General features: G+C 33.3%; 46 protein-coding genes and 1 riboswitch (2 of these 47 cut by a window edge). Of the genes, 30 read left to right on the top strand and 16 right to left on the bottom strand.

Annotation, left to right across the window (positions count from 1 at the left end):
- Positions 1–547 carry the 5' portion of a bifunctional phosphoribosylaminoimidazolecarboxamide formyltransferase/IMP cyclohydrolase gene (gene purH, locus BSF41_RS03370; protein ID WP_095928101.1) on the bottom strand. The gene continues 980 nt to the left of window position 1, outside the view, so only the first 547 of its 1,527 coding nucleotides appear in the window; its start codon is at positions 545–547; its stop codon lies off the left edge, out of view.
- 165 nt (positions 548–712) lie between these two features.
- On the opposite strand from purH, the gene BSF41_RS03365 reads away from it, so the two are divergent.
- On the top strand, positions 713–1,960 hold the full coding sequence (locus BSF41_RS03365; RefSeq protein WP_095928100.1) for an ABC transporter permease: 1,248 nt from the start codon (positions 713–715) through the stop codon (positions 1,958–1,960).
- A gap of 89 nt (positions 1,961–2,049) precedes the next feature.
- Positions 2,050–2,937 (top strand): cupin-like domain-containing protein, encoded by an 888-nt coding sequence (locus tag BSF41_RS03360; protein ID WP_095928099.1) that lies wholly within the window; start codon positions 2,050–2,052, stop codon positions 2,935–2,937.
- A 224-nt stretch (positions 2,938–3,161) separates the two neighbouring features.
- Here BSF41_RS03360 and accD read toward each other — a convergent pair whose 3' ends face one another.
- From accD to BSF41_RS03345, 3 genes are all read right to left on the bottom strand, one after another.
- Positions 3,162–4,016, bottom strand: a complete 855-nt coding sequence (gene accD, locus BSF41_RS03355; protein WP_026728501.1) for an acetyl-CoA carboxylase, carboxyltransferase subunit beta — start codon at positions 4,014–4,016, stop codon at positions 3,162–3,164.
- A gap of 70 nt (positions 4,017–4,086) precedes the next feature.
- The gene (gene fbaA, locus BSF41_RS03350) at positions 4,087–5,154 is read right to left on the bottom strand and encodes a class II fructose-bisphosphate aldolase (RefSeq protein ID WP_035645669.1); all 1,068 of its coding nucleotides are present in this window, start codon (positions 5,152–5,154) and stop codon (positions 4,087–4,089) included.
- A gap of 60 nt (positions 5,155–5,214) precedes the next feature.
- The gene (locus tag BSF41_RS03345; RefSeq protein ID WP_095928098.1) at positions 5,215–7,788 is read right to left on the bottom strand and encodes a BamA/TamA family outer membrane protein; all 2,574 of its coding nucleotides are present in this window, start codon (positions 7,786–7,788) and stop codon (positions 5,215–5,217) included.
- A 37-nt stretch (positions 7,789–7,825) separates the two neighbouring features.
- Here BSF41_RS03345 and BSF41_RS03340 point away from each other — a divergent pair, with 37 nt between their 5' ends.
- Positions 7,826–8,554 (top strand): RNA methyltransferase, encoded by a 729-nt coding sequence (locus tag BSF41_RS03340; RefSeq protein WP_095928097.1) that lies wholly within the window; start codon positions 7,826–7,828, stop codon positions 8,552–8,554.
- A gap of 9 nt (positions 8,555–8,563) precedes the next feature.
- Here the strand turns inward: BSF41_RS03340 and BSF41_RS03335 are convergent, their stop codons facing one another.
- The 4 genes from BSF41_RS03335 to BSF41_RS03320 form a co-directional block, all read right to left on the bottom strand.
- Positions 8,564–9,274: a porin family protein gene (locus BSF41_RS03335; RefSeq protein ID WP_095928096.1), complete on the bottom strand. Its 711-nt coding sequence runs from the start codon at positions 9,272–9,274 to the stop codon at positions 8,564–8,566.
- 1 nt (position 9,275) lies between these two features.
- Positions 9,276–10,007 (bottom strand): bifunctional demethylmenaquinone methyltransferase/2-methoxy-6-polyprenyl-1,4-benzoquinol methylase UbiE, encoded by a 732-nt coding sequence (ubiE, locus tag BSF41_RS03330; RefSeq protein ID WP_095928095.1) that lies wholly within the window; start codon positions 10,005–10,007, stop codon positions 9,276–9,278.
- Positions 10,008–10,586: 579 nt separating this feature from the next.
- Complete coding sequence (locus BSF41_RS03325) at positions 10,587–11,069, bottom strand: dihydrofolate reductase (protein WP_095928094.1); 483 nt, start codon at positions 11,067–11,069, stop codon at positions 10,587–10,589.
- Between the two features lie 11 nt (positions 11,070–11,080).
- The gene (locus BSF41_RS03320) at positions 11,081–11,425 is read right to left on the bottom strand and encodes a 2TM domain-containing protein (RefSeq protein ID WP_095928093.1); all 345 of its coding nucleotides are present in this window, start codon (positions 11,423–11,425) and stop codon (positions 11,081–11,083) included.
- Between the two features lie 239 nt (positions 11,426–11,664).
- Between BSF41_RS03320 and BSF41_RS03315 the strand changes: the two genes are divergently transcribed.
- A complete protein-coding gene (locus BSF41_RS03315) occupies positions 11,665–11,961 on the top strand; it encodes an isoamylase early set domain-containing protein (protein WP_095928206.1) in 297 nt (98 codons plus the stop codon).
- Between the two features lie 38 nt (positions 11,962–11,999).
- On the opposite strand, the gene BSF41_RS03310 is transcribed toward BSF41_RS03315, so the two are convergent.
- The 4 genes from BSF41_RS03310 to BSF41_RS03295 form a co-directional block, all read right to left on the bottom strand.
- Positions 12,000–12,851: a thymidylate synthase gene (locus BSF41_RS03310; RefSeq protein ID WP_095928092.1), complete on the bottom strand. Its 852-nt coding sequence runs from the start codon at positions 12,849–12,851 to the stop codon at positions 12,000–12,002.
- 116 nt (positions 12,852–12,967) lie between these two features.
- Entirely contained in the window at positions 12,968–13,591 is a 624-nt protein-coding gene (locus BSF41_RS03305) for a bifunctional nuclease family protein (protein ID WP_008466556.1), read from the bottom strand.
- Positions 13,592–13,757: 166 nt separating this feature from the next.
- Positions 13,758–14,726: an electron transfer flavoprotein subunit alpha/FixB family protein gene (locus BSF41_RS03300; RefSeq protein ID WP_095928091.1), complete on the bottom strand. Its 969-nt coding sequence runs from the start codon at positions 14,724–14,726 to the stop codon at positions 13,758–13,760.
- 146 nt (positions 14,727–14,872) lie between these two features.
- The gene (locus BSF41_RS03295; RefSeq protein ID WP_095928090.1) at positions 14,873–15,619 is read right to left on the bottom strand and encodes an electron transfer flavoprotein subunit beta/FixA family protein; all 747 of its coding nucleotides are present in this window, start codon (positions 15,617–15,619) and stop codon (positions 14,873–14,875) included.
- A 500-nt stretch (positions 15,620–16,119) separates the two neighbouring features.
- Between BSF41_RS03295 and BSF41_RS03290 the strand changes: the two genes are divergently transcribed.
- From BSF41_RS03290 to BSF41_RS03270, 5 genes are all read left to right on the top strand, one after another.
- Complete coding sequence (locus BSF41_RS03290) at positions 16,120–17,097, top strand: pyruvate dehydrogenase complex E1 component subunit beta (protein ID WP_008466560.1); 978 nt, start codon at positions 16,120–16,122, stop codon at positions 17,095–17,097.
- A 70-nt stretch (positions 17,098–17,167) separates the two neighbouring features.
- A complete protein-coding gene (locus BSF41_RS03285) occupies positions 17,168–19,669 on the top strand; it encodes a DUF5686 and carboxypeptidase-like regulatory domain-containing protein (RefSeq protein ID WP_095928089.1) in 2,502 nt (833 codons plus the stop codon).
- 263 nt (positions 19,670–19,932) lie between these two features.
- On the top strand, positions 19,933–20,532 hold the full coding sequence (locus BSF41_RS03280; RefSeq protein WP_095928088.1) for a DNA-3-methyladenine glycosylase: 600 nt from the start codon (positions 19,933–19,935) through the stop codon (positions 20,530–20,532).
- A gap of 111 nt (positions 20,533–20,643) precedes the next feature.
- A complete protein-coding gene (locus BSF41_RS03275; RefSeq protein ID WP_095928087.1) occupies positions 20,644–21,174 on the top strand; it encodes an inorganic diphosphatase in 531 nt (176 codons plus the stop codon).
- A 113-nt stretch (positions 21,175–21,287) separates the two neighbouring features.
- Positions 21,288–23,831, top strand: a complete 2,544-nt coding sequence (locus BSF41_RS03270; RefSeq protein WP_095928086.1) for a sodium-translocating pyrophosphatase — start codon at positions 21,288–21,290, stop codon at positions 23,829–23,831.
- Positions 23,832–24,000: 169 nt separating this feature from the next.
- Here BSF41_RS03270 and BSF41_RS03265 read toward each other — a convergent pair whose 3' ends face one another.
- Positions 24,001–24,615, bottom strand: a complete 615-nt coding sequence (locus tag BSF41_RS03265; RefSeq protein WP_095928085.1) for a deoxynucleoside kinase — start codon at positions 24,613–24,615, stop codon at positions 24,001–24,003.
- Entirely contained in the window at positions 24,615–25,430 is an 816-nt protein-coding gene (locus BSF41_RS03260) for a hypothetical protein (RefSeq protein WP_095928084.1), read from the bottom strand. The genes BSF41_RS03265 and BSF41_RS03260 overlap by 1 nt, the downstream gene beginning before the upstream one ends.
- Positions 25,431–25,643: 213 nt before the next feature.
- Here BSF41_RS03260 and BSF41_RS03255 point away from each other — a divergent pair, with 213 nt between their 5' ends.
- From BSF41_RS03255 to BSF41_RS03240, 4 genes are all read left to right on the top strand, one after another.
- Complete coding sequence (locus tag BSF41_RS03255) at positions 25,644–26,531, top strand: GLPGLI family protein (RefSeq protein WP_095928083.1); 888 nt, start codon at positions 25,644–25,646, stop codon at positions 26,529–26,531.
- Between the two features lie 77 nt (positions 26,532–26,608).
- The gene (locus tag BSF41_RS03250) at positions 26,609–29,296 is read left to right on the top strand and encodes a carboxypeptidase-like regulatory domain-containing protein (protein ID WP_095928082.1); all 2,688 of its coding nucleotides are present in this window, start codon (positions 26,609–26,611) and stop codon (positions 29,294–29,296) included.
- A gap of 92 nt (positions 29,297–29,388) precedes the next feature.
- Positions 29,389–31,653, top strand: a complete 2,265-nt coding sequence (locus BSF41_RS03245) for a hypothetical protein (RefSeq protein WP_095928081.1) — start codon at positions 29,389–29,391, stop codon at positions 31,651–31,653.
- A gap of 147 nt (positions 31,654–31,800) precedes the next feature.
- The gene (locus tag BSF41_RS03240) at positions 31,801–34,017 is read left to right on the top strand and encodes a hypothetical protein (protein WP_141248112.1); all 2,217 of its coding nucleotides are present in this window, start codon (positions 31,801–31,803) and stop codon (positions 34,015–34,017) included.
- A gap of 125 nt (positions 34,018–34,142) precedes the next feature.
- Here the strand turns inward: BSF41_RS03240 and metK are convergent, their stop codons facing one another.
- Positions 34,143–35,393, bottom strand: a complete 1,251-nt coding sequence (gene metK, locus BSF41_RS03235) for a methionine adenosyltransferase (RefSeq protein WP_095928079.1) — start codon at positions 35,391–35,393, stop codon at positions 34,143–34,145.
- A 551-nt stretch (positions 35,394–35,944) separates the two neighbouring features.
- Between metK and BSF41_RS03230 the strand changes: the two genes are divergently transcribed.
- The 12 genes from BSF41_RS03230 to BSF41_RS03180 all read left to right on the top strand — a co-directional run bounded on the left by BSF41_RS03230 (position 35,945) and on the right by BSF41_RS03180 (position 50,297).
- Positions 35,945–38,791: a TonB-dependent siderophore receptor gene (locus tag BSF41_RS03230; protein ID WP_095928078.1), complete on the top strand. Its 2,847-nt coding sequence runs from the start codon at positions 35,945–35,947 to the stop codon at positions 38,789–38,791.
- A gap of 338 nt (positions 38,792–39,129) precedes the next feature.
- Complete coding sequence (locus BSF41_RS23680; protein ID WP_172426841.1) at positions 39,130–39,306, top strand: hypothetical protein; 177 nt, start codon at positions 39,130–39,132, stop codon at positions 39,304–39,306.
- A 119-nt stretch (positions 39,307–39,425) separates the two neighbouring features.
- Positions 39,426–40,730 (top strand): O-acetylhomoserine aminocarboxypropyltransferase/cysteine synthase family protein, encoded by a 1,305-nt coding sequence (locus tag BSF41_RS03225; RefSeq protein ID WP_095928077.1) that lies wholly within the window; start codon positions 39,426–39,428, stop codon positions 40,728–40,730.
- A 226-nt stretch (positions 40,731–40,956) separates the two neighbouring features.
- Complete coding sequence (locus tag BSF41_RS03220) at positions 40,957–42,045, top strand: aspartate kinase (protein WP_095928076.1); 1,089 nt, start codon at positions 40,957–40,959, stop codon at positions 42,043–42,045.
- Between the two features lie 647 nt (positions 42,046–42,692).
- Positions 42,693–42,893, top strand: a complete 201-nt coding sequence (locus tag BSF41_RS03215) for a hypothetical protein (protein WP_095928075.1) — start codon at positions 42,693–42,695, stop codon at positions 42,891–42,893.
- A 190-nt stretch (positions 42,894–43,083) separates the two neighbouring features.
- A riboswitch (SAM riboswitch) is annotated at positions 43,084–43,191 on the top strand.
- Positions 43,192–43,268: 77 nt separating this feature from the next.
- Entirely contained in the window at positions 43,269–44,252 is a 984-nt protein-coding gene (locus BSF41_RS03210; protein ID WP_253251753.1) for an alpha/beta fold hydrolase, read from the top strand.
- A 1-nt stretch (position 44,253) separates the two neighbouring features.
- Entirely contained in the window at positions 44,254–46,668 is a 2,415-nt protein-coding gene (gene thrA, locus BSF41_RS03205) for a bifunctional aspartate kinase/homoserine dehydrogenase I (protein WP_095928073.1), read from the top strand.
- Between the two features lie 25 nt (positions 46,669–46,693).
- Positions 46,694–47,344, top strand: a complete 651-nt coding sequence (locus BSF41_RS03200; protein WP_095928072.1) for a DUF3592 domain-containing protein — start codon at positions 46,694–46,696, stop codon at positions 47,342–47,344.
- A gap of 24 nt (positions 47,345–47,368) precedes the next feature.
- Positions 47,369–47,794, top strand: coding sequence for an OsmC family protein (locus BSF41_RS03195; RefSeq protein ID WP_095928071.1), 426 nt, complete (start codon positions 47,369–47,371; stop codon positions 47,792–47,794).
- A gap of 142 nt (positions 47,795–47,936) precedes the next feature.
- Positions 47,937–49,109 (top strand): PLP-dependent aspartate aminotransferase family protein, encoded by a 1,173-nt coding sequence (locus BSF41_RS03190; protein WP_095928205.1) that lies wholly within the window; start codon positions 47,937–47,939, stop codon positions 49,107–49,109.
- 152 nt (positions 49,110–49,261) lie between these two features.
- On the top strand, positions 49,262–49,765 hold the full coding sequence (locus BSF41_RS03185; protein ID WP_095928070.1) for an RDD family protein: 504 nt from the start codon (positions 49,262–49,264) through the stop codon (positions 49,763–49,765).
- A 121-nt stretch (positions 49,766–49,886) separates the two neighbouring features.
- A complete protein-coding gene (locus BSF41_RS03180; RefSeq protein ID WP_095928069.1) occupies positions 49,887–50,297 on the top strand; it encodes an Rrf2 family transcriptional regulator in 411 nt (136 codons plus the stop codon).
- Between the two features lie 74 nt (positions 50,298–50,371).
- Here BSF41_RS03180 and BSF41_RS03175 read toward each other — a convergent pair whose 3' ends face one another.
- Positions 50,372–51,154: a sulfite exporter TauE/SafE family protein gene (locus tag BSF41_RS03175; protein WP_095928068.1), complete on the bottom strand. Its 783-nt coding sequence runs from the start codon at positions 51,152–51,154 to the stop codon at positions 50,372–50,374.
- A gap of 310 nt (positions 51,155–51,464) precedes the next feature.
- On the opposite strand from BSF41_RS03175, the gene BSF41_RS03170 reads away from it, so the two are divergent.
- The 5 genes from BSF41_RS03170 to BSF41_RS03150 all read left to right on the top strand — a co-directional run.
- Positions 51,465–52,367 (top strand): sulfite exporter TauE/SafE family protein, encoded by a 903-nt coding sequence (locus BSF41_RS03170; RefSeq protein ID WP_095928067.1) that lies wholly within the window; start codon positions 51,465–51,467, stop codon positions 52,365–52,367.
- 25 nt (positions 52,368–52,392) lie between these two features.
- A complete protein-coding gene (locus tag BSF41_RS03165; protein ID WP_095928066.1) occupies positions 52,393–53,103 on the top strand; it encodes a phosphoadenylyl-sulfate reductase in 711 nt (236 codons plus the stop codon).
- Between the two features lie 140 nt (positions 53,104–53,243).
- A complete protein-coding gene (cysD, locus tag BSF41_RS03160; RefSeq protein ID WP_017497285.1) occupies positions 53,244–54,143 on the top strand; it encodes a sulfate adenylyltransferase subunit CysD in 900 nt (299 codons plus the stop codon).
- Positions 54,144–54,263: 120 nt separating this feature from the next.
- A complete protein-coding gene (locus BSF41_RS03155) occupies positions 54,264–55,508 on the top strand; it encodes a sulfate adenylyltransferase subunit 1 (RefSeq protein WP_095928065.1) in 1,245 nt (414 codons plus the stop codon).
- Between the two features lie 82 nt (positions 55,509–55,590).
- A protein-coding gene (locus BSF41_RS03150; protein WP_095928064.1) for a HEPN domain-containing protein crosses the window boundary here: on the top strand, positions 55,591–57,671 show its 5' portion. Its footprint extends 10 nt past the window's final position; the window shows 2,081 of its 2,091 coding nt (coding positions 1–2,081); the start codon lies at positions 55,591–55,593; the stop codon falls past the right edge of the window.

The raw sequence follows: 57,671 nt of genomic DNA, 5'->3' as shown, positions 1-57,671 counted from the left end.
CGTGGAATGCTTTAGTAGCAAGCAATCTTCTATTTTCAAGAGTTGTTGCTCCATCTTGCTCCGTAATCAAATCTAGAAGCAAGCTGTATTCGTTAACAGAAGCTACAATTACAGTGTCTTTAAAGTTTTTTGCACCTGCACGAATTAATGAAATACCGCCAATATCAATTTTCTCAATAATATCTTGTTCGCTAGCTCCAGAAGCAACAGTTTTTTCAAAAGGATACAAATCAACAATTACTAAATCAATTTGAGGAATGTCAAATTCTTTCATTTGCTGAACATCGCTCTCATTGTCCTGACGATTTAAGATCCCTCCAAAAATTTTCGGGTGTAAAGTTTTTACTCTTCCGCCAAGAATTTCAGGGAAAGAAGTGATGTCTTCAACAGGAACCACTGGAATACCAAGGTTTTTGATAAAATCTTCAGTTCCTCCAGTTGAATAAAGTGTTACATTTTGTTCGTGTAATTTTCTAACAATTGGTTCTAATCCATCTTTAGAAAAAACAGAAATTAATGCCGATTGTATTTTTTTTGTTGTGCTCATTGTGTAGTTATGATTTTGAGACTGCAAAAGTAGTTTTTTTATATATTATATTAAAGAAAATTAGTGTAACAAAATGCTAAAAAAATCTACTGATGAGTAAGTTAACTTTTATTAGGTTTTTGAATTTAAATTATTGAATTTTACTTTATTGAAATATACAAAAATATGATCGTTTATCTAAGATTATTAAAAGAAAGTCTAAGCTTTGCCATCAATGCTTTGCGAAATAATAAATTACGCACATTATTGTCGCTTTTAGGTGTAACGATCGGTATTTTTTCAATCATTGCCGTTTTGGCCGCTGTTGATTCTTTAGATAAAAAAATCTCTAAAGATCTGAGTAGCTTAGATAAAAATACAATTTATTTAATGAAATACTGCTTTGGGCCGTCTGAAATTCCGCAATGGAAGAGAGAACAGTTTCCAAATGTAAAATATGACGAATATATTGGTTTAAAAAATTCAATGAATAATACCGATCAAGTAGCATATCAGCTTTTTGTAAATAGGGAAAGTTTAAAATATGATTCTAAAACAGTCAGCGATGTAAATATTATTCCGGCATCAAACGAAATGGTCGATATTGATGGATTGAGTTTTGACAAAGGAAGATTTTATAACGAATCTGAATCTAATTCAGGAACTCCTGTTATTGTTCTTGGATATGATATAGCCGAAGGTCTTTTTGGCACAAGCGATCCAATTGGGAAAAATATTCGCTTATATGGACAGCGATTTACTGTAATTGGTGTAATGGCAAAACAAGGAGCTGGATTTTTTGGAGACAGCAATGATACTTCGGTTTATCTTCCGGCTAATTTTCTAAGAAGAATGTACGGAGATAGCGATTCTATGACGCCAGTAATAGTTTTAAAGCCAGAAAAAGGCGTAGATATGGAGGCGTATAAAGCAGAAATTGCCCAAAAGCTTCGAGCGATCCGTGGAATGAAAGCGGGAGAAATGGATAATTTCTTTATTAATGTGCTTTCTGGATTTACCGATTTTATTGACGGAATTTTAGGGCAGATGAATTTTGTAGGGTGGATTATCAGTGGGTTTTCTCTTTTAGTTGGCGGTTTCGGAATTGCGAATATTATGTTTGTTTCGGTTAAAGAAAGAACCAATCTTATCGGGATTCAAAAATCATTGGGAGCGAAAAATAAATTTATTTTATTCCAGTTTTTGTTTGAAGCCGTTATTCTTTCTGTTATTGGAGGAATTATAGGTCTGTTAATGGTTTGGGGAATCGCTGTGATCTTAACAAAAGCCCTCGATTTTGAATTTGTTTTGAGTTTGGGAAATATTCTTTTAGGAACTAGTTTGGCGGCTCTTATTGGTTTGATTTCTGGAATTTTGCCAGCGATTTCGGCGGCAAATTTAGATCCGGTTGAAGCAATTCGAACTGGAATGTAATGTTGTTTTTGTGTTATTTTACTGTAAATTTTGATGACACGAAATAATTAGATATTTTTGATAGACCAAGAACATAAATTGCTAAATATATGAGCTTTAACCTTAGACCTGTCGATACTGTTGAGTCTATTTCTAGAGAAGATTTCAAAAAGAATTATTTAGACAAACGAAAGCCTTTAATTATAAAAGGGCTCACTAAGGATTGGCCAGCAAGAGAAAAATGGTCAACAGACTATTTCAAGCAGATTGCTGGAGATATAGAGGTTAAACTTGTAGATAATTCAAAGGCAGATCCAACAAAAGTGATCAACGCTTCTGTAGCAAGTATGAAATTTGGAGAATATTTGGATTTGATAAAACGCGAACCAACTCAATTGCGTATTTTTTTCTTCAATCTTTTCAAACACAGACCAGAATTAATTGATGATGTAAAAGTCCCTAAAGAATTAATGGGAGGTTTTATAGAAAGTATGCCTGCTATGTTTTTTGGCGGTTCAAAGGCAATTACTTTTTTGCATTATGATATCGATTTGCCACATCTTTTTCATACTCATTTTGGTGGAAGAAAACATATTATACTATTTGATAATAAATGGAAGAAAAGACTTTATTGTATCCCAAATACGACTTATGCTTTAGAAGATTATGATGTCGCGAATCCTGATTTTGAAAAATTTCCAGCTCTAAAAGGAGTAGAGGGTTATGAAGTTTTTTTAGAACATGGTGATACGTTATTTATGCCAACAGGAATGTGGCACTGGATGCGTTACATAGACGGTTCTTTTTCGCTGACACTTCGCGCATGGGATCAATCTGTATCAAGAAAAATTGCGAGCGTTTGGAGCTTATTTATGCATGGAGCAGTAGATAGCGGTATAAAAGTGATTTTTAGAAAGCGCTATGCGATTTGGCGTGAAAAGCGAGCTTATAAAATAGCGGAGAAAGAGTTGAAAAAAGATTTGAAAAAGGCGAGTTAAGAATAGGATTTTTTCATGTCTTCCTGCAAGGTTTTGAAAACCTTGTAGGTCTAGCTTAAGATTTTAATTTAGAAAAAATATTCTGCATGAAATTAATACCTGCAAGGTTTTTAAAACCTTGCAGGAAAAGATTGAATATACTTATATAATTTATTTGGTTTAAAAACAAAAAAAAATCCCAAGAAGCAATTTCTTGGGATTTTCTATTTTAAGTAGTTTTAAAACTATCTAATATCATTGTTTTGAATCAAATCGATATATAAGTTGATCTTATCTTTCAATTCTTTTCTAGGCGTGATAAAGTCTAAGAAACCGTGCTCTAATAAGAACTCAGCAGTTTGGAAACCTTCAGGTAAATCTTTTCCTGTAGTGTCACGTACAACACGCGGACCAGCAAAACCAATTAAAGCGCCTGGCTCAGAGATGTTGATATCTCCTAACATAGCGTAAGATGCTGTTGTTCCTCCAGTTGTTGGATCTGTACAAAGAGAAATATAAGGTAATTTAGCTTCAGCTAATTGAGCTAGTTTTACAGAAGTTTTTGCTAATTGCATTAAAGAATAAGCAGCTTCCATCATACGAGCTCCACCAGATTTAGAAATCATTACAAACGGAAGTTTGTTTTTAATAGCGTGATCAATACCTCTAGCAATTTTTTCACCTACTACAGCTCCCATAGATCCACCGATGAATGCAAAATCCATACAGCAGATTACAAGTTCTCTTCCTTTAGATTTTCCCACTCCCGTACGAACAGCGTCTTTTAAGTGAGTTTTTTCCATTACATCTTTCAAACGCTCTGCATATTTTTTTGTATCCACAAAATGCAAAGGATCTTTAGAAGTCATGTTTTTATCTAACTCAACAAATTCGTTGTTGTCGAATAAAATTTCAAAATAGGTTGCGCTTCCAATTCGAACATGAAAATCATCTTCAGGGCTCACGAATAAATTTCTCGCTAATTCGTCAGCATCAATAATTTTTCCAGTAGGAGATTTGTACCACAATCCTTTCGGAACGTCCATCTTATCTTCTGTCGCGGTCGTAATCCCTTTTTCTTGTCTTTTAAACCAAGCCATATTTTTAATTGATAATTGATAATTGACAATTGATAAGATTAATTATCAATTGTCAATTGTTAATTGTTAATTACAACGTGTTTACGTTATTTAAATCTGCAAAAGCTTGTTCCAATCTTGCGTTGAATGTTACTTCGCTTTCACGAACCCATCTTCTTGGGTCGTAATATTTTTTGTTTGGAGCATCAGCACCTTCTGGGTTACCAATTTGTGATTTCAAATAGTCAAGGTTTTTAACCATATAATCACGGATTCCTTCAGTGTATGCAAACTGTAAATCAGTATCAATGTTCATTTTGATAACTCCGTAGCTAATTCCTTCTCTGATTTCTTCAAGTGTAGAACCTGAACCTCCGTGGAATACGAAATCAACTGGATTGTGTCCTGTGTTGAATTTGTTTTGTACGAAATCTTGAGAATTTTTTAAGATTTTTGGAGTTAATTTTACGTTTCCTGGTTTGTAAACACCGTGAACGTTTCCGAAAGCAGCAGCAATTGTAAATTTAGGGCTTACTTTAGATAATTCTTCGTAAGCGTAAGCTACTTCTTCTGGTTGAGTATATAATTTTGAGCTGTCAACATCAGAGTTATCAACACCATCTTCTTCGCCACCTGTAATACCAAGTTCGATTTCTAATGTCATGCCCATTTTGCTCATTCTAGCTAAATATTCTTTACAGATCTCGATGTTTTCTTCGATTGGCTCCTCAGACAAATCGATCATGTGAGAACTGAATAATGGTTTTCCTGTTTCTGCGAAGTGTTTTTCAGAAGCGTCTAATAAACCATCAATCCAAGGTAAAAGTTTTTTTGCACAGTGGTCAGTGTGTAAGATTACAGTTGCACCGTAAGCTTCTGCCAAAGTATGAATATGTTTTGCTCCCGCGATTCCTCCCGCGATTGCTGCTTTTTCACCTGCATTTGATAATCCTTTTCCAGCGTTGAATTGTGCTCCTCCGTTAGAAAATTGAATGATAACTGGCGCGTTTAGTTTTGCTGCAGTTTCAAGAACTCCGTTAATTGTGCTTGATCCAGTAACGTTTACTGCTGGAAGAGCAAAACCCTTCTCTTTAGCATAATTAAAGATCTCTTGTACTTGATCTCCTGTAGCTACTCCTGGTTTAATGTTATGTGCCATTGTAATTTTTTTTATAGTTGTTTTTAGTTTTTAGGTTGCAAAAATAAGAATTAATTAGCATTAGAACGGATAATTTATACCAAAATTTAAAACCGAGTGTCCAAAATTGTATTCTTTAAACCATCTATCTCCTTTGTCATGCGAGGGATTATAGGTCTTAAAGCCTAAATCTAAACGAATAACAAAAAAGCTTAAATCGTATCTTAAACCAAATCCTGTACCCAAAGCAATTTCTTCTAAATCGTTTAAGTTGTCAAATTTTGCTTTAGGATCTACGACATTATCGAGCACATTCCAGATATTTCCGGCGTCTGCAAAGAGAGCTCCCTTAACATCTCCAAAAATTTTGAAGCGATATTCTATACTTGCCGCAATTTTCATATTTGCTTCATTAAAGTCATTTACAGCATTTGTGCTTCCCGGTCCCAAAGCATAAGGTTGCCAAGCACGGTTGTCATTTGAACCTCCGGCATAATAACTTCTTGAAAACGGAATGTAATTTGAATTTCCAAACGGAACTGCAATTCCGAAGAAGCTTCTAACAGCCAAAACTTTTTCTTTTCCAAAGTCCCAGTGTTTGATGTAATCAAATTCAGTTTTAACATATTCTGAGTATTCTAGGTTGAAAATCTCATAATTACCTCTTGAATTTTTTTGAAGGTTTCCAATTTCAGAGACTAGAGACAACAAAGTTCCTGCTGATTCTATTTTTGTTCTAAATTGATAGAAGTTGTTATCTGCTAAATCTTTTTTAGTTGTTTTAGTAAAAGAGAAACTTGTTGCTAGAATGAAATCATTTTCAGTTAAACGAACTCTTCTTTCTTCAATACTTTCAACTTCTTGGTATTGAGAGTCTGAAGGTGTTAGAGCAGTTTGGCCTGTTAATACGTCATTCGTAAATCCTGTTGTCCCTTTAGGTATTGTCAGATCTTTTCTTGCTTGTTCTTCTGTTGTTTCTCCCCAGTTGCCAGGGTTAACATTGTAGTCTTTTCCAATTCCATTCAAATCATCATAAGAAGAAGTGTAAACTCTAAAATAGTTGTCTGGATTTAAGTTGCGGACAAACTGTGCATTCAATAATTCCAGTTTCGCAGTATTATGGCGTTTTGGACTCCAGTTATACGAGATACCTCCTGTGAAGTTTTCTTTATCAAGACCAATATTTCTCTGTTTGGAAAAACCAGAAGATATTGAGGTATATGGAATCATGCTTTTCGGAATGATTTTTTCGGTTCCAAAGGGCAGTAAAATTCTCGGAAAATTTAATTTCATATCTAATCCATATTCCGAAACGTTAAAGAAGTTGTTGTTCGGATTGGCCATATCTCTAGATGAACCAATGTTTAAACGCGCTGAAATTTCAAGAGTTTCTGCTCGATTAAATACATTTCGAATCGTTTCAGAAATGCTGGCTCCAATTCCGAAATCCTGAATATTAGAGTGCGTTACGTCAAGAGTAGCTCCAAAGCTGTATTTTTTTCTTGGAGTCAGATAAACATTAGCGATAAGAGATTGAGCTGTAGAATCTCTCTTGTCTACTTCGTATTGAATAGAAGGATAGTTGAAAATCCTTAAATTGTTTAAAGAGCGAGAAGAAAGGGTGGTTCTAAAATCGGCAAAAGTGCTTCCTTTTGTAATGAAAATAGCATCGGTAATAGCACGCGGTCTATATTTTAATCCTTTGTAACTGTATAGATTAAAATTGTTGTATGTTACGCTATCTGTTGGTTTTTTCTTGGCATTGGTAGCAGAATAATCGGTGTAAATATTTACATCGCTAATTTTGTATAGTTTAAAAGGTTCTGTACGGCTCGAATCTTTTTCCTGAATAGTATTGTTGTTTATAATTAAGCTAACATCAGCTTTTGCTTTTTTGCCAATGGTATCAATGTCAAAAGTTACATAAGTAGGCTGAAAATAATACGCTCCGTGATTTCTAAAATAGGTTGTAATACGATTTTTCTCTTCTTCAAAATCGGTAGTTTTATATTGATTTCCAGATTTTAATAAAGAAGGTTCATTGTTGGTTCTGTATAAAGAGTCTAACGCAGGAGTCATTATTTTGGTTCTAATAGTATCCAATTTATAAGCTGGTCCTGTAGTGATGTTATAATTAATTTCGGCTCTTTTTACTCCAACCGTGTCGATTGTGTAATCGGTATGGACGTTGAAAAAACCATTGTTAAAATAATAGTATTTTAAACGCAATAATGATTTTCTGGTTTTTGAAGTGTCAACTATTACAGGCGGTTCACCAGTGCTTTTTAAAAACTCATGAATTCCTTTGTAATAAAACGATTGTCCAAGGCGATCTACTTGTTTTGCAGAAAATATTTTGGACATTCGTTCATACTTTCCAGGATTATTTTTAAATTTTGCCTGATAAGTAGAATCTGGATTTAAATTGGCTAAATTGTATAAATTTAATCGAAGTTTATAACCTAATAATTTACCATTTGGTTTTTGGTACATTTGGTTAGAAGCTGTTTCGTCATTTGTAGATTTTCCGTTAACTAAAATATTATTTTTTACAAGAAGGTTTTTTCCATCGGGAACTCTTTTTACGGCATTACAAGCGCAAATTAATATTGCAATTAGAAGAAATGCTATTATTTTTGTGGAATTATTTTTCAAGTGTTTTTTAATATTTAATTCAAAAGTACATTATTTTATGGTTAGTAAAAACCAAATAAAGCTTATCTCTAGTTTACATCAAAAAAAGCAGCGTCTTGCTAGTCAATTATTTTTTGCTGAAGGAGTAAAAGTAATTCAAGAATTGCTGCAATCCAATTTTGAATTAGAACATTTATACACCACATTGAATGATTTTGAAACGGTACATGCTTCAAAACGAACGCTTATTAATGACCAAGAACTGAAAAAAATAAGTGCTTTGTCGACTCCGAATTCTTGTTTGGCAGTTTTTAAAATTCCAGCTCCCAAAAAGACAATCGATTCGGGCTTAATTTTAGCATTAGACGACATTAGAGATCCTGGAAATCTAGGAACTATTTTGCGTTTATGCGATTGGTTTGGTATTAAGCAGATTATTTGTTCTAAAGAAACGGTAGATATTTATAATCCGAAAGTGGTACAAGCTACAATGGGGTCAATTACCAGAGTAAATGTAAGCTATGTTGATTTAAAACTTTTTCTTGCTCAAACTAAACTGCCAGTTTTTGGAACTTTTATGGACGGAGAAAATATTTATCAATCCAAATTACCTCAGGATGGAATCATTATTATGGGTAATGAAGCCAATGGGATTTCAGAAGAAATTGAAAAAATAGTAACCAGTCGCCTAACAATTCCTAGATTTGGAGAGCTTCAAAAAACCGAAAGTTTAAATGTAGCTACTGCAACAGCAATTATTCTTAGTGAATTTAAACGAAATAGTTGATATTTTGTTTTAATGAAAAGTGAAATTTATTAAAATTGCTCTAGATTTCATCGAATCGATATTTCCAGTCCAAGGGCTGTCTGGAGTTTTATCTCTAATAAGTTCATCTGTGATTCCGAACATTCCTCTAACAGAAGGAGAAAAAATAAAATATTCGGTAAAAATATCAATTCCTAAACCTAACTCGTAAGCAGCTGTCCATTGTTTTACTCTAAATTTTTGCTCAAAATTATCATCTTGAGACTTAGCATTACTAGATAAATTTAAAGTTGTAGACATACCGCCAACCAAGTACGGACGTATATTTCCTGTGCGCAAGGCAGAAAATTTCAATAATAAAGGAAAGTGAATATAAGTACTATTTACTTCTCTTAAATAGTCGTTTTCTGTAGTTCCTACGCCAGGAAAAAACAAATCACGTTTAGTATAATACAAACCTGGTTCAAAACGAAGGTTAATGTATTCCTGAAGTCTTAAATCGGCTACGACACCAACATTAAAACCAGTAGTTTTTTTTACTTGAATATCTTCCTGTACAGGAGTTTTGTAGTCAAATTTAAAGTCAAAACTATTAAAACCTAGATAATAGCCAAAATAGACACGCTGTTTTTGCCAATTTTCAAGATTAATGATAGGGTCTTTGCTAAACATGTTTTTAGCAAATTGAGAATGTCCTTTTGTCGTTAAGACTAATAAAAATAAGATTACAACTTTTTTCATACTATTTTTTAGATGCAGAATAAATTGTTGCGACACCAAAAGTTTGGGGCATTGCCACAACATCTATAAACCCAGTTTTTCTCAAAATATTGTTTAAGGCTTCTCCATAAGGAAAAGCGGCAGCAGATTCAGACAAATAGCCATAGGCATCATTATCTTTAGAGAATAATTTACCAATTAATGGAAGTATATTTTTGCTGTAAAAATTATAACCTTGTTTATAAGGAAATTTATCTGGGACAGAAGTCTCTAATATAACAAATACTCCATTTGGTTTTAAGACTCTTAAGATTTCTGCAAAACCTTTTTCTAGGTTTTCAAAATTTCTCACACCGAAGCCAACCGTAATAGCATCAAAGTAATTGTCCTCAAAAGGCATATTTTCAGAATCGCCTAAAACTAGTTCAATAATATTAGATAGATTTTTTTCTTCAACTTTCTTTTTACCAACTTCTAGCATTCCAGCAGAGATATCTAGGCCAATAATTTTTTCAGCATTAGTTTTTGCCATTAAAATGGCTAAGTCACCAGTACCTGTTGCAATATCCAGAATAACTTTTGGTTTTTTGTCTGAAACAATTTTTAATACTTTTTTACGCCATTTAACATCAATTCCAAATGAAATTACACGATTCAAATTGTCGTAATTCCCAGAAATGGTATCAAACATTTGGGTTACTTGCTCTTTTTTACCTAAGGTAGAGTCTTTATACGGAGTTACTTTTTCAGACATTTTTTTTATTTAGGCAAATATAAACAATCTAGTTTAACTGTAATTGAGTTTTTTAATTTGTCAAATAAATGTTTTGGAGTGTTTATTTTAAAACAGAATAAAAGGCTATTTCTGCTATCCCTAAATCTAGGTATTTTATCAAAATCCCTAAATCACGGTATTGTCTAATAAGGCTATTATGAGCAACTTTGTCAAAGTAAAAATGATTAAAGTTAATGATTGATAATGTCGCAATGACTTAAACAAATGGTTGCTTTTTTTGCGCTGGTAATTTCATTTGTTCATGAAAGAGTTTTGTAAGTATTGTTCTTTGGGGGGATATACTATATTAAGTGCAAAGTACGTTCTTAGGATTAAATTTGTTTTTGGAAATTTTAATTTTCTGCCTTTAATATCTTAGTGGTATTTGTTATTAAAGGCTTTTTGAGATTTAGGTCTCAAACAACATTAAATGTTATTCAGTTTTACAAATGTTTCTCAACATTTGTGATTTTTTTAAACAAAAATTTTTTCTTGAGCGAGTTAAGCTTCATGTCAATTATTTAAAAACATCCTCCGTTAAAAGAGGATGTTTTTTATTTATTTTCTAATGTAAGTTTCATAAGTGTAATCATAAAGATGTTTTTCGTCTTTATAATTTTCTTCAGATTCTACCAAAGTCCACTCACTTTTATTGATTTTAGGAAAAAAGGCATCTGCTTCAAAAGAATGATGAACTTTGGTTAATTCAATAATGTCGGTAAAGGGAAGGGCAAGATTGTAAATTTCTCCACCGCCTATAACGTAGCTGTCATCATTTTCAGGACATATTGCAATAGCCTTTTCAATACTATCTACTACGATGCATCCTTCTGGTTTATAATTTTCTTGGCGAGAAATTACAACATGAACACGGTCAGGTAATGGTTTTGGGAAACTTTCAAAAGTTTTTCTTCCCATAATAATATGATGACCAGTAGTAAGCGATTTAAATCTTTTAAAATCATTTGGCAAATGCCATACTAATTCATTGTTTTTTCCAAGCGCATTATTTTCGGCTGCAGCCGCTATCATTATAATCATGGTATGCCTAACTAAATTTTATTTTCATTTTCTTCGTTAATAGAAGATTCGAGCTGACTGATTCGTTTTTGCTGTAAAGCAACTAATCGATCAATTTGTTCTCTTTCCCATTTTTTATTCATAAAACGGTCAGTTATGTACACTTTTATAAAATGTAGAATAAAAAGGAAAAGCCAGATTGTAATTCCCCAAATACACCAGTTTTGGGTTGTGCCCTCACCAAAACCAAAAAATTTGTTGCCAATAAATAGGAATAAACTTCCTAGAAGGAAAAGAACAAAATGAAAATATAAGATTTTTTTTTGTCTTAACCGGCGTCTAGCGTATTCGTATTGTTCGTGTACTTCTTTTTCCATAAGATAAAAATGAGATTATAAAGTTAAAATTTATTTTCGAAAGTCCATATTTTGGATTGGGAATATTTGCTTTTAAAAATTATAAGAATTTGAAAAACAAAATTTTAACCACTTTAAATTACAGATAAAGCGAAAATAATATGCTGTTTTTGGTATTATCATAAATCGGTTCTGGGGTTAGTTAGTGTTTCGTTGAATTTAAGTAATTTTAGATGTATAAATCTAAAAACGAAATAGTTATGTCTTTGAAAAAACAATTTATCAAAACGAAGCCGGTTGTTAAAGTTACATTTTCAATAGATGCCAAAGATGCTGATTCGGCAGCGGTGGTTGGAGATTTTAATAACTGGAATGCCTCAGAAGGAACTTTAAGCAAGTTAAAAAACGGAACGTTTAAAGCAACTTACGATTTGGTGAAAGATGCGATTTACGAATTTAAGTATGTAATCGACGGAAATTATGTTAACGATCCTGAAGCCGATTTTTACAAATGGAACGATTATGCCGGAAGTGAAAATGGGGTTTTAGTTGTATAAAAAAATCCGCTTAAATTTTTAAGCGGATTTTTTTATAATTATACAGCAACACTTCCTTTTATGGCAGGATGCGGATCGTAATCTACAAGTGTGAAATCATTATAATCAAAATCAAAAATGTTTTTAATCTCTGGATTTAAAATCATTTTTGGTAATGGTTTTGGTTCTCTCGAAAGTTGTAATTCTAATTGCTCAAAGTGATTGTTATAAATGTGTGCATCACCAAAAGTATGAATAAATTCGCCTGCTTCTAAATCGCATACTTGTGCGATCATCATGGTTAGCAATGCATAAGAAGCAATGTTAAAAGGAACTCCCAAAAAGATGTCAGCACTTCGCTGATACAATTGGCAAGATAATTTTCCTTTTGTTTCGCCTTTTTCAGGATCTGGGCTTGCTACATAAAACTGAAAAAAGGCATGGCATGGAGGTAAAGCCGCTTTGTTATTGGCAACATTCTCTTCAAAAGACTTTTTAGTATCTGGCAAAACCGAAGGGTTCCAAGCAGAAACCAACATTCTTCTGCTATTCGGATTTGTTTTTAATTCCTTAATTAATTCAGAAATCTGATCTATTTCCTCACTATTCCAATTACGCCATTGATGACCGTAAACAGGTCCTAAATCGCCATTAGAATCTGCCCATTCGTCCCAAATTTTGACTCCGTTTTCCTGAAGGTATTTTACGTTTGTATCGCCTTTTAAAAACCAAAGTAATTCGTAAATGATGGATTTTAAATGCAGTTTTTTTGTTGTGACCATTGGGAAACCTTCACTTAAATCAAAACGCATTTGGTAGCCAAAAACACTTTTTGTCCCAGTTCCAGTTCGGTCTCCTTTTTGATTGCCGTTTTCTAAAACGTGTTTTACTAAATCTAAGTATTGCTTCATCTTTGCTTTAAGCTTTAGGCTTTAAGCTTTAGGCTTTTTCCTAATGCTTAAAGTTTGTTTTTTTATGATTATGCTTTAAGCTTATAGCCTAAAGCTTACGGCTTATAGCCTAAAAATTATCTTCTAGAGATTTCGTCTCTAATTTTTGCTGCTTTTTCGTAATCTTCTTGAGAAACGGCTTGGTCTAAAAGCTCGTTTAATTCCTGTAAAGAATGTTTTGCGTAAACGTCCCCAGATTGGTTGCTTTCTTCTTCGTGTCCGAAAGTTTCAGGGTTTGAAAGAACATCATCTATTTCCTGAGCTCCAGAATCTGTTTCAGCAGTATTTGATTTTAGATAAATCCCAGCTTTGTCTAAGATGTTTTTATAAGTAAAAATAGGAGCATTAAAACGCAGTGCCAAAGCAATAGCATCAGAAGTTCTTGCGTCGATAATTTCTTCGATTTTATCTCTTTCACAAATTAAACTAGAGTAGAAAACACCATCAACTAATTTGTGAATGATAACTTGTTTTACTACAATATCAAATCTTTCGGCAAAATTTTTAAATAAATCGTGAGTTAAAGGACGTGGCGGTTTTATTTCTTTTTCTAAAGCAATAGCGATTGACTGGGCTTCAAAAGCGCCAATAACAATGGGTAATTTTCTTTCGCCATCAACTTCATTCAAAATTAAGGCATAAGCGCCATTTTGAGTTTGACTGTATGAAATTCCTTTTATGGATAATTTTACTAGACTCATATATGTTTGTAAAAAAGGTACTTAGCACCTTATTTTAATACTTTTTTGGTTTGAAAAATAAAGCTGCAATTTTAATCAAAAAATATGGAACAAAAAAGCCGCCTATAAACAAAGATACAACATCTTGTTTTTAGGCGACAATATTTTTTAAAGAGAATTCTTTGTATTAAGAATGCTGCGCTTTAAAAGCTTTTAATTTCTCTGTCAATTGCGGTACAATTTCAAAAGCATCTCCAACGATACCATAATCTGCAACTTTAAAGAAAGGCGCTTCAGGATCGTTATTGATCACCACTTTTACTTTAGAAGAGTTAATACCAGCAATGTGCTGAATAGCTCCAGAAATACCAATTGCAATGTATAAGTTTGTTGCTACTGGTTTTCCTGTTTGTCCAACGTGCTCGCTGTGAGGTCTCCATCCTAAATCTGAAACTGGCTTAGAGCAAGCAGTTGCAGCACCAAGTACAGCAGCAAGATCTTCTACTAATCCCCAGTTTTCTGGACCCTTTAATCCACGTCCGCCAGAGACTACGATATCAGCGTCAGCGATAGAAACTTTTCCAGATACTTTTTCTACAGATTCTACTTTTACTCCAAAGTCATTTTCTCCAACCGTTGGATTAAAGTCTTCAGCAGCAGCAGTTCCTGCGCTTTCAAAAAGACCGTAAGAATTTTTGGCTAAACCGAGAACTTTTACATCTGTATCGATTTGAGTAATATTGAAAGCTTTGTTTGAGAAAGCATTTCTTTTTACTTGAAATGGAGAAGTGCTAACTGGCAATCCAACCACATTTGAAGCAAAACCAGCTTCTAAGCCTACTGCAACTAGTGGAGAAAGGTAGATACTATCTGTTGTAGAAGAAAGTAAAACTACTTTTGTTCCTTCTTTTTGAGCAGCTTGTTTGATAACATCAGCATAAGCTTTTGCATTAAAACCAGCTAATTTATCATTGCTTACTTTTAGAACTTTATCAACTCCGTATTTGCCTAATTCGCTTACATCGCTAATGTTTACAGTCAAAGCCGTAACAGTTGTTCCTAATGATTCAGCTACTTTCTTAGCGTAAGAAGCTAATTCGAAAGCAACTTTTTTAAATTTTCCTTCTGCAGATTCTGCATATATTAATATTGACATAACAATTTTAGATTTTAGATTTTAGATTTCAGATTTAAAAATTGAAATCTAAAATGATTATTGATTTTAGATTTTGAAGTGAATCAAATGTTGAGTTTTAGATTTAGTATTGCGATCTGCAATCTAAAAATCTAAATTCTACAATCTTAAATCACCTTTGCCTCGTTGTGTAATAAATTGATTAACTCATCTAAATTATCTGCAGAAACTAATTTTACTGCCGATTTTGGAGCTGGTTTTTCAAATTTCACCGCTTTTGTATTTACAGCTGCATCAACTGGCTCAAGAATAGTAAGAGCCTTAGTTCTGGCTGTCATAATTCCTCTCATGTTCGGGATACGTAAATCTTTTTCTTCAACAAGACCTTTTTGACCTCCAATGATTAAAGGAAGAGTTGTGCTTACTGTTTCTTTTCCACCGTCGATTTCACGAACAGCTTTTACATTATTTCCGTCAACAGTTAAAGAAGTGCAAGAGTTTAAGAAATTAGAGCCTAAAATACCAGCGATCATTCCAGGAACCATCCCTCCATTATAATCTAAAGATTCTTTACCAGCAATTACTAAGTCGTAACCACCGTTTTTAATAACTTCTGCCAATTGTTTTGCAACAAAAAAACCATCAGTAGGGTTTGCATTAACACGAATTGCTTCGTTTGCTCCAATTGCCAATGCTTTACGCAAAGTTGGTTCAGTATCAGGACCTCCAACGTTTACAACCGTTACATTTGCTCCTTGTTGTTCTTGAAACCAGATTGCGCGTGTAAGACCGAATTCGTCGTTAGGGTTAATTACATATTGTACTCCATTAGTGTCAAATTCTGAATCACCGTTGGTAAAGTTAATTTTTGAAGTAGTATCAGGCACATGGCTGATGCAAACTAGTATTTTCATAAGTATATATTTTGAATTTATAATATGCTTTTACAAATTTAGAATTTAATTTGGAATAATTATACTATGCATGCATAATATTTTTTAAAACTATTACGATTTCGCAGATTGTTCAGTTTTGGATGATTTTCATCGTAATCTAAAAATAAAATAATATTCATTTTGTCTGATTGTTAGGAATTTTGCAATAACCGATGATTGGAATGTAAATTATTTTTGTCTGATAAATACTATTTTTTTGTTTTTTACGTTTTGATGATTGAATTTTGGAGAGACAAGAATTAAACAAATCCATAAAAGTTTGTCTGAAAAATATTTTAGAGCGATTAAGTGTGATTTATACGTTATTATATCGATTTCGTAATTATCACAATAAAGATTAAAAAGTTAAAACGGGAGAACAGATAGAAGTTCATGCGATTTTAAATTCAATTTATGCTTTTAAGTTATTTAAAATATTTATTTTTGCTCTTCAGAAAATTCAACATACAATATAAAATATGAGAACAATACAATTTAGAGAGGCCATTTGCGAAGCGATGAGTGAAGAAATGCGTCGCGATGAATCCATATATTTAATGGGAGAAGAGGTTGCAGAATACAATGGAGCTTACAAAGCTTCTAAAGGAATGCTTGCTGAGTTTGGTGAAAAGAGAGTAATTGATACTCCAATCGCTGAGCTTGGATTTTCAGGAATTGCAGTAGGTTCTGCAATGAATGGAAACCGTCCTATTGTAGAATATATGACATTCAACTTCTGTTTAGTTGGTATTGATCAAATTATTAATAACGCTGCTAAAATGCGTCAAATGACAGGAGGACAGTTTAATGTGCCTATCGTTTTCCGCGGACCAACAGCTTCTGCTGGTCAATTAGGAGCTACTCACTCACAAGCTTTAGAAAACTGGTTTGCTAACACTCCAGGTCTTAAAGTTGTTGTTCCTTCAACTCCTTACGATGCAAAAGGACTTTTGAAATCTGCTATCCGTGATAACGATCCAGTTATTTTCATGGAATCTGAGCAAATGTATGGAGACAAAGGTGAGGTGCCAGACGGAGAATATACAATCCCTCTAGGTGTTGCTGATGTTAAACGTGAAGGAACAGATGTAACAATTGTTTCTTTCGGAAAAATCATCAAAGAAGCTTTTATCGCTGCTGATGAATTAGCTAAAGAAGGAATTTCTTGTGAGATCATCGATTTAAGAACAGTTCGTCCAATGGACAAAGATGCAATCTTAAAATCGGTTAAAAAAACAAACCGTTTAGTAATTCTTGAGGAAGCTTGGCCAGTTGCCAGCCTTTCTTCTGAAATATCTTATATCGTACAAGAACAAGCGTTTGACTTTCTTGATGCGCCAATTCAACGTATTACAACTGCAGATACTCCTGCACCGTATTCTCCAGTACTGCTTAAAGACTGGTTGCCAAATGCAGGTGATGTAGTAAAAGCAGTAAAAAAAGTATTATATAAATAATACAAATACATAATACTCATAAAACTTCATCAGACAAACATGGATTGGTGAAGTTTTTTTTTACTTTATAATGAACAAATTAACTCTACTTCTCTTATATTTTTTATTTGCATTTGCGAATGTTGCTACTGCACAAACTAAGGTGAGTGGAGTTGTTTTGGACAAAACCAATCAGCCAATACCTTTTGCAAATGTTGTATTTAAAGGTTCTAATATAGGAATCGTTTCTAACGAAGATGGACGTTTTTATTTAGAATCTCCAAATACGTATACGGCACTTATTGTTACTTCGGCAGGATTTTCAGACAAAGAAGTTCCTTTAGAGAAAGCAGTTAATTATAATTTTAAAATTGTTTTAGGCGAAGCCGAAGCGCTAAATGAAGTTGTAATTTATACGGGTAAAACTTCTAAAAAGAACAATCCCGCATTGGATATTTTAAGAAAAATCTGGGAAAGAAAACGTAAAAACGGACTTTATCAGTTTAATCAATATCAAATGCAGAAGTATGAAAAAGTAGAGTTTGACATGAACACTATTGATAGTGCATTCATGAAAAACAAGCTTTTTAAAGGAATGGAGTTTATCTTTAATCATGTTGATACTTCAGATGTTACAGGAAAAACGTATCTGCCAATTTTTATTAACGAATCTGTTTATGATGTTTATGGCGATAATAAATTAAAGAAAGTAAAAGAAAATATAACAGGAAATAAAATGTCTGGTTTTAATGGAAATCAGCAGATTTTATCCTTTGTAAAAGACCTTTATTCTGAGTATAATATTTACGATAATCACCTTAAGTTTTTTGATAAAAGTTTTACAAGCCCACTTTCAAGAACAGGAATTGATGTTTACAATTATGTCTTAAAAGACAGTGCATTTGTAGATAAAAAATGGTGTTATAATATTGTCTTTTATCCTAGACGTAAAAACGAATTAACTTTTAAAGGAGATTTTTGGGTTAACGATACCACTTTTGCGATCAAAAAAATTAATATGGGCGTAACCAAAAGTGCCAATATTAACTGGGTAAAAGATATTTATATCGAACAGGAGTTTGATGTGCAAAACGATTCAATTTTCCTTTTGACGCGTGATTACATGATGTCCGATTTTGCTTTAAATAAAAAAGAAAAATCAAAAGGAGTTTATGGTAAAAGAACAACTTTATATCGCAATCATAAATTCAATATTCAGAAACCCGAGAAGTTTTACAAAGAAGAAGTCAATTTTATTGATAATGCAGTCTATGATCGACCGCCTGAATTCTGGGACGAAAATCGTTTTGAAAAATTAAATAAAGACGAACAGGGAATTTATAAAATGCTCGATACACTGCAAACAGTAAAGCGATTTAAGCAGTTGTATAATCTCGTCTCCATTTTAGGAAGTGGTTATGTTGAGTTTAAAAACTTCGATTACGGACCAATTTTTTCAACTTTTGGATATAATGAAGTCGAAGGTTTAAGGTTGAGAGTGGGAGGAAGGACCTATTTTGGACCAAATGATCCTTGGCGTATTCAAGCCTATACAGCTTATGGATTTGATGATAATAAATTCAAATACGGAGTTTCTGGAAAATGGATGGTTGACAAGAAAAACCGTGTTATTATTTCTGGAGGAAATAGGCGTGATATTGAACAAATTGGTGCAAGCTTAACTACAACAAATGATGTTTTAGGGCGAAGTTTTGCTTCTTCTGCTTTGTTTACAACGGGAAGTAATGGTAAGCTGACTAACATTAATCTGAGTAATGTTTCTGTTGAAATGGAAGCTAAAAAGAACTTTATAGTTCAGGCTGGTTTCTCGTATCGTACATTAGAATCGGCATCAAAAACATTTAGTTTAGATTATTATTCGACTTTACCAACTCCTGAAAATCCAGCTGGAGTTATTGAAAGTGCAGTAAAACAATCTGAAGCAAATATTCAATTTGAATATATGCCTAACCGCAAAACTATTGGTTATGGTGTCGAAAGAGATTTAGTTGATAGCCCTTTTAGTCATTTCTTTGTGAATTTTAGTTATGGTTTAAAAGGAGTTTTTGACAGTGATTTTGCTTACGAAAAAATTCAAGTTTTTTACAGGCAGCCAATTATTATTGGACCTTTAGGAAGATCAAATATTACAGTTGAAACAGGAAAAACATTTGGGACAATTCCGTTAGGGTTGATGAGTGTAATTCCAGGTAACCAGACTTATTTTACAATCGAGAATACATTCAGTAACTTGAATTTCTACGAATTCGTTACGGATCAATATACGACCCTGCAGTGGAATCATGATTTTGGAGGAAGATTATTCGCAAGAGTTCCTTTTATGAGAAAACTGAATTGGAGAGAGTTTGTTGGAGTAAGAGCGGTTCATGGAACAATTTCTGATGCCAACCGCGCGATTAATGCCTCTGGATTACCTTATAATGCTCCAGAAAAAGTGTATTGGGAGTATCATGCAGGAATTGGAAATATTTTTAAAGTTTTCCGTATTGATTTTTCTTGGAGAGGAAATTATCTAGATATGCCAGATGCTCACAAATTTGCAGTAAAAGGATCTTTTGGATTCTATTTCTAATTGTATTTAGGGGCAAAGGTTCAAAGTTACAGAGTCGCAAAGGTTTAAATCTTTGCGACTTTTTTTGTGTTTTTAATACTTTTTCTCACGCAGATTCTGCGGATTTGAGCAGATAAACACAGATTAAATATATTTAAGATTGGAAAAATAGAATTTGCTTAAATCTGCAGAATCTGCGTGAAAAAAAAACTTAGCGCCTTTGCGTCTTTGCGAGAACTAGTTTCATTTTTCTTATTTTTGATTTACTTTCAAAACCCAAAACCATGCAAGAAGCAATTGATTTTCTTTCATCTAAAAATCCAATATTTCTTGAAATCATAGAAAAATACGGATTGCCTCCAATTCCAAAACGTCCACCAGGTTTTGAAACTTTGGTTTTGCTTATACTCGAACAGCAGGTTTCTATTGATTCGGCGAAAGCTACTTTTTTAAAAATAAAAGCGTACAAAACTTGCGATCCTGAAAACATGGCCGTTTTGTCTGATGAAGAATTTAGAAATCTAGGAGTAAGCCGTCAGAAAACAAAATACATCAAAATCTTAGCGGAAGCAGTTTTAAACAAAGAATTAGATATTGAAAGTTTGGCTTTGAAATCTGCAAAACAAGTTCGCGAAGAACTCATTAAATTAAAAGGAATTGGAAACTGGACTATCGATATTTATTTAATGTTTTGTCTGGAAGAGCCCGATTTGATTCCGCTTGGCGATATTGCAGTAATCAATACCATCAAAGAATTACTTAATATTCATGATAAACAAGAAATGGAAATTCATGCAGAACAATGGAGTCCATATCGATCTTATGCGACTTATTTACTTTGGCATTATTACCTAAAAAAAAGAAATCGAACGATTAGTTATTAAATGCTTGTATTTTAAACTCTAATACAGATAATTTAACCTTGTTTTTTATTGTAGAACTAGATTCTTTAGTTATTTTTGCAACCGAAATTATAGAAATAATAAAAAACGAAAATGACCGCAGACAAATTAACGACTTTCGATGTATTAATCGAAATACCAAGAGGAAGCAGAAATAAATATGAGTACGATTTTGAAATCAAAAGAATGCGTTTTGACAGAATGTTATTCTCTTCAATGATGTACCCAGCAGATTACGGATTTATTCCAGAAACTTTAGCTTTAGATGGTGATCCTCTTGACGTATTAGTTTTGGTAAACGAACCAACTTTCCCTGGATGTGTTATGGAAGTTAAGCCAATCGGTGTATTCCACATGGCAGATGATAAAGGACCAGACGAAAAAATTATTTGTGTACCAGTTTCAGATCCAATTTGGAATTCATTAACAGATTTATCAGATATTAATCCTCACTTAGTAAAAGAAATCGAGCACTTTTTCCAAGTTTACAAAGATCTTGAAAACAAAAAAGTAGATGTAGAAGGATGGGGAGACGTAAAAGAAGCTTACGAGATTATCGCTGAGTGTACAAAACGTTTTGATGACATTGAAAATAAACCGGCTGGATTATTTAGTATTAAATAATTTTAACCGCATTCTAATATAAAAAAAGCAATACTACCGTCAGGAGTATTGCTTTTTTGTTTAAATTCGTTTTAGTTAGATTGTTGACTATTAACCAAAACCATTAAAATATTATGAATGCATTTATGATTTACCTGCCCATTATAATGGCAGTTTTAGGATTACTTTTCATGGGAATAAAAAGGACTTGGGTTTTAAAACAAGACGCTGGAGACGGTAAGATGAAAGAGATTTCAGATTACATCTACGAAGGAGCCTTAGCCTTTCTAAAAGCCGAATATAAACTATTAACCATCTTTGTAATTATTGCCAGTTTAGCTTTGGCAGGAATTACTTTTATTCCAGGAGTAAAAACACATTTATTAATCGTAATAGCATTTATTTTTGGTGCTTTATTTTCAGCTTATGCTGGAAATATCGGAATGAAAATAGCAACTAAAACAAACGTTAGAACCACCCAAGCGGCGCGTACTAGTTTACCGCAAGCTTTAAAAGTTTCTTTTGGCGGTGGAACTGTTATGGGGCTTGGCGTTGCTGGTCTAGCTGTTTTGGGTTTAACATCCTTTTTTATCATTTTCTTTCATTTATTTTCTGATGGAGTTTGGAAAGATACCGATACAATGACAGTTGTTTTAGAGACATTAGCTGGATTTTCGCTTGGTGCAGAATCAATCGCTTTGTTTGCTCGTGTTGGAGGTGGAATCTATACTAAAGCAGCCGATGTTGGAGCAGATTTAGTTGGTAAAGTAGAAGCGGGAATTCCAGAAGATGATCCTCGTAATCCTGCTACAATTGCAGATAACGTAGGAGATAACGTAGGAGACGTTGCAGGTATGGGAGCTGATTTGTTTGGGTCTTATGTAGCAACAGTTCTTGCAGCAATGGTACTAGGAAATTATGTTATAAAAGATATGGGCGGAAGTATTAATGATGCTTTCGGCGGAATCGGCCCAATTTTGCTTCCAATGGCAATTGCCGGTTTTGGGATTATATTTTCCATTATAGGAACACTTTTAGTGAAAATTTCAGATGATAATGCCAAAGAAGCACAAGTTCAAAAAGCTTTAAATGTAGGAAACTGGGTTTCGATTGTTTTAACAGCTGTAGCTTGTTTCTTTTTAGTACAGCACATGCTTCCGGAAACGATGCAGATGAGTTTCTTTGGAGAAGGATCAAAAGCGATTTCGTCAATGCGTGTTTTCTACGCTACATTGGTCGGATTAGTTGTTGGTGGAGCTATTTCATCAGTAACAGAATATTATACAGGATTAGGAACAAAACCAGTTTTGGCAATTGTTCAAAAATCATCTACAGGAGCAGGAACAAACGTAATTGCTGGTTTAGCAACAGGTATGATTTCGACTTTCCCAACGGTATTATTGTTTGCTGTTGCAATTTGGATCTCCTATGCTTTAGCAGGATTCTACGGAGTAGCTTTGGCGGCTTCAGCAATGATGGCGACAACTGCTATGCAATTGGCAATTGATGCTTTCGGACCTATCTCTGATAATGCTGGAGGAATTGCTGAAATGAGCGAATTGCCAAAAGAAGTTCGTACCAGAACCGATATTTTAGACTCAGTTGGAAATACAACAGCAGCGACAGGAAAAGGATTTGCTATTGCTTCTGCAGCCTTAACTTCATTAGCATTATTTGCAGCCTATGTAACTTTTACAGGAATTGACGGAATCAATATTTTTAAAGCTCCAGTTTTGGCGATGTTATTTGTCGGCGGAATGATACCGGTAGTTTTCTCTGCTTTAGCAATGAATTCTGTTGGAAAAGCGGCAATGGATATGGTGTACGAAGTTCGTCGCCAGTTCAAGGAAATTCCTGGAATTATGGAAGGAACAGGAAAACCAGAATACGGAAAATGTGTTGAGATTTCTACAAAAGCTGCTTTACGAGAAATGATGCTTCCAGGGATTTTAACGATTGGTTTCCCAATTTTAATCGTTCTTTTAGGAAAATTAGTTTACTCAGACAACAATCAGTTAATTGCTGAAATGTTAGGAGGATATATGGCTGGAGTTACGGTTTCTGGAGTACTTTGGGCAGTTTTCCAAAATAACGCAGGAGGTGCTTGGGACAATGCGAAAAAATCTTTTGAAGCAGGAGTTATGATCAACGGAGAAATGACTTATAAAGGTTCTGATGCACATAAAGCTGCAGTAACAGGAGATACAGTTGGAGATCCGTTTAAGGATACTTCTGGGCCTTCTATGAATATCTTGATTAAATTAACTTGTTTGATTGGATTGGTAATCGCTCCAATTTTAGGCGAAGGTCATGCGCCATCAGATATTGCCGCAAAAGCTTCTTGCTGTGCTAAAACAGAAATGCATGCAGGAATGTCTAAATGTGGCGATATGTCTGGAATGACAAAAGAAGAATGTATTAAAATGTGTAAAGAAAAAGGTTGTTCAGAAGAAGAAACAGCTAAATGTTTAGCTCATTTTGATGCAAAAGGAAAATATCAAAAAACAGATTGTTTCGATACAAGTAAATATGAGAAAAAATCTGTTCGCGTTGAGGTTAAAAATATTAACGGAAAAACAACAGGAACTGTTACTAAAACGGAAAATGGTAAAACAACAACCGAAGTTTTTGAAGGAAATGAAGAAGAAGTTCTGGCAAAAGTTGAAGCTGCTAAATAATTTACGATCTATCCTAACAGGTTTCCAAAACCTGTTAGGTATTTTGATAAAGCCATTAATTTAGAATGAAAGATATACCTAACAGGTTTTGGAAACCTGTTAGGATTTAAAAGCAAAAGCCTCTAAAAAAATATTTAGAGGCTTTTTTTATTTCGTGTAAATCTGTGTTTTAAAACAATCCGTTTAATTCAGCATCAATTCTATTAATGATATCACCCAAATCTTCAGGATTGTCAACAAAATTGATATTATCAACATCAATAATCAAGAGTTTTCCTTTAGTGTAAGTCTGGATCCAAGCTTCATATCTTTCGTTCAAACGGCTTAAATAATCGATCGAAATAGAGTTCTCATATTCGCGTCCGCGTTTATGAATTTGTCCCACTAAATTCGGAATAGAACTTCTTAAATAAATCAATAAATCTGGAGCTTTAACCAGAGATTCCATTAATTCAAACAACGACGTGTAATTTTCAAAATCACGACTCGTCATTAATCCCATTGCATATAAGTTGGGAGCAAAGATGTGAGCATCTTCATAAATCGTTCTGTCCTGAATGATTCTTTTTCCGCTTTCGCGAATTTGCTGCACTTGACGGAAACGGCTATTTAGGAAATAAATCTGAAGATTAAATGACCAGCGCTCCATTTGATGGTAGAAATCATCCAAGTACGGATTATCAACTACATCTTCATAATGAGGTTCCCATTTGAAGTGTTTCGCCAATAATTTGGTCAGAGTAGTTTTTCCTGCGCCTATGTTTCCTGCTATTGCTATGTGCATTACGGTGTTACGATTTTATAATTTGATATATCTGTAGCTGTAAAAATAGATAAAATTTGGTCTTTGTAATAAAAATTGTCAAAGGTTTTTTCTAAAATTTTAATCTCAGAAATTACCTCTGGATTCGACTTATTAATACCTTTAAAGTACAGTAAAGGATTCTTGCTGAAAAGATATTGCGAAGGATTAATGATAACAATTTTGTCAAAATCTGCTATTGGGCCTAATGAAGTTATTTTTCCAAAAATATCGCAAGAATACCCGTTGTTTTTTTTATCAATCCAATAGAAGGTATTAAAATCGGTTTGATAATATTGAATTGGTTCAGTCAACGGAATAGAAACCGTTTTATATTCATTTTTTAAATAATCAAAAAGTCCAATTTGCTGATTTAAAGTGTTGTAAATCCATAACTGATTTTGCGTAGACATTCCGATAGCACTTACTACAATTGGCGCTGCATTCTGCGAAAAATTAATTTCGGTCATTTTATTCAATTGATTGTCTAACAAAACAACACTATTGAAATCTTCATAAAACAAAACAATTTTTAACGGATTCTGAAGATCGACTTTTGTTATTTTTCCCAAAGAAACATTCTTGTATTCGAAGATTTCTTTTCCTTTAATTTTGCTAAAAACGTTGTTCGTAATCTGATAGGAATATCCAAACGAATCGTATCCTAAAAATTCATCAGCAGTGTTTTTATACTGCGAAATTAAAGTTGGATTGATGCTCAAATCCTGAGCTGAAACCGCATGAAAAGTGCAGAAAAGAAATAGGGAAAATAAAATTTTTTGCACGTTTCTATACATTAGAAAATTAATTTACAAGAGCACCAAATTACAAAAAACTCTCCTTAAAATTTCAATTTGGAGTCTTAAACCTTTTTTTAATCTAATAGTCTAAAAAATAAGCGGTTCTATCTATGTCTTAATGCCGTTTATATATTTAGTTTTTTGAATCTTAAAATAAGTAATACATTTGAATGTAAGCTTTATCGGATTTACTCACTTAAAGAAAATGAAATGAAAAAGATATTTTTTTATATGACTTTACTGCTTGTTTCTGCACAAATTCAAGCGCAAAAAGATTTTCAGGGAATGGCTGTTTATGAGTCAAAAACACAGGCTCCAAAATTTGAAGGCATGCGCGGGAATAGAGATATTACCCCAGAAATGCAGAAAAACATGGAAGAGCGTATGAAAAAGATGCTCGAAAAAACATTCGTTTTAAATTTCGATAAAGCAGCATCGATTTACAAAGAAGAAGAAAAACTAGAAGCGCCAGGTCAGCAGCAAGGCGGTTTTCGCATGATGTTTGGTTCGCTTACAGGTGGAGGCGGTACTTTTTACAAAGATGTAAAAACAAAAACGTATACGGTTGATAAAGAATTTATGGGTAAAGAATTTCTTGTGATTGATTCGCTGCCAAAATTAGACTGGAAACTGGAACAAGAAACCAAGCAAATTGGAGGCTACAATTGTTATAAAGCAACAGCAGTAAAGCAAGCCAGTAAAACCGATTTTAGAAACTTCAGACCTAAAAAGGATGAAGATAAAAAAGAGGAGGCTAAAAAGACTTCGGGAGATACCAAAACGAATTTTGCTGATAACTTCGAAATTCCAAAAGAAATTGTAGTAACAGCTTGGTATACACCTGAAATTCCTATAAATCAAGGGCCAGAAAATTACTGGGGACTTCCAGGTTTAATTTTAGAAATTAACGACGGAACCACTACAATTTTGTGTTCGAAGATCGTTTTGAATGCTAAAGAGAAAGTGGAAATAAAACCTTCTAAAAAAGGAAAAGTAATTTCTCAGAAAGAATACGATGAAACGGTAATTAAAAAAATGGAAGAATTTAGGGAGATGAACCGCGGTCGTGCGGGCGGACCTCCTCCAATGGGAAGATAAAATTTATAAAACTCAAAATCTCAAATTGCTTCGCCTGTTCGCTATCGCTCGGGGTCCAAACTTCCAATATTCTTATCATGAATAAGACACTTTTTTTATTTGCCTTACTTTTTACTTCTTTTTCTTTTGCTCAAAGTATCCGTTTTGATGGTTTGATTCAAGACGAACAGAAAAATCCGTTGGAAATGGCCAATATCATGGCGATTAACAATGGCACCAAAGCAATGGATTCATACGGAATCACCAATGATAAAGGAAAGTTCCAGCTTACTTTAAAACCGAATACAGCTTACACTATTAAATTAAGTTATTTGGGAATGAAATCTAAGGAAATTGTTGTAGTTACAAAGGCTGAAAACATGACTCAAAATATTGTAATGGATGGTGCAGGAATCGAATTGGAAGGTGTAGAAATTGTTCGAGAAATGCCTGTTTCTATAAAAGGCGATACAATTGTTTACAATGCAGATTCTTTTAAATCGGGAACAGAAAAAAAGCTCGAAGATGTTCTAAAAAAATTGCCTGGAGTTGAGGTAAATGCCGATGGTGAAATCGAAGTTGAAGGAAAAAAAGTCAGTAAATTGATGGTGGAAGGAAAAGATTTTTTTGACGGAGATACCAAATTAGGCGTTAAAAATATTCCGGCCGATGCTATTGATAAGGTTCAGGTTTTAAGAAATTACAATGAAGTAAGCGCACTTAAAGGTCTAGAAAACGATCAAGATAATGTGGCAATGAATATCAAATTAAAAGAAGGAAAAAAGAATTTTTGGTTTGGAGATGTGACTGCTGGAATTGGAGTTGCAGAATTGGATAGTCGCTATATTATTAATCCGAAGTTATTCTATTACAGTCCAAAATACAGTATTAATTTAATCACCAATTTTAATAATATTGGAGAATTACCACTTACTGCACAAGATTATTTTAAGTTTACGGGCGGATTTAAAAATATGATGAAAAAGGGGGGAAGCAGTTTTAATGTTTCTTCAAATGATCTAGGAATTTCATTGCTTCGAAATAATCGCGCTAAAGAAATCGAAACCAAATTTGGCGCAACAAACTTTGCTTATTCTGTAAATAAAGCTTGGAATATAAGCGGTTTTGGAATTCTTTCAACTTCAAAAACAGATTTGGAAACGAAATCTCAAACCACGATTTTAGATTCTGGAGATCAGCAGAAACGGGATGAATTGACGCATCAAAAGAATAATTTGGGACTTTTTAAACTGAGCTCGACTTACAAGCCAAATGATAAATTTCAGTTTGATTATGATATCCTGACCAAATTATCAAAACAGAATGAAGATACAGACTTGCTTCGTGAATCGGTTGTTGATAATGTTTCGGCAGTTGAAACTATTTTAACTCAAAAGAAACAAGATCCAACTTCTATCAATCAAAATCTGAGTTTGTATTATACGCAAAGCAGTAAAAATATTTTTGCTTTTGAAATGCAACATTTATATCAAGACGAAAATCCGTTTTACAATGCCAATTTAAGAACACAGCCTTTTGATTTATCAGGATATATTACGGGACAAAATCGAAACGACTTAAATCAAGATCGTTTTGTAAAAACCAATAAATTGGATACCAAATTGGATTACTATTATATGATAACGCCAAAAAGTAACATCAATATTACGGTAGGAAATACATATTCGTATCAGAATTTCAATTCTCATATTTTTCAAATTTTAGATAATGGGGATAAAAATGATTTGAATGATGCCGAAAATAACAATGATGTTGATTACAGTTTTAATGACGCTTTTTTAGGTTTTCATTATAAAATTCTAACAGGGAAATTTACATTAACGCCTGGAGTTAGTGTGCATACGTATCAAATGACAAATGGGCAATTGGGAACCGATTATTCTCAGAATTTCGTAAAGGTTCTTCCTGATTTCTTTGCCTTATATCAAATCAAAAAATCGGAAACACTTACCTATAATTTCTCATTGACAAACGATTTTACCGATATTAATCAATTGGCTTCGGGTTATGTTTTGTCAGATTACAGCAGTTTGTTTCGCGGAAATCGTTTCTTAGAAAATGCGACTTCGCAAGTACATTCGCTTCGATATTTTAAATATAATATGTTCAATTTTGAGAACATTTTTGCCAATGCCACCTATACCAGAAAAGTGGACGCGATTAAAACAAAAGCCAATTTTGACGGAATTAATCAGTCTTCTGTTCCTTACAATTCCAATTTGGCCGATGAAACTTTTACAGGAATGGGAAATTACGGGCGTTCGTTTTTAAAGAATTATAAAGCTTCTGTTAATGCTAGTTTTAATTGGTCGAAATTCAATAACATTCAAAATGACCAATTGTCAACCACAGAAAGTTTCAGTCAAAGTTATACCGTCAAAGCTTCAACAAATTATAAAAATCTTCCCAATATAGAATTTGGTTATAATCTTTTGGTTAACAAATACAGTGGTTCAACTTTTTACACCGACAAGCCATTTGCAAGATTAGATTATTATTTCTTGGATAGTTTTTCTTTTGTTTCGGAATACGAATTCTATCATTATTATAATGGAGATAAAACGGTCGATAATGAATATGATTTCTTAAGCGCGAGTTTGGTTTATCAAAAAAAGAATAGCAAATGGGAATATAAAGTTTCGGCAACCAACCTGTTAAACACGACTTATCTTAACGACGACAGCTTTTCTCAGTTCTCGACTCGAGTTTCTCAATACACAGTTCAGCCGCGTTATATCATATTTTCTATGAAATATAATTTGTAGTATTTTTGGTGCTAATATTGTGGTTTTTGTGATTTGTTTAATGAAGAATCAAATATCTTTGCGATATAGTATTAACGACAAAAAACGTAATCATGCGCAATTTTATTTGGAGTGTATCGCTCCTGTTTGCTGGAATTTCTATCTCTTTCTCTCAAACAAATGGCATCGAAAAAGGAACTTATTTATCTACAAATAAAGGAGGAAAGATTAAGCTAAATTTATTAGACGATAATAAATACGAATTGGTTTTTTATTCGGGAGGTTACGAGATTAAAGGCGATTCGCTAGTTTTTTTAAAAAGTGCTGAAAATAAAACAAATAGATTTGATCTTGCTTTTGCTAAAGATAAAAAGGTAAAAAAAGTTAAGATTAAATTCTTGAATCCATCGTATTATTCTTTTTACATTGGAACCCAAAAAGGTGTAGAATCGGTTCAATACGAGAGACTTTCTGATATAAAAACGAAAGTAGATCCTGAATATCTTAAAACAGATTTAGATTTTGAAATAGAGAAAACCGATTTCCTTTATTTGGTTTACGAAGATTACGACGGAAAAAGCGATGTGAGTAAATATGCATTGCCAAAAGATGTTTCAGAAGTGACGATCAATTATGATATGGCAGTTTTAAGCGATTTAAATCTTATTGGATCTTTTGATAAAAGAACAAAAGAATTGAAAATTTCTGATCAATACGGAAAAGATCCTTTGGTTTTTATAAATGAAAAAGAAGAGAAACCTGCTAAAGCTCCAACAGTTGTTCCGATAGAAAATCAAACCATAAAAAATTGGACTTATCCAGGAAAAGAAAATACTTTAATAAATGATGATTTTGGTTCTGGAGTAGCTGTGGATAGTGTAGCTGTAATAGTTGATACTGCCGCAGTTGATGCTACAATTCCTCCGCCAGCATATACCAAATATGATTTTAAGTTAAAAGTTGAAAACAATCTAAAAAAGGCAATAGAATCTACAAAAACGGCAAATAACAAGTTTTTGGTTGTTGTAGTTGACAATAAGGATAAGACTGCAAAAGAAAATTTTGATGCTTTTGTAAAAGAGCAGGAAACCCAGACGGGATATAATATGTACGATTCTTATAATGCTCTTTATGATATTTACAATTATTATTTGGCTGGAGCCGATGACAAAAAATGGCTTAAAAACAATAAAATTGCTAGCGACCAAAGTGTAATTATTTTAAATGGAAGTGGTGATCTGCTAGCTGTTGCAAAATCAGATTTAACTACGCAACAATATCAATTTAGTTATTATGGAGATTTCTATAGAAAACTCCAGAGAGCAAATGCATTTCTTTCTGTAGATAAAGTTTTAAAGAACAAAAAAGCTTCAGACTCAGATTTAATTGCAGCTTTTAATAAGGCAGCCTTATTAGAAACATCTTATGATTATGATTCAGATTATACGGTAAACGATCCTAATTCGACTGAATTTGTAATTACAAAAACGGCTTTAAACCAAAAAGAGGTGGCTCAAACTTGGAAAAAGTTGATTGAAGCGCATCAAAAAGATAAAGTTGCCAATATGTATTTGGTAGAAACGATTATTAAAGAAATCAAAAACCAAGGATTTACAAAACAGCTTTTTAGTACAGATAGAATTCTAAATGATACCGATTTCTTAGCAATCGATTATTTGCTTAATCACTCAGAAGATATTGAACGTAATCGTGCAGATTTTAATAGCAAACAAGGAGAACTTCATACGATTGGAAATGTGGTTTCTGAAGTTTCAGATGCATTGCAGCAAAACCTATATCTTGCTCAAGATGGAGTTTCTGGAGAGATGAATAAAGAAAAGATCAATTCTATTTATAAAAAGATTATTGCTTCAGGAAAAGGGAATTTCGATTCGTACAGAAACTATTTTTATTATTTAGGCCAGCTTGAAGATCAAGACGGTTCAAACGCAACTTATTTAAAAGAGTTCAACACTTATTTTGATAATACTTTGGCAGGAGCAAGTCCGATTGAAAAATTAGATACAATCTTTTCGGGATTAGATTCTAGTTCAAGCTATTCTTATGATGGATGGAATTCATTCAAACTTTACCATTCAGACATCTGTAACAATGCTGCATGGACAGTTGTATTAAAGCCACAAAATTCAAACTTTATTAAAGATGCTATTAAATGGTCTGAATATAGTTTGGTGATCTCTAAAAACAATCCGTATTATTTAGATACTTTGGCGCAGTTGTATTATAAAGATGGACAGAAAGATAAAGCTATTACAACTCAAACTTTAGCGGTGAAATACTTAAATGATACTGTTGAAGAAGAAACTGTAAGCCAAATAAAAGAGGTATTAGCTAAAATGCAGAACGGGACATATTAATCATTTAAAAAAAGCATAATAAAAACCCTGATAATTATAGAATTATCAGGGTTTTTATTTGTAATAATTTAACTACAAATAATTTGACAGTATATTTTAATTTATTATTATTGTAGGAATTGTATGTATTTTTTAAATAATTTAGTTATGCAGAATTCTTTGTCGTTTTTGTTGCTTTTTTTGTTTTTAAATGTTCCTTCTTTTGCCCAGCAAGAAACTTTAAAAACTAAATCTTATTATTCGCTTGATAACTTAGGGCGAAGAATGAAATTTAATTTATTGGATAATAATAAGTTCGAATTAGTAACATTTTATGGAGATTACGAAGTAAAGGGCGACTCTTTACTATTTAAAGACTCGAATGCTGATGTTTCTTTTTTTGAAGTTCAGTACTTGAAAAACACCTCAATTGCTTCAGATAAAATAAAATTAAGTTTTCAGAATGACCATGGTTTTTACGGTCTCTATTTGGGAACACAAGACGGAACAGATTCCGTTCAGTATCAAAAAATATCAAAACTAATAGAATATAACTCAGATGGTGATGCTAATGAAAGTTTTGAAATTAAGAGGTCCCAATACTTGTATCTGATAAGTGAAGGATTTGACTTTGAACCAAGACAAATATTCAAATATGAAATACCAAATGCAATTACTGAATTAAAAATAAACGTTTACTATGCTGCGTCTGGTAGTAAAGAGTTTTCGAGTTATTATGATAAAAATAAAGATCAATTATTGATTAATTCAACAAGAGATGTTGTCACCATTTTTCATCCTGATGAACCTGTTGCGGAGTCAAATAATTATATAATCCAGCCTTTAGAAAAGAAAGAAGTTTTAAACTGGACTTATCCAGGAAAAGAAACCGACGATTATGGAGATGTAGCCTCACCTGAAGAAATGGATAGTTTACCAGGGACAGATTTCAAACTAAAAATTGAAAAAACTTTGGCTGATGCCATACGACAAACTAAAACAGATGGGAATAAATTTCTAGTATTATATACTGATCCAAAGAATGTAGAAGCACAAGCTGAATTTGATAATTTAGTTAAAAAACAGGCACAATATATAGGTTATGTATCGAGTACTTATGAGCCGCAATACGATCTTTACAATTTTTATTTAGCCTCGAAAGAAGATGAAAGCTGGCTGAAGAAGAATAAAATGACAGATTCTCAGATGTTAATAGTTTTAGACGAAAACGGAACTATTTTAGCATGGGCAAATTCAAATTTATCTCCGGATAAAATAGATAAGTTTATGTATTATGACTCTTTTAATGGTAAGCTGAAAAGAACTTTATTAAAGAATAATTTTGCTCAAATAGTAAATGATAAGAACTCAAAAGATGCTGAATTAATAAAAGCATTTCATGATGTTTCGGCATTGGGAGCTTTGGGTAACTACGATTATGAATATACTGAGGAATACGGAAACAAAGATGATTTTAAGTTTATTAAATTCAATTTAGATAAAAAGAAAGCACGACAAGTCTGGAAAAAATTAATAGAAGCGCATGAAAAAGATGCCAGTCCGAATATGTTACTTGTTGAGGCCATTTTTCAGGAAATAAAAAATGTAGGGTATACAAAACAAGTGTATTTAGAAGATAAAATTTTAGACGAAGTCGATTTTAAATCTCTAGACTATCTAATAAAACATTACGATGCAATCGATGCAGAACGCGTAGCATTAAATAATAAGGAAGATGCTCTAATTAAAATAGGAAATATAAGTGCGGAGATTTCAAACGCATTACAAAATGCAACTTCTACCTATAATGAAAATGGCAGCTACGCCAAATCTGATCCAAAAAAAATTAAAGAAACTTACAATAAAATCCTGTTGCTTGATAAAGGAGATTCTGAATTTTATAGAAATTATTTCGTTTATCTGGCTGACATGGCAGAAAAAACAAATAATAATAGTGACCGTATCAAAGAATTTGAAAAATACTTCGATCAATATCTAGTAAACAAACAAAACCTTATTCAGAATTTAGATAAAATATACGATAATGGTTTTGATCCTAATTCGGTATACTTTTATTATGGTTGGAAAGATTTCAAAAATGACATTGCTAATTTGTGTAATGAAATTTCATGGGCCGTTGTTTATTCAGGTGAGCAGGCGTATATAAAGAAAGCTATAAATTGGTCTGAGTGCAGTTTGACATTAAACAAAAACAATCCTTTTTATTTAGATACTCTGGCGCAATTGTATTATAAAGACGGACAGAAAGATAAAGCTATTGCAACTCAAACTTTGGCTGTGAAATATTTAAATGATACTGTTGAAGAAGAAATTGCAAGCGAAATAAAAGAGGTATTAGCTAAAATGCAGAACGGAACTTATTAAGTTTTGTAATAAATCTAACAGTTTTTTTAAACATATTAGGTTTGATTTTTAAAGAAGAAGAAAAACAAAAAAGGCTGTCTAAAATTTTTAGACAGCCTTTTTTAGTATTTAAAATTCAGATTGAATTATAATCCGAATGCAGCTTTTACTTGGTCAACAAAATCAAGTTTTTCCCATGTAAACAACTCAACAGTAACCGTTTTTTCATTTCCACCTGGAGCAGAGAAAGTTTTAGTAACCGTTTCTGGTTTACGTCCCATGTGTCCGTAAGCAGCAGTTTCGCTATAAATAGGGTTTCTTAATTTTAAACGTTGCTCGATAAAGTAAGGACGCATATCGAAGATAGCTTCTACTTTTTTAGCGATTTCACCGTTAGTTAAGTTTACTTTAGAAGTTCCGTAAGTTTCAATGAAAATACCCATTGGCTCAGCAACTCCAATTGCGTAAGAAACCTGAACTAAGATTTCGTCAGCAACACCAGCAGCAACTAAGTTTTTAGCGATATGACGAGTTGCATAAGCAGCACTTCTATCTACTTTACTTGGATCTTTTCCAGAGAATGCACCACCACCGTGAGCACCTTTTCCACCGTAAGTATCAACAATGATTTTTCTTCCTGTTAAACCAGTATCTCCGTGAGGTCCTCCAATAACGAATTTTCCTGTTGGGTTAATATGGTAGTTGATTTTATCGTTAAATAAGTGAGCGTGCTCTGGGTTTTTAGCGATAATTCTTGGAATCAAGATTTCGATAATGTCTTTTTTGATTTTAGCCAACATTGTAGCTTCTTCATCAAAATCATCGTGTTGAGTTGAAATTACAATCGCATCAATACGAGTTGGTTTGTTATCGTCGCTATATTCTAAAGTTACTTGAGATTTAGCATCTGGACGTAAATACGTGATTGCTGCGTTTTCACGTCTTAAAATAGCTAACTCTTGTAATAATTTATGAGATAAATCTAATGCCAATGGCATGAAGTTTTCAGTTTCGTTTGTTGCGTAACCAAACATCATTCCTTGGTCACCTGCACCTTGCTCTTCTGGCTTAGCTCTGTCAACACCTTGGTTAATATCTGCAGATTGCTCATGAATAGCTGAAAGAATTCCACAAGAATTCGCTTCAAACATATACTCACTTTTAGTATATCCAATTTTACGGATTACTTCGCGAGCGATTTGCTGAACATCAAGATAAGTATTCGACTTTACTTCACCTGCTAAAATAACCTGACCTGTAGTAACTAAAGTTTCACATGCTACTTTAGAATCAGCATCAAATGCCAAAAAGTTATCGATTAATGCATCCGAAATTTGATCTGCAACTTTGTCTGGATGCCCTTCACTAACAGATTCTGACGTAAATAAATAAGCCATAATAATGTAATAATAAAATATTAGTTTTTAAAAATTTAAGCAGGGAAAGTAATTGCTAAAAAGGGCTAAAGGAGAGTTCCTGCTTTAGCATTTTTTACTACTGAAATGAATCTTTCAGCATTCATAACGAAATCATTTCATTATGAAGAGGTTGCAATCAGTTCAAATTTTTCCTCTGTTTCGGGTGCAAAGGTATGAAACCATTTTGATTTGCAAATTAAAGTTCAACTTTTTTTATTTTTTCTAGCAGAAATTTAACAATAACATACTATTTTGATAGGGTAATAGAAAATAATTTGTTTTTTGTTTGGTCGATTAAAAAATAGTTTGCAACTTTGCCCCGTTAAAACAAAAGAAACAAATGAAATTTACAGTTTGCAATATGATGTCTTGTAAGATGCCGGAGTTATCCGCAGAGACACTATTGTAATTATTTTTCAATAAAATATAAATAGAACCTCTGCCGAAACGCAGAGGTTTTTTTTATGCCAAAAATAAACCTGTAAGATTTTTTTTAAGCCAAAAACAATAATTAATCAGTAAAAGAAGAAATGAAGAAAAATGTACTAATCGTTTTAGGTCTTGTGACTTTTTCAGGACTTTATGCTCAGGACAATAAAAAAGAGCAGGATAGTTTAAAAAACAACGAACTGTCTGAAGTTACTATTATTGGATCAAGAAGTAAAAACAGAGTTAAAACAGATGTGCCGGTTCCGGTTGATGTTTTTAACGTATCAGAAATAACAAAAGGAGCACCGCAAACGAGCGTAACTCAAATTTTAAATTATGTTGCGCCGTCGTTTACGAGTAACCCCACATCTACAGCAGATGCAACAGACCACGTTGACCCTGCGCAATTAAGAGGATTAGGACCCGATCAGGTTTTAATTTTAGTAAACGGAAAAAGAAGGCATACAAGTGCTTTAGTAAACATAAACGGATCGCCAGGAAGAGGATCTGTAGGAACAGACTTAAATGCAATTCCGTCTTTTGCCATAGAAAGAATAGAAGTTTTACGAGATGGAGCTGCCGCACAATATGGTTCTGATGCGATTGCGGGAGTTATTAATATTGTTCTAAAGAAAAACGCTAATTATTTGACAGGAGGAATTCAGTATGGAGCCAATTTGTCTTCGGGATCAAATAATTTTGAAGGAGGAGCAGACGGTCAAACTGCCCAAATCGATTTAAACTACGGAACTTCATTGGGTAAACCGGGAAGTTTCTTAAATGTTACAGGAACTGCGGTGACGAGACAAGCAACTAGTAGAGCAGGAATAAGAAGTAATGGAATTTTTAATGCTTACAATGCCGTTGAAAATAGAGCGGCGCAAAATGGAGTAGAAATCAACTCTTTGTTTAGCAATATTAATACGACTGCAAACTCGGCTCAGATTTTGTCTTCTTTAAAACAATATGCGCCGCAAGTAGGTTATTTTACAACAGCACAACAAAATGCTATTGCATCTGCAACAACAATTGCGCAAATGCAGACGGCTTTAAATTTTGACGTAACTAATAATGAATTGGCTTACAGAGGCCAGCAGAGAAGTGATTATAATATGAGTGTTGGGCAGTCAGAATTGGCTGCAGGACAATTGTATTTTAATGCTAAATATCCTTTGAGCGAAACCACTTCTTTATATTCTTTTGGAGGGGTTTCTTATAGAGGAGGTAAATCGTATGCGTTCAATAGATTGCCAAATGGTTCTGGTACTTTCACGCAAGTGTATCAAAACGGATTCTTGCCAGAAATTGAATCAAAGATTTTAGATGCTTCAGCAGCAGTTGGTGTAAATACACAATTATTTGGGTTTGATACCGATTTAAGCACCAACTTAGGAACAAACTCTTTTAACTATGATGTGAATAATTCTATCAACGCGACTTTAGGAACCAATTCTCCTTTTAGTTTTGATGCCGGAAAAGTTTCGTTTTTACAGAGCACTACCAATTTGGACTTTAGCAAAAAACTAGATGTGCTTTCTGGGCTGAACGTTGCTTTTGGAGGTGAATTTAGATATGAAAATTACCAAATTAAAGCAGGAGAAGAAGCTTCTTACGGATTGTATGATGTAAACGGAAATTTAGTTTCAGGAATCTTGCCAAGCAATTCGCCATTGATTGTAACTGACTTCTTCGGAAACAAACGTGGAGCAGGAGCGCAAGGATTTTCAGGATTTCAGCCTTCTGATGCTAAAGAAAAAGACAGAAAAAGTGGTGCCGCTTATATTGATTTAGAATTGAATGCCACTGAAAAATGGCTTATAAATGGAGCTGCGCGTTATGAAAACTATTCAGATTTTGGAAATACAGTTACATTCAAACTAGCTTCTCTTTTAAAATTAAATGATAATATCAATTGGAGAATTTCTGGACAAACGGGTTTTAGAGCGCCTTCTTTGCAGCAAAGATATTTTGAGTCAAGCTCTACTCAGTTTATCAATGGTTCTCCATATCAAGTGGGGTATTTTACAAACGATTCGCAAGCAGCAAAAAGTATTGGAATTGAAAGTTTAAAACCAGAAAAATCAAAAAGCATCAGTACAGGATTTACATTCAAAATTCCTGAAGCTAACATAACCATTGCAACTGATGCTTATTTTACAAGAATCAACGACAGAATTGTATTGTCTGGACAATATTCTAGACCAACAGATGCGCAAATTGGCGCTGCAACTTCGCCAGAACAAGCAGAGGCATTGACTTTGTTTCAACAAGCATTTGATTTGAAAGGTGTAGAAAGAGCTTCTTTCTGGACAAACGGAATCGATTCTGAAACAAAAGGAATTGATTTGGTAATTTCTCAGAAATACGATGTAATTCAAGATTTTATCATTAAAAATGATTTTGCATTTAGTTTCAACGAAACCAAAAGAGTAGGAGATCTGCATATTCCGCAATCAATAGTTAATGCAGGAGGAGAACCTTACATTTATTCTTTCTTCCCAGAATCAAGCCGAGTGTATTTAGAAGAAGCAATTCCGAAATTGAAAGCCAATCTGATGACTACTTTCAGTATTAAAAAACTAGATATTTATTTAAGAAACAGTTATTTCGGAAAAGTTACAGATCCAGGAGCAACAGATGTGAATTTAGACGGATTTTCTTCTGTGTACGAACATCCGGAATATAGCGCAAAATTGGTTACAGATTTATCTTTAGGATATCAGATCAACAAGCATTTTAGAGCTACAATTGGAGTTAATAATATAGGAGATGTTTATCCAGACAGAAATAATCCTGCAACACCGGCCTTTACAAATACAACCCCAACTTTGTCGCCAGCGCCAAGTACAGATTTGACAAATGCGAATCAGTTTGCTTATTCAAGAGCAGTTTCTCAATTCGGATTAAACGGAAGATTTGGTTTTGCCCGCTTAAGCTTTAAATTTTAATTAAAATAGGCTCTTTCAGGCCTTTATTTAAAAGGCTTGAAAGAGATTCTAAAAAAAATAGTATAAAATTTCAATTTTAATTTGGTCGTTAAAAAAATACTTATTACATTTACTCTATCGAATTAGTCGAATTTAAAAAATAGTCGAATTCAAATTTTAAATAAAAATGAAAACAATAGCAAAAGGAAATATGATGTGTTGTGAGATGATGCAAATGTGCATCCCAATTTGCTGTTGCCAAAAGTGAAAGAGACAATCTTTGTTATAGTTAAACTATAAGCCCTTTTGGTCGCCATCCGAAAGGGCTTTTTTATTTCCAACATTTTAAATTTTAAATCATGAATACACTAGATATAAATACTATCGCATTTCAATACTTATTAAGAAATAATAATTCGGAAGAAGCATCAACTGAAACTCCAAAATATGATCCTGCACAGCAGATAAAAACGCAGAAATCATTACTTTTTCATCTATATGATCTTGAAGAAGAGGGAGAAGATATTTTGGCTTAAATCAATTTTAGATTCAATAGCAAGTTCAAAAAGCAATTTCAATTGCAATATCAATATCAATATCAATTACATATAACAATATATAAACGTATTAAAAATACCTAAAAAACTAAGAAATCATGAGTACACAAAAATTTGCAACAAACGCATTACATGCAGGTCACGACGTTACTAAAAATTCAGGAACAAGAGCCGTGCCTATTTACCAGACATCTTCATATGTATTTAATAACGCAGATCATGCAGCCAATTTATTTGGTCTTGCCGAAGCTGGATTTATCTACACTAGATTAAATAATCCGACCAATGATATTTTAGAACAACGTCTGGCAGCTCTTGAAGGCGGAATTGGAGCTGTCGTAACTGCTTCTGGAGCATCTGCAATTTCAACAACTTTATTGACACTCTTAAAAGCGGGAGATCATATTGTTGCTTCAAATAGTTTATACGGGGGAACTTACAATCTGTTAAAAGTTACCTTGCCAAGATTAGGAATTACTACCACATTTGTAGATCCTTCAAAACCTGAAAATTTTACCAAAGCAGCAAAAGAAAATACAAGAGCTTTCTTTGTAGAGTCTCTTGGAAATCCAAAATTAGATGTACTAGACTTAAAAGCAATTTCGGCAGAAGCCAAAGCATTCAAAGTGCCATTTATAGTAGATAATACAGTTGCGACACCTTATTTATTGAATCCAATTAAATATGGTGCCGATATTGTTATTCATTCCTTAACTAAATATATCGCAGGAAACGGAACTTCATTAGGAGGCGTTATCATTGATGCTGGAAACTTTGATTGGGCAAACGGAAAATTTCCGGAATTTACCGAACCATCTGCAGGATACCACGGATTAGTATATCATGAAGCCTTAGGAAATGCAGCTTTTATAGCAAAAGCTCGAATTGAAGGTTTGCGTGATTTTGGTGCTGCTTTAAGCCCTTTTAATGCTTTTCAGATTATTCAGGGATTAGAAACACTTCCAATTCGAATTAAGAAACACAGTGAGAATGCTTTGGCTCTAGCCGAATGGTTAGAAAAACAAGATGAGGTGGTTTGGGTAAATTATCCAGGTTTAAAATCGAGTAAATATAATGCTTTGGCTAAAGAATATCTGCCAGAAGGACAAAGCGGTATTATCACTTTCGGATTAAAAGGAGGTTTTGATGCTGCTAAAAAAGTGGTTGATGATACTAAATTATTCTCTCTGCTAGCCAATATTGGCGATACAAAATCGCTGATTATTCACCCGGCAAGTACTACGCACCAGCAATTAACAGATGAAGAACAAATAGAAACAGGAGTTTCTAAAGATTTGATTCGTCTGTCTGTGGGAATTGAAGATATCGAGGATTTAATTGCTGATTTGCAAACTGTTTTTGAGAGCGTTTCGCTTTCTCAATTCAGCATCAATAAAAATTAGGTTTTTTTGTTTTTTGTTTGAAAAATTGCCTTTAGCGAGTGGTTTTGCTAAAGGTAATTTTTTATGAAAAGCATCTTTATAAAATTTAAACCCTATAAGGAATATAAGTGCATTTTGTAGAGACGCACCGTAGAGACACACTGCAGTGCTTCTAACCTGATAAACGTTGGAATATTAAATGAACTCATATCTCTTATATGGTTTCAAAAATTAAAAAATAGAAATTATGTCAAAGCTTAAAATAAACATTATCCTTTTTGGAATTGGAAATATCGGAAGTACTTTGATTAATCAGATTGTCGAAAGTCAGGAGTTTTTTCTTGAAAGCAAAAATGTCGATTTTCATTTTCCCATAATAACCAATTCGACGGTTGCTTTTTTTGAGAAAGAAGGTGTTGGTTATGCTTGGGAAACCAATTTTAGACAATTGGCAGTTCCTTTTAAAGTAGAAGATATTGTCGAATTTGCACAAGAAAACGAATTTGAAAACTTGATTGCCGTAGATGCAACTGCCAGTGATGAATTGGTAAAGCATTATAACACGCTAATCAAAAACGGATTCAATATTGTAGCGGTAAACAAAAAAGCCAATACGCTCCCGATTGACTTATATAAAGAACTACGATCAGATCTTAAAAAGCATGGCAAAGAGTTTTTGTATGAAACCTCTGTTGAAACTGGGATTCCCGTTTTGCAAACCTTAAGAGATTTGTACTATTCGGGCGAAAAAATCACAAAAATTCGAGGTGTTTTCTCTGATAATCTAAGTTATGTTTTTAATCGATTTTCATCAGAAGAAGTTTCGTTTTCATCTGTTTTAAAAGATGCGAGTCTTTTAGGATTAATGAAGTCAAACTTTAAAGAAGATCTGTCGGGAAACGATACTGCAAGAAAACTTTTGATCTTGGCCAGAGAAATAGGAAAAGATTTTGAGCTTTCAGACATTAAAATCAAGCCATTTATAACCGAAGAGCATTTGGAGAAAAACGGAGTGCTAAACAAAGACGCTCTCGATAAATCTTTTAAAATCACCAAAATTACTCAAGCAGAAAATCATGTATTGAGATATGTGGGTGAGTTTGATGTGGAAAAAGGCATTTTGGAAGTTAAGTTGATTTCGGAACCAGTAGATTCTCCAATCGGACAATTGAAAGGTTCTGACGCCATTTTTGAAATTTTCACTAAATCTTATGCAGACATTCCGATCGTAATTCAAAGTGCTCCACCTTGCAAACAAGCGATTTCTAGAGGAATTATAACCGATATTCTGAAAATTGCGGAGCGAATTAGGAGTAAAGAAGCTGTTTGGCTTTAATTTTTTAGTTAAAAAAAAGAAAAAAGAGAAAAAAGTTCTTTGATAAATTGATTTGTCAAATGGAGTCATGAAGAAAAAATTAGCTTTTTTGTAAGTTTTTTACCTTTGTTATTTCGTTTTCGTTTTTGTAAGATGTTTTTTGTCGTTAAAAAACACATTTTCAACGAATTTTGTAATTAAATTCTTGAATTTTATTTGTGTAATAAAAAAAATATTTGCATATTTGTTATACCCAAAAACTACTAGAAATCAAATGAACTTAAAAGTCAACAAAATGTTTTGTGCCATTTCGGTTAAGACCGAGGCTGGGGTGTCTATTGCTTAAAAAAATTGTAAGAATACAATAACAATATAGTAAGAGCCTCCGATAGAAATATTAGGAGGCTTTTTAATTTAACAGAAATGCAAAATTTAAAAATACAATATAAATCACAGATGAATAAATCCTTACAGATGAACAAGATGTTTACTGTCGCGCTTATTTGCGCATACGTCTGTTGATACTAAAAGCATACATGAGTGTAAAAACTTAAACCCTTTTGGTATCTAAAAATCCAAAAGGGTTTTTTTATTCGGTAAAACGAATTAACAAAAAGATAAACGAGAAATAAAGATTATAAAACACAACTTAACTAAAACTTAATATCATGAGCAAATTGAACTACTTCGCAGAAAAAATTTCTAAATTTAAAAATAGAAGAACAAAAAATAGTAATCCGCCGCCAACAAACGAATTGGCTCACCCAAGATTCGGAATCACAGAGGAAGATAAAAGCGCTGCAAAAAAAGCACCAAACTCTTTATTGTTTTTGATGTATTCAAAAGAAAATGAAACGCTTTTTATCTAAACGGAAAAGCATCATAAACTAGGTGAAAACCTGCTTAATTTTACTGGGCATTTTTGTTCGGTAAATTTTTGCGTATAATAGTTTTTGCTAAAGTATGTCACAGAAATTTAACAAACACTTTTAGATAAAATTTGTTTGTTAGCGAAATTAGTAGTTAATTTGCACTCGTTAAGTTCAAACACGTATTGAAATGTTATAAAGAAAGGACGAGGGATTAGACCCGATGAAGCCTTAGCAACCCTTCGGTAAAACGAAGAAGGTGCTACATTCTACCACGCCAAACGTGGAAAGATAACAACAAGATTTTTTCTAGTTAAACCTAGTTTTTCTTTCTAATATTTCCATATACAAATCAATAATACAACAGATTTGAAATTGGAAAATATACCAAATCCCATTATAATTCAAGATTTCATCACAGAAAGTGGTGCAACTTATCATTCTATACCATTAAGTTTTACGCTGGCAGGACAACCTTTGCACAGCGCGCCTATTGTTTTGGTTAATCATGCTTTAACTGGAAATTCCCAAGTTACTGGCGAAAATGGCTGGTGGAATGACTTAATTGGCGAAGGTAAAACTATTGATAGTGCTGTTTATACCATTCTCGCTTTCGATATTCCAGGAAACGGAAGCAATTCTTTTTTAATTGACAACTATTTAGATTTTACGGCTAGAGACATTGCCAAAATCTTTATCGAAGGTGTAAAAACTCTAAATATCGAAAAGCTTTTTGCAGTTATTGGAGGTTCTGTTGGAGGTGGAATTGCTTGGGAAATTTTAGCTTTATCGCCAAATATTACAGAAAACCTTATTCCGATTGCGAGTGATTGGAAATCTACTGATTGGCTTATTGCAAATTGCTTTTTACAAGAGCAAATTCTCAATAATTCTTCGAAACCAATTGAAGACGCCAGAATACATGCAATGCTTTGTTACCGTTCGCCAGAATCTTTCAAAGAAAAATTTCAGCGTACGATCAACCAAGATCTTTTGATTTTTAATATTGAAAGCTGGCTTGCACATCACGGGAAAAAATTGCAGAAAAGATTCCAATTGTCTTCTTATAAATTAATGAATCAGTTGCTTAAAACAATTGATATTACTAGAAATAGTGAAAGTTTTGAAAACTTATTGTCTAAAACAAAAGCTTCAATTCATATTGTCGGAATCAATTCGGATTTGTTTTTTACAGCTAAGGAGAATGTAGAAACCTACGAGGAATTGAAGAAATTTAAAGATAATGTTTTCTATAGCGAAATTGATTCGGTTCACGGACATGACGCTTTTTTAATCGAGTACAAACAATTAGATCATTTACTTGCCGATATTTTTAAGGCAGAAACAATAAAGAAATAAAATGAAAGTATTAAAATTTGGAGGTAAATCGTTAGCAAACGGAGAAGGACTTAACAAAGTTGTTTCAATCATTTCTGATAAAGTAAGTCAAGGTGAAAAAATTGCCGTTGTGGTTTCTGCACGCGGAAATGCTACAGACGAATTAGAGTTTATTTTGAGCATTGCTGCTAAAAACGGCAGTTACAAGGAATTATTAGAGAATTTTAAAAAATATCAAATATCAGATTATCCGAATGTTGATTTATCGGAAGAATTTAATGTATTAGACAAACTTTTTGAAGGAGTAAGTTTAATTGGAGATTACAGCAAAAAAATCAAAGACCAGATTTTATCTAAAGGCGAATTGCTTTCGGCTAAATTATTGACAGCAATTTTATTGGAAAAAGGAATTCCTGCCAATTTTGTAGATACAAGAGATTTGTTGAAAACAGATTCTAAATTTGGCGATGCTCAGCCTTTAGAACAGCTTTCAAAGAAAAACGTAGTCAATTATTTTAAAGAACATAACGGCGAAACGGTTAATATAGTTACAGGCTTCATTGGCTCAAACAACAACAACGACACAACTACTTTAGGTAGAAATGGCAGTAACTATACCGCTTCGTTAATCGCAAATTATTTAAATGCAGAAGAATTACAAAACTTCACGCACGTAGACGGAATCTATACAGCAAACCCAGATTTGGTTGCCGATGCTAAGAAGATTGAATATTTATCTTTCAATGAAGCAAATGAGCTGGCAAATTTTGGTGCAACGATTCTTCATGCGAAGACAATTATTCCTTTGTTAGAAAAGAATATTCCGCTTCGTATTTTAAATACTTTCAACCACGAAAACCGTGGAACTTTAATTACATCTGATTCTTCTAAAGAAGGAATTAAAACGCTTTCTGTTTTAGAAAATGTCTCTCTTGTAAATCTTGAAGGACGTGGATTACTTGGAAAAGCAGGAGTTGATGCTCGAATTTTTAAAGTAATGGGAGATCACAATATCAGTGTAAGTATCATTTCGCAAGGTTCTTCAGAAAGAGGAATCGGATTGGTTGTGGCAACAGAAAAAGCTACTCTTGCAATGGTAGAATTAGAAAAAGAATTCGAAAATGACTTCTATTCTAAAGACGTAAATCAGATTACGGTAACAGATAATGTATCGGTAATTTCGATAATCGGACAAGATTTGAGTACTTTCCATAAACCATACACCGCTTTAATTAAAAATAAAATTGTTCCGATTTTGTTTAACAACACCGTAACGGGAAAAAACGTGAGTTTGGTTGTTAAAAAAGAAGAATTAAATAAAGCTTTAAACGTAATTCACGGAGAGATTTTTGGAGTTTCGAAAAAGATCAACATTGCTATTTTCGGTCATGGACTAGTAGGAGGAACTTTGATTAATCAAATTTTAGAATCGGCTGCAGCAATCGAAAAACGTAAAGATATTAAGCTGAATGTGTTTGCTATCGCAAATTCTAAAAAGTTGCTTTTAAACAAATATGGTGTTACAGATAACTGGAAAAACGATATTCAAACAAAAGGCGAAGCTTACACGATTAAAGATATTATTGCTTACGCAAACGAACACCATTTAGAGAACTTAATTGCAATTGATAATACAGCAAGTGCGACTTTCGTTGAGAATTATATTCCGCTTGTAGAAAGCAGTTTCGATTTGATTTCTTCGAATAAAGTAGCGAATACTTTGACGTATGGTTTTTATAAAGAATTGAGAAAAGCTTTGGCAGAAAATCAAAAGAATTACTTATACGAAACCAATGTAGGGGCAGGATTACCGTTAATTGATACGATTAAATTATTGCACCTTTCGGGAGAAAATATCACAAAAATTAAAGGAGTTTTCTCTGGAACATTAAGTTATTTATTCAATAATTTCTCTGCGAAAGATGCTCCTTTTAGCGAAATCTTGCAAGAAGCAATTGATAACGGATATACAGAACCAGATCCGCGTGAGGATTTATGCGGAAATGACGTTGGTAGAAAATTATTAATTTTAGCTAGAGAATTAGATTTGCAAAATGAGTTTGAAGAAATCTCAATTCAGAATTTAATTCCAGAACACTTACGTGAAGGAAGTGCTGCCGATTTCTTGACGAAATTAAAAGAATTCGATCCAATTTATGCTAAAATAAAAGCAGAGCAACAGCCAAACCATGTCTTGAGATATATAGGTGAGTTGTCTGGAGATTTGCAGAATGACAAAGGAAATCTAGAAGTAAAATTGGTTTCAGTACCAAAAGATACTGCATTGGGCGGATTAAAAGGTTCTGATTCTTTCTTCGAAATTTATACAGAATCATACGGAGATCGTCCAATCGTTATTCAGGGAGCCGGTGCAGGTTCTGCAGTAACAGCAAGAGGGGTTTTCGGAGATATTTTGAGATTGTCTGATAAAGGATAATTGAAATTTTAGATTTACATAGAAATTGAAAATTAAGACTTTTTTGCAAGGTTGGGGCTGTGGAATATTATTTCTCGGTCCTTTTGTAATAGTTGGCTTGGGAACTTTGTTTTTTAGTTTCTACACTATCATAAAGGGAGTGCAAGCTGAAAATTGGATCCAAGTTCCAGCGAATATCGAAAAAGTCGATATGAATTCATATTCTAGAAAAGGGAGTACTTCGTACGAAGTTGCGATTAAATATTCTTATGTAATAGGAGCGCAAAAATATTGGGGAAATAGAATCGGGTTTGGTTACGGTTTGAGTAATGTAGAAGACCATGATACTTTGTTTCTTGTTTTAAAAGAAAGCAAAAGAATTATGGTTTATGTTGATCCCGATGACAACAAAGAATCGATAGTAATTCCTGGTGTGAACGATAGTATTATGTTTACGTTGATTTTTTCAATATTGTGGAATTCATTGCTTCTCTTTTTGATTTTTTTGCCTTTAATAGCGAAAAGTAGAAATAGAAATATTGAGAATAGTTTTATATTGAAATATCGTATTCATGCATTAATAATTATATGGGTAATAGGTCTACTTATTTTATTAAATGACTATTTTCATATTAATATAGAAAACAAAATCAATGTTATTGAAAGAACAAAAAATATTGATTCAAATACAGAATAAAAAAAACAAAAAAATAACAACACAATGAAAGTAAGTTTAAACAGAGTAAATGACGCATTTCATTTTAAAGTAAAAAATGAACGCGGACACGTAGTTGACGTTGACAGCAGAGCCGAATTTGGCGGAAGCGATTTAGGTGCAAGCCCAATGGAATTGGTATTAATGGGAGTTGCTGGATGCAGCGCTATTGATATGATTTCGATCTTAAAAAAACAGCGTCAGGAAATCACTTCTTTTAATGCTGAGGTTGAAGGAACACGAGTTCAAATCGAAGAAGCAAAACCTTTTAAAGAAATCGATGTGGTTTTTTATTTAGAAGGAGAAATCAACCCCGAAAAAGCAAAAAAAGCAGCACAGCTTTCTTTCGAGAAATACTGTTCGGTAGCTAAAACGGTTGAGCCAACGGCAACTATTAAGTACAAAGTTGTCTTGAATAACGAAGCTTTATAAATTAGATAATTAGTCAATTAGATAATTACAAAATGCTCAGATTGCGCATAAATAATTGACTTGTTTTAGTTTAGATTTCTGTTTTTAAAACCTGAAACTCGAAACCTGAAACTTGAAACAAAAAACAAAAAAACAACACACAATGAATACAGAAGAATTTGGTTTTGAAACACAAGCCATTAGAACACAATTAGAGAGATCACAATATTTAGAACATTCGGTGCCTTTGTACCTTTCATCAAGCTTCGTTTTTGAAGATGCTGAAGATATGAGGGCTTCTTTTACAGAAGAAAAAGAAAGAAATATTTATAGCCGTTTCAGTAATCCAAACACTTCGGAGTTTGTAGATAAGATCTGTAAAATGGAAGGGGCTGAGTCTGGTTATGCTTTTGCAACAGGAATGGCGGCAGTATATTCTACTTTTGCAGCTTTGTTAAATTCTGGAGATCATATTGTTTCTGCAAGCAGTGTTTTTGGTTCTACTCACGCTTTGTTTATGACTTATTTTCCAAAATGGAATATCGAAACTTCTTATTTCGAAATCAATAAGCCAGAAACAATCGAAAGCTTTATTAAGCCCAATACCAAAATATTATACGCCGAATCTCCAACAAATCCAGGAGTTGATGTAATTGACTTAGAATTGTTAGGAAATATTGCTAAAAAACACAATTTGATTTTGATAATCGACAACTGTTTTGCAACACCATATTTACAACAGCCAATTAAATTTGGAGCGCATTTGGTTATCCATTCAGCAACAAAATTAATTGATGGACAAGGACGCGTTTTAGGTGGAGTAACAGTTGGAGATGCAGAGTTAATCAGACAGATTTATTTGTTCTCTAGAAATACAGGACCAGCTTTATCACCATTTAATGCTTGGGTTCTTTCAAAAAGTTTAGAAACATTAGCAGTTCGTGTTGATAGACACTGCGAAAATGCTCTAAAAGTAGCTGAATTTTTAGAAAGCCATCCAAATGTAAACAGCGTAAAATACCCGTTCTTGAAATCGCATCCACAATATGAAATTGCTAAAAAGCAAATGAAAGCAGGTGGAAACATCATCGCATTCGAAATTAAAGGCGGAATCGAAGCAGGAAGAAAATTCTTGAACTCAATTCAACTTTGTTCGTTATCAGCAAATATTGGAGATACAAGAACAATTGTTACGCATCCAGCTTCTACAACACACAGCAAATTATCTGAAGAAGATCAATTAGCAGTGGGAATCACGCAAGGTTTGGTTCGTGTTTCTGTTGGTTTGGAGACTGTTGAAGATGTAATTGCAGATTTAAAACAAGCACTTTCTTAAATTTTAAATTTTAGACTTAAGATTTTAGATTTCTATATATAAAGACGATTTTTGATAGTAAGTTTTACTATTGAAAATCGTCTTTTTTTTAAGATTGTTCTATAAAAAATATACTTTTGTTTTAGACTGAGAATATTAATGTCGATTAGTTTATGAGCGATAGAATTTACATTCTTGATAAAAAGTTACTTGCTTCAGATAGAAAACGTTTTGAAGGGAGTATTGTTGATTTTATTTTTACAATTATTTCAATTTTTGTTTCTGGTTTTGTAATTGTAATAATCGGAAATATTTTTAATTGGGATATATTCTCCATTTGGAAAAGATTTGTTACTGATTCTACTTATTTAGCATTTTTTACTTTTTTGATGCTTAATTATTTTTTTATGGAGTGCTTTTTTGGTACTACTATGGGCAAATTTGCTACGGGTTTGGTGGTCGTTACTGAAAATGGTATGAAACCAAATTTTATTAAGATTCTTATTCGTACCTTATGTCGCGTAATTCCTTTTGATGTATTATCATTTTTAGGAAAATCTGGCAGTTTCTGGCATGATTCTATATCAAAAACTTATGTGGTAGTGAGAAGAGAGCTTGAAAAAGATATGAAAATCTTCTATCAGATTGATTTGATTGGAGAAAAAGAAGTAATTTGATAGAACTAGTAGAATTTAACTTTATTCTTTTGTGATTGTTCAAACAAAAAGCATATTTTTGTTGTTTAATAATTTACAGCAATCAATTAACTCTTGAAAAGCTGGAATCTAAAACATAAAGATGCTTTCAAAAAAGACAAAATACGGAATCAAAGCTTTGACTTATTTAGCAAGACGCGAAAATAATGATCCAGTTCAGATTGCCGAAATTGCGAAAAGCGAACATATTTCGATAAAATTTTTAGAAAGTATTTTACTGCTGTTAAGAAACTCGGGTTTCCTTGGTGCTAAAAAAGGAAAAGGAGGAGGTTATTATTTGATAAAAGATCCAAAAGATATCAGCATGGCAAAAGTGTACCGAATTCTTGAAGGTCCAATTGCGTTACTGCCTTGTGCAAGTCATAATTTTTACGAAAGATGTGACGATTGCGATGATGAATCAACTTGTGCTGCTAGACGTTTAATGACAGAAGTTCGTGATAATACACTTAAAATATTAGAAAGTAATTCTTTGGCAGACATTGCATTTTAGAAAATACTTTAATTTATAAAAACAAAAGACCATTTCTAAATTTGAAATGGTCTTTTTTGTTTTGTTTATGACGATTAAAATATCAATTTGTATCCAGCTAAGAAAAGCATTACTGCGATTGCATTTCTTAGAAATTGATCTGGCACTTTTCCGCTTAGCATACTTCCCATGTATATTCCAGGAAGTGATCCCATTAATAATTGACCCAATAATCCTAAATCTAAATTCCCCATAGAAGCATGGCCAATTCCAGCTACTAAAGTTAAAGGAACAGCATGTGCAATTTCGGTTCCAACTAAACGAGGAGTTGGTAATAATGGATAAAGAAAAAACAAAGTCACAGTACCTAATGCTCCAGCACCAATAGAGGTTAAAGTTACGGTTGCTCCTAATAAAACTCCAATTCCAATGGTAAGCATGTTTTGTGTAGTGCTTTCACTATGAAATTTATCTCCAGCATGTTTTTGAGAAAAAACTAAAAGTTTCTTTTTGAATATAATCGCTATAGAAGTAAACAGTAAAGCCCATCCTAAACTATACTTAATAACCCTATTTATAGTTTCTATGTCGGTTTTAATGCTATGTAAAATCCATAAAGTTACTAAAGCGGCGGGAACGCTACCTAAAGTCAGCCAGCCCGTGATTTTCCAGTTGATGTTCCCTTTTTTATTGTGTACAAATATTCCTCCAGCTTTGGTAAAAGCAGCGTATAGTAAATCGGTTCCTACTGCGGTTGTTGGAGAAATGCCGAAATATAATAAAATAGGAGTCATTAAAGAGCCTCCTCCAACACCTGTTAACCCAACAATAAAACCAACTGCTAAACCTGCTATTACAAGACCGATCTGAAAATCCATGAAAAATTATTTGCCGCTAAAATAATAACAATTTTATAATTATCCTATAGATTTTGTAGAGATTAAATGTGTATTTTTGTGGATCACAAAATTGGAACATGTTGTTAAAATAGTAAGAGGCAGCATTTAATTTGTTAAAATAATCACTAATTCTTTTTTAAATCTCTTTTAACTTGGTTTATAAGAGGATAGCTTATGTAAAAAAGTAAATATATTGTTTTGATATTTCGAAATATATAGTACTTTTGCAAAGTAATCTACTAAGCCGATAGGGTAATGGATTTTTAAGAGCAAAAACAATTCTTAAAATATGGAAAATGAACTTAAGTTAAACAACACGATAGTAAAGTCTGATTCTTTATTAAAGGAAAAATTGTGGGTTGTAATACCTGTTGTTTTATTGTTAGGTTTGGCAGTTACATTAATTTATAATCATCACGCTGAATTTTCGTGGGATGGTTTTGTTCAGGGGCTTGATGAAAATCTTTTAGCGTTTTTTTTAATTGGTGCTTTTGCTCAATTGGTAGATGGTGCTTTAGGAATGGGATATGGAGCAACTTCTACGTCATTTTTATTGGCTTATGGAGTTTCGCCAGTTTTGAGCAGTACGGCAGTTCACGTTTCAGAAATGTTTACAACTGGAGCATCGGCGCTTTCGCACCACCGCTTTGGAAACATCAATAAAAAATTGGTCAAACACTTATTGATTCCTGGAGTTTTAGGATCAATTACAGGAGCTTATTTATTATCCGATGTTATTGACGGAGATATTATTAAACCATTTATTGCGGTTTACATGATTATTCTGGCAGTTGTAATTATCAGAAAAGCTTTGAGAAAAAGTGTTGTTAAAAAGAAAACTAAGAAACTAGGAGTTTTGGCAGTGTTTGGAGGTTTCATGGATTCTGTTGGAGGAGGAGGCTGGGGGCCAATTGTGACTTCAACATTGTTAGGAAGAGGAAGAAATCCGAAATATACCATAGGTTCTGTGAATGCAGCTGAGTTTGCGATTTCGTTTGCTAGCGGAATTACTTTCATGCTTTTTGGCGGAATTCACGGTTGGCAGATCATTATCGGATTGATTTTAGGAGGAGTTATTTCAGCGCCAATAGCAGCTTATTTGGTAAATAGAATCAAAAGAAAACCAATGATGGTTGCAGTTGGAGTTCTAATTATAATATTGAGTTTAAAAACATTATCTAAATTATTGTAAAAGATAATTTTAGAAAGGAGAGATTATGAGTGCGATTATTGTACAAGAATTATTAGAGAAAACTGCAGCTCTTTCGCTTGACGAAACCTTAGTTTTTTTATCAAAAGAGTTTCCAGGAAAAGTAATTTTTTCGACATCTTTCGGTCAGGAAGATCAGGTAATTACTGATTTTATTGCAAAAAGTAATACAGATATTACGGTATTTACTTTAGACACTGGAAGATTATTTCAGGAAACTTACGATGTTTTTCATAAAACATTAAAAAAATACAAAAGACCAATCGAAGTTTTTTTCCCAGAAGCTGCTTCAGTAGAAAATCTTCTGAAAACAAAAGGGCCCAATAGCTTTTACGATTCGGTTGAAAACAGAAAAGAGTGCTGTTTTATTCGAAAAGTGGTTCCGTTAAGAAAAGCTTTGGCAGGAAACTCAGTTTGGATTACAGGTTTAAGAGCAGAACAATCAGAAAACAGACACGATTTAAGTTTGTTTGAATATGACGGAAACTTCGAAATCATCAAATTCAATCCGTTGCTAAAATGGACTTTAGAAGAAGTTGAAACGTATTTATCCGAAAACAATGTTCCTCAAAATGCATTGCACAAACAAGGTTTCGTAAGTATTGGATGTGCACCTTGTACGAGAGCTATTTTCCCAGGTGAAGATATCAGAGCCGGAAGATGGTGGTGGGAATCAAGCCATAAAGAATGTGGACTTCACAGTGCGAAAAAAGAGTAAATAGAAGGAAGAAGCAAGAGGCAAGACTTCTGCAGAGAATAGAATATAGATTATAGAATAAAGAGTGGAGATTTTTAGATCAGGCAACTTGAAACCTGAAACTTAAAACTTGAAACTAAAAAATATCAAACAAAAAAACAATGAGTTCAGTATTAAAAACAAACGCTTTAGAGAGTGAAGCGATATACATTTTCAGAGAAGTAATTTCACAGTTTGACAAACCGGTTTTACTTTTCTCAGGAGGAAAAGATTCTATCACATTAGTGCGTTTAGCGCAAAAAGCATTTTTCCCTGCTAAGATTCCGTTTCCTCTATTACACGTTGATACGGGACACAATTTCCCTGAAACAATTGCTTTCAGAGATAAATTGGTAGAAGAATTAGGTTTAGAGCTAATCGTTCGTAATGTTCAGGATGCTATTGATGAAGGAAAAGTGGTTGAAGAAACTGGAAAATATTCAAGCCGTAACAGCTTACAAACAACAACACTTTTAGATGCAATTGAAGAATTTAAGTTTGATGCTTGTATTGGAGGCGCACGTCGTGACGAGGAAAAAGCAAGAGCGAAAGAACGTATTTTCTCGGTTCGTGATGATTTCGGACAATGGGACGAAAAAAATCAAAGACCTGAATTGTTTGATATTTTGAATGGAAAAATTGAAAATGGACAAAACGTTCGTGTTTTCCCAATTTCAAACTGGACAGAATTAGATGTTTGGAGTTATATCGAAAAAGAACACATCGAAATTCCATCAATCTATTTCTCACATAAAAGAAAAGTTTTTTTGAGAGACGGTTTAATCTGGTCGCATTCTCCTTTTGTGTATCAGGAAGAAGACGAACAAATCGAAGAAAGAATTGTTCGCTTCAGAACCGTTGGAGATATGAGTTGTACAGCGGCAGTTGAATCTTACGCAGCAACAATCGAAGAAGTAGTTGGAGAAATCAGATCATCAACTATTTCTGAAAGAGGTGCCAGAATCGATGATAAACGTTCTGAAGCTGCAATGGAAAAGAGAAAACAACAAGGATACTTTTAATTCAATTAAAAATTGAGAATTAAAAATTAAAAGTTAGGATTAAGAAAACAAAAACACACAGATTTATAAGTTTCGAGAGAACATGAAACCTGAAACTTTAAACCTGAAACAATATATAAGATGGACGTTTTAAAAATAGCAACAGCAGGAAGTGTAGATGACGGAAAAAGTACTTTGATCGGGAGATTATTGTACGATACAAAATCATTGACGACTGATAAAATAGAAGCAATCGAAAAAAGCAGTAAACAAAAAGGATACGATTATCTTGATTTTTCTTTGGCAACTGATGGTTTAGTTGCAGAAAGAGAGCAAGGAATTACAATTGATGTTGCGCATATTTATTTTTCGACTGCAAAGAAAAGTTACATTATTGCCGATACTCCTGGGCACGTAGAATATACTAGAAACATGGTTACAGGAGCTTCAACTTCTCAGGTTTCGATCATTTTGATTGATGCTAGAAAAGGAGTTATCGAGCAGACTTACCGTCACTTTTTTATCAATAATTTATTGAGAGTAAAAGAAGTAATTGTTGCGATTAACAAAATGGATTTAGTTGATTATTCGGAAGAAGTTTTCAATAAGATCAAAGCCGATTTTCAGGCATTAAATGCAAAAAGTACTTTTAAAGAACAAAACGTAAGTTACATTCCGTTAAGTGCAATCAACGGCGGAAACGTGGTTGATAAATCAGAAAATATGCCTTGGTATGACGGACAAACAGTTTTAGAACATTTAGAAGGATTACATGCTTCTGATGTTTTTGAAGCAGGAAAAGCACGTTTCCCAGTTCAGACTGTGATTCGTCCTAAAACAGAAGAATATCACGATTTTAGAGGTTACGCCGGAAAATTATACGGAAACTCAATCAAAGTTGGAGATGCGGTAACGGTTCTTCCTTCTTTAACAGAATCAAAAGTATCTAAAATTCACTTTTTCGATAAAACATTTGATGAAGCCGTTGCAGGTTCTTCAATCACAATCGAATTAGAAAATGATATCAATGTAACAAGAGGTGACATGATTGTAAAATCATCAGAACTTCCAAAAATTGAAAAAGATATTACCACAACAGTTTGCTGGATGGATAGTAAAAAACTGGTTCCGGGAACTAAATATTTGGTACAACATAATACAAACAGAGTTTTAGCAAAAGTAGAAAGCATCAAAAATACAATTGCTACAGATTACTCAGGAACGACAGAAGCTTCACAATTAGCAATCAACGAAATTGGAGAAGTAACGATCAAATTAAGCAAACCGTTATATTTTGATTCATACAACGAAAACAAATCAAACGGAGCTTTTATCTTAATTGATACAGCAACAAACACAACAGCAGGAGTAGGATTCATTCGCTAGTTGATAGTTGATGGTTTTTGGTTGATAGTGATTCTGCCAGCAAACCAACAACCAACAACTGACAACCAACAACTAAAGAGAAATGGAAAGTTTTAGAACAGAAATAGAAAATCCGGTAGTTCAGAAGGAGATTATCGAATTAGAAAAAAAGATTCATTTATTCCGTGGAGGAAAAATTGATGATGAGCGTTTTCGTAGTCTTCGTTTAGCGCGTGGAATCTACGGGCAACGTCAGGAAGGCGTTCAGATGATTCGTATCAAATTGCCTTATGGTAAAGTGACCAGCGAGCAATTAGTGCGTATCACACAAGTTTCTGATGAATATTCTACAGGGCGTTTGCACATTACAACGCGTCAGGATATTCAGATTCACTACGTGAGTTTAGACAGAACACCAGAACTTTGGGCAGATTTGGCTAAAGACGATATTACGCTTCGTGAAGCTTGTGGAAATACAGTAAGAAATATTACAGGAAGCGAATTAGCGGGTGTAGACGTAAACGAACCATTTGATGTTTCGCCTTATGCACACGGACTTTTTCAATATTTGTTAAGAAACCCAATCTGTCAGGAAATGGGACGTAAATTCAAAATTTCGTTCTCTTCTTCAGACGAAGATACCGCTTTGAGTTATTTACACGATTTAGGATTTATCCCGAAAATTAAAGACGGACAAAAAGGTTTCAAAATCATGTTTGGAGGAGGTTTAGGATCTCAGCCAGCACATGCGGAATTGCTTTCAGAATTCGTTCCGGTAAACGAAATTATTCCAACAGCAGAAGGAATCATTCGTATTTTCGACAGATATGGTGAACGTGCAAAAAGAATGAAAGCGCGTATGAAATTCTTAATCAAAGAAATGGGAAGAGATGTTTTCCTTGATTTGGTTGAAAAAGAGAAAAAAGCCATCGCTTTTGAAACATACGAAATTGATACAACCGCTTTTGATGGCCCAATTCCAGAACCGTTATTAGAAGTTCCGCAAGTTACAATCGAAGATACTAAAGCATATGAAGCTTGGAAAAATTCGAATGTAATCAAACAGAAACAAGACGGTTATTATGCAATTGGAATCAAAATTTTATTAGGAGATTTTTATACCGATAAAGCGAGATTATTAGCCAATTTAATTAAGAATTACGGAGCAAATGAATTACGTTTTTCATTGCGTCAAAATATTGTAATACGTCACATAAAAGAAGAGAATTTACCATTCTTTTATCAAGAATTAGCCAAACTTGACTTTGTTCAATTAGGATATAATTCAGTTGGAGATATTACGGCATGTCCGGGTACTGATACTTGCAACTTGGGGATTGCAAGTAGTACCGGTATTGCAGAAGAATTAGAAAGAGTTTTAACGGCAGAATATCCTCAGTATTTAAACAACCGCGAAATCGAAATTAAAATTTCTGGTTGTATGAATGCCTGCGGACAGCACAATATGTCTGCAATTGGATTTCAGGGAATGTCTATCAACTCAGGAAAACTAGTGGCTCCGGCTTTACAAGTTTTATTAGGTGGAGGAAGATTAGGAAATGGCGCTGGACGTTTTGCTGATAAAGTAATTAAAGTGCCTAGTCGTAGAGGTCCTGATGCGTTGCGTACCATTTTAAATGATTTTGATGCTAACGGAAGCGGACAAAAATTCCTAGATTATTATGATACAAAAGGAGAAAAATATTTCTACGAAATCTTAAAACCTTACGCTGATGTTACCAATTTAACAGAAGCCGATTTTGTGGATTGGGGTAATGCAGACAATTACGTAAAAGCAGTTGGAGTTGGAGAATGTGCCGGAGTAGTGATCGATTTAGTAGCGACATTATTGTTTGAAGCTAAAGAGAAATTGATCTTGGCTCAAGAATCTTTCGACGAGAAAAAATGGTCAGATGCAATTTATCATGCTTACGCAGGATTTGTAAATGGAGCAAAAGCGTTGTTATTGTCAGAAAACCAAAAAACAAATCATCATGCAGGAATTGTAGATTTGTTTGATACTGTTTTTGTTGAAAATAATAAAATCGAATTAAACTCAACTTTTAAAGACTTGGTTTACCAAATCAATAAAAATGAACCATCTGAAGCTTTCGCTAAAGATTACATTGCACAAGCAACAGTTTTCTTTGACAAAATCGAAACTTTCAGAGCACAGGAATTAGC

The organism is Flavobacterium sp. ACN2, assembly GCF_002303885.1.
GTDB lineage: Bacteria > Bacteroidota > Bacteroidia > Flavobacteriales > Flavobacteriaceae > Flavobacterium.
Note: the sequence above shows the minus strand (reverse complement) of the source record. Positions and strands in the feature narration are given on the sequence as shown.

Bases quoted from the DNA above. Each gene is read 5' to 3' on its own strand.
- BSF41_RS03315 (WP_095928206.1), top strand. From the start codon at position 11,665: ATGTCTTTGAAAAAACAATTTATCAAAACGAAGCCGGTTGTTAAAGTT.
- BSF41_RS03180 (WP_095928069.1), top strand. From the start codon at position 49,887: ATGCTTTCAAAAAAGACAAAATACGGAATCAAAGCTTTGACTTATTTA.
- BSF41_RS03175 (WP_095928068.1), bottom strand. From the start codon at position 51,154: ATGGATTTTCAGATCGGTCTTGTAATAGCAGGTTTAGCAGTTGGTTTT.
- BSF41_RS03310 (WP_095928092.1), bottom strand. From the start codon at position 12,851: ATGAAGCAATACTTAGATTTAGTAAAACACGTTTTAGAAAACGGCAAT.
- ubiE (WP_095928095.1), bottom strand. From the start codon at position 10,007: ATGTCTGAAAAAGTAACTCCGTATAAAGACTCTACCTTAGGTAAAAAA.
- BSF41_RS03290 (WP_008466560.1), top strand. From the start codon at position 16,120: ATGAGAACAATACAATTTAGAGAGGCCATTTGCGAAGCGATGAGTGAA.
- BSF41_RS03215 (WP_095928075.1), top strand. From the start codon at position 42,693: ATGAGCAAATTGAACTACTTCGCAGAAAAAATTTCTAAATTTAAAAAT.
- BSF41_RS03155 (WP_095928065.1), top strand. From the start codon at position 54,264: ATGGACGTTTTAAAAATAGCAACAGCAGGAAGTGTAGATGACGGAAAA.
- BSF41_RS03295 (WP_095928090.1), bottom strand. From the start codon at position 15,619: ATGAAAATACTAGTTTGCATCAGCCATGTGCCTGATACTACTTCAAAA.
- BSF41_RS03325 (WP_095928094.1), bottom strand. From the start codon at position 11,069: ATGATTATAATGATAGCGGCTGCAGCCGAAAATAATGCGCTTGGAAAA.
- BSF41_RS03195 (WP_095928071.1), top strand. From the start codon at position 47,369: ATGAAAGTAAGTTTAAACAGAGTAAATGACGCATTTCATTTTAAAGTA.
- cysD (WP_017497285.1), top strand. From the start codon at position 53,244: ATGAGTTCAGTATTAAAAACAAACGCTTTAGAGAGTGAAGCGATATAC.
- fbaA (WP_035645669.1), bottom strand. From the start codon at position 5,154: ATGGCACATAACATTAAACCAGGAGTAGCTACAGGAGATCAAGTACAA.
- BSF41_RS03365 (WP_095928100.1), top strand. From the start codon at position 713: ATGATCGTTTATCTAAGATTATTAAAAGAAAGTCTAAGCTTTGCCATC.
- BSF41_RS03170 (WP_095928067.1), top strand. From the start codon at position 51,465: ATGGAAAATGAACTTAAGTTAAACAACACGATAGTAAAGTCTGATTCT.
- BSF41_RS03270 (WP_095928086.1), top strand. From the start codon at position 21,288: ATGAATGCATTTATGATTTACCTGCCCATTATAATGGCAGTTTTAGGA.
- accD (WP_026728501.1), bottom strand. From the start codon at position 4,016: ATGGCTTGGTTTAAAAGACAAGAAAAAGGGATTACGACCGCGACAGAA.
- BSF41_RS03250 (WP_095928082.1), top strand. From the start codon at position 26,609: ATGAATAAGACACTTTTTTTATTTGCCTTACTTTTTACTTCTTTTTCT.
- BSF41_RS03245 (WP_095928081.1), top strand. From the start codon at position 29,389: ATGCGCAATTTTATTTGGAGTGTATCGCTCCTGTTTGCTGGAATTTCT.
- BSF41_RS03265 (WP_095928085.1), bottom strand. From the start codon at position 24,615: ATGCACATAGCAATAGCAGGAAACATAGGCGCAGGAAAAACTACTCTG.
- BSF41_RS23680 (WP_172426841.1), top strand. From the start codon at position 39,130: ATGAATACACTAGATATAAATACTATCGCATTTCAATACTTATTAAGA.
- BSF41_RS03320 (WP_095928093.1), bottom strand. From the start codon at position 11,425: ATGGAAAAAGAAGTACACGAACAATACGAATACGCTAGACGCCGGTTA.
- BSF41_RS03285 (WP_095928089.1), top strand. From the start codon at position 17,168: ATGAACAAATTAACTCTACTTCTCTTATATTTTTTATTTGCATTTGCG.
- BSF41_RS03300 (WP_095928091.1), bottom strand. From the start codon at position 14,726: ATGTCAATATTAATATATGCAGAATCTGCAGAAGGAAAATTTAAAAAA.
- BSF41_RS03260 (WP_095928084.1), bottom strand. From the start codon at position 25,430: ATGTATAGAAACGTGCAAAAAATTTTATTTTCCCTATTTCTTTTCTGC.
- BSF41_RS03340 (WP_095928097.1), top strand. From the start codon at position 7,826: ATGGTTAGTAAAAACCAAATAAAGCTTATCTCTAGTTTACATCAAAAA.
- BSF41_RS03335 (WP_095928096.1), bottom strand. From the start codon at position 9,274: ATGAAAAAAGTTGTAATCTTATTTTTATTAGTCTTAACGACAAAAGGA.
- BSF41_RS03230 (WP_095928078.1), top strand. From the start codon at position 35,945: ATGAAGAAAAATGTACTAATCGTTTTAGGTCTTGTGACTTTTTCAGGA.
- BSF41_RS03190 (WP_095928205.1), top strand. From the start codon at position 47,937: ATGAATACAGAAGAATTTGGTTTTGAAACACAAGCCATTAGAACACAA.
- BSF41_RS03165 (WP_095928066.1), top strand. From the start codon at position 52,393: ATGAGTGCGATTATTGTACAAGAATTATTAGAGAAAACTGCAGCTCTT.
- BSF41_RS03305 (WP_008466556.1), bottom strand. From the start codon at position 13,591: ATGAGTCTAGTAAAATTATCCATAAAAGGAATTTCATACAGTCAAACT.
- BSF41_RS03275 (WP_095928087.1), top strand. From the start codon at position 20,644: ATGACCGCAGACAAATTAACGACTTTCGATGTATTAATCGAAATACCA.
- BSF41_RS03220 (WP_095928076.1), top strand. From the start codon at position 40,957: ATGTCAAAGCTTAAAATAAACATTATCCTTTTTGGAATTGGAAATATC.
- BSF41_RS03225 (WP_095928077.1), top strand. From the start codon at position 39,426: ATGAGTACACAAAAATTTGCAACAAACGCATTACATGCAGGTCACGAC.
- BSF41_RS03360 (WP_095928099.1), top strand. From the start codon at position 2,050: ATGAGCTTTAACCTTAGACCTGTCGATACTGTTGAGTCTATTTCTAGA.
- metK (WP_095928079.1), bottom strand. From the start codon at position 35,393: ATGGCTTATTTATTTACGTCAGAATCTGTTAGTGAAGGGCATCCAGAC.
- BSF41_RS03185 (WP_095928070.1), top strand. From the start codon at position 49,262: ATGAGCGATAGAATTTACATTCTTGATAAAAAGTTACTTGCTTCAGAT.
- thrA (WP_095928073.1), top strand. From the start codon at position 44,254: ATGAAAGTATTAAAATTTGGAGGTAAATCGTTAGCAAACGGAGAAGGA.
- BSF41_RS03240 (WP_141248112.1), top strand. From the start codon at position 31,801: ATGCAGAATTCTTTGTCGTTTTTGTTGCTTTTTTTGTTTTTAAATGTT.
- BSF41_RS03280 (WP_095928088.1), top strand. From the start codon at position 19,933: ATGCAAGAAGCAATTGATTTTCTTTCATCTAAAAATCCAATATTTCTT.
- BSF41_RS03255 (WP_095928083.1), top strand. From the start codon at position 25,644: ATGAAAAAGATATTTTTTTATATGACTTTACTGCTTGTTTCTGCACAA.